We start from the raw sequence: 57,671 nt of genomic DNA on the forward strand, positions 1-57,671 counted from the left end.
CCATCGACATGGAGTCGGCCACCGTGGCTACCAACGGGTTCCGCTACCGGATTCCCAATGCCACGCTGCTGTGCGTAAGTGATAAACCCCTGCACGGCAAACCCAAACTGGGGGAGTCGGCACAATCTTTCTACCAGAACTCGAAGGAGCGTCACCTCAATATCGTCATCAAAGCCATTGAGCTCTCCAAGGACTTTTTCCCCGGCGGAATGCCCAATGCCAGTATCCGTGCCCTGGATGAACCGCTTATGGGTGGGGGGGGATGACCTTCTGCCATGTTTTCCGAGCAGAACCGCCTCTCACCTGGCTGATACCCGTAAACCGACCTGTCGATGCCTTCCCAACCCGTCTGCCGTATCGTCTCCGCTGAAGATATCCTCCCGCTTCGGGCACGGGAACTCAGATCGGGCAAGCCTGCCGACTCGGCCGCATTTCCCGAAGACACCTTTCCGGACACCCTTCATTTCGCCGCTTATATCGATGGTACGATCGCCGGCTGCCTCACCCTGATCCCTCGAAACACACCGCACCCCGCCTGGCAACTGCGGGGGATGGCTACCGATAGCCCATTCCAGCGCATGGGCATAGGCTCCTCGCTGCTCACCTTTGCCGAAACACACCTGCGCTCGAAACAGAACCCGCTGCATATCTGGTGCAATGCCCGGGTCGCCGCCGTACCCTTTTACAAAAAGTCGGGCTATCGTGTTATATCACAGGGGTTTATCATCCAGGACATCGGACTCCATTACAAAATGGAGAAAATAATCCTGTAAGGATTGCCCTGCGGCCAACTCTAATGTACGACAACTCCGGGGAATCAGCCGCCAGCTTCACGGTGTTCGAATCCCTTGCCGATTCCGGAGCATCAGATAGTGCGTTTTCGTTTTTTCTGGTGCTTCCCACCGTTGTCACTGCACGATCCGGTTTTGAGTTTCTTGTCCCGTTCATTATTGCAGCATATTACGGTGTATCTGCCCGCCGGGCATCAGGATGGTCTTACTATACATGACAGCCGTCTTTGAGTTATCACCAAATTACCTGAAATCTGCCGCTATATAACACCCCGAGAGCCTTTTCCCTTGCCAATAGCTTTATTCCCGCTATCATCGTTTACACCATATGTCGACCGATTTATACAAGCGCACCCGCATGGTCAGGGATCTTGCGGAAGACGAACAGCCCCGGGAGCGACTCATCCGCCTGGGGGCCGATAATCTGACGGATGCCGAACTGGTGGCCATTTTGCTGCGCTCCGGCAGCAGAAAACAGAATGTCGTGGACACCAGCCGGCAGATACTGAGCCGGTTCGGGGGCTTGCACAAGCTGGTGAGAAGAAGCTGGCGGGAGTTACGTGTGATCGACGGCATTGCGGATGTAAAGGCAATTACCCTCGAAGCCGCTTTCGAACTATCCCGGCGCCTGCAATCCGGCCAGAACGGGAAGCCCGTCTTTTTCCGGACGCCGGAGGATGTGGCTGCATTTTTTGGTCCACGGCTTCGGGATCTTCAGACCGAACAGTTTCTTGTGGTATTTCTGAACGCCGCCAAAGCGGTTACCGGGCATCAGGTAATCAGCAAAGGTGGGAAAACGGCTACCATTGTCGATCCGGCCGAGGTTATGAGGCAGGCCATCATGAATGAGGCAAACAGTATCATCATAGTCCACAATCATCCCTCGGCAAACCGGAAAGCTTCCCGGGCCGATATCGCCATAACGAAAAAGCTGATGCAGGCCGGGGAGATGCTGGACATAACCCTGGATGACCATGTGATTATCGCCGGCCGAGACTATCTGAGTCTTCGCACGGAAGGGTTGATGGGCTGAGGATCGATAGTTGAGGATCGATGGCTGAAGCATAATGGCTGCGGGCTGAGAGTCAATGGCTGAAGGTTGATGGTTACACGATGATGGGTTGATAATCGCTTATGCCGCCATTAGAAATACGGGCGTAGCTCTCTGAAAGCTCGTATATTGGGCTCCTCAATTATAACACAACAGGACTATGTACGAGTATCTCGAGGAACTGATAAGAAACGCGCTTAAAAAGATTGCGCCGGAACTGGATAACCCTGAAATCACCATTGAAAAACCGAGGGTTCCCGAACACGGGGATGCCTCCACGAATGTTGCTCTTGCGCTTGCAAAAACACTGAAAAACAACCCGCGTGAGATAGCCCGACAGCTGGCCGGCCATATCGATGCCGCATCAGGCTACATTGAGAGTGTGGAAATAGCCGGACCCGGTTTTATCAATTTCCGGTTTTCTTCCGACTGGCTCTCAGAGAGGCTGACCGATGCGCATCGTGCTGGCAAAACCTTCGGACAAAGTGACCATCAGGCAGGAAAAAAGATTCAGGTGGAATTTGTAAGCGCCAATCCTACCGGCCCCCTCACTGTCGGCCACGGCCGGAATGCCGTGCTTGGGGACACTATTGCGCGCGTACTGGAATGGACCGGAGCGGATGTCCAGCGCGAGTATTACTTCAACAACGCCGGCCGCCAAATGCGTGTGCTGGCCGAAAGTGTGCACGCCCGCTACCTGCAAGAGCTTGGAAAAGACGCTCCGTTTCCGGAAGGGGGTTATGAAGGGACCTACATCACGGAAATAGCCAAAAACGTGCGAAAAACACATGGCGACTCGCTCACCGATCCGAAGCACCTGTCTGTGTTTGGCAAGGCCGCCGAGGAAGAAATCTTCATGGATATCCAGAAGACCCTCGAGCGGATGAATATCACCATGGACTCCTTTTTCAACGAAAACACGCTGTATGAAGACGGATCGATCGAACGGGTAGTGTCACAGCTTCGGGAAAAAGGGCTTATATACGAACAGGACGGTGCCACCTGGTTTAAAACCACCTCCTTTGGAAAAGACAAGGATACGGTTCTCATCAAGAGCAGCGGCGAGCCGACCTACCGCCTGCCCGACATCGCCTACCACATCAACAAACTCGAACGTGGTTTCGACCTGGCCATCGACATATTCGGTGCCGATCATATAGCCACCTATCCCGACGTAATTTCGGCGGTTCAGGCATGCGGCCACGACAGCAGCCGGATCGATGTAGTAGTCTATCAATTCGTTACGATTGTCAAGGACGGCAAGCCTTTCAAGATGAGCACACGCAAAGCCAACTTTGTGACACTCGACGAACTGATGGATGAAGTGGGAGCGGATGTCACCCGGTTTTTTTTCCTGATGAGAGCGCCGGGAACCCATCTCGAGTTCGACATCGATGAGGCCCGGCAAGCCGGGGAGAAAAACCCGGTGTACTATCTGCAATACGCCCATGCCCGGATTCAAAGCATCATGAACAAGGTCAGGGACACCTATTCTTTCGACAGTAAAACACCGGATTTCAGCCTGCTGACTCACGAAGCGGAAGCCACTCTCACAAAACGTTTACTGGAGTTTCCGGAAGTGATTGTGGTTACGGCCTCACTGCGGGAGCCTCACAAACTGATCGGCTACCTCAACGACCTGGCAACGGCTTTCCATAAATTCTATCACGATTGCAGAATTCTCGGAGAGGACGAGGAGCTGGCTTTTGCGCGGACTGAGTTGCTCACCGTTACCGCCAACGTACTGGCAAACGGCCTCGGAATACTAGGCATCTCGGCCCCCGAAAAAATGTAACTCCGCAAGATCAAGACGGTCATTGCCATCCCGAACGGTGGGCGGCACCTATTTCTGGTAGCCCGATCGTGGCATATCCAGCCGGTTACGGGACCATTCATACGCCTCGTTGAGAGAGAACACCGTCTTGTGCTTCACCCCCGAACCGATACGTGACTTTTGCCACCACATTAGCATGGTGAGGTAAAGCCGCATGACAGGGGAGGAAACCACCATGGCGGTACCGGCAAGATCGTGGCTGCCAGAATTTCCCAGCCAACGGATCAGCATCTCCCGAACCTCTCCCGAAAGATGATTCATCTCCCTCAAATCAATCACGAAACAGTATTCGTCGTCCCGCGACTGAAACATTTCGAGCCGCTGAAGGAACCGTTCCATATCCTCCCGTGACTCCTTTCCGGAAAATGTAATGATGACAATCGGCCAGCGATTATCATCGATATCAATAACTGCCATAGTTGATTAACTGAGCATGATTCCCCGTACAATGAATAATAAAGCACCGACAGTCCGGCGGTACGATTATCGCTAATAGTTGTCAGGATCAGTAACCTGACCTGCACGGGCGGGCATCCCTGATAATGTGTTTTTTTGATTGCAGAATGTTATACCTCGTTCGATCTGTCAAGATACGCCTTTTTGAACTACCAAAGAAACCGGGGCGCCCTTTTCGATTCCCAGCATCTGCTCGGCATTTCCCTTGTTTATGGCGATTTCCAACATACCGGAGCTGCCGACCAGGGCCAGTGGTTCGCCGTCAGGCACTTCGGAAAACGTTTTTGAAACCCGCTTCAGGATGGTGTTTCCGACATATATTTTGAATGCGTGGCCGTGCTCATACTCCCGGAGCATCGGTTCGGGGATATTAGAAACCAGATTTCCGTAGCGGTCGATATGCATGATCCAGCCCTGAATCCCCTCATCATCCGAAATAGGTTTCGCCCAGCGGTACTGGGTCAGTTCGGTAAACTTGTTGCCAAAGGATCCCATCGGCACACCGTTGGCCTTGTGAGCTGCCACCGGAGCGAAAATATCCCGGCCATGAAATGTGGGCGAAACTTCAGAACGCCAATACTCCGGGTTGGTAAGCTCCACCACCTGATGCTCTTCGCCCTCAATAACCAGCGAAAAAAGGCCGTTTTCGGGACCGACGAAAAATTGATCACGGACCTTCAAAAGCACCGGGCGGCGTTCACCTCCCACGCCGGGGTCCACGACTGCCAGATGTACGGTTCCCGGAGGGAAGAGAAAGGCTGCGTTCTTCAGCACCCATGCGCCGGCCATGATGTCCTGTGGTGGCAAATCATGGGATATATCGACCAGAGTGGCCCCCGGACAGATTCCCATAATCACAGCCTTCATGGCGCCGACATAATAATCCTGACATCCGAAATCGGTCGTCAGTGTAATAATCCGGCAAGGGTCCGGCATATCCGGTATTAACTGTAACTGTTGAGCATTACGGGCATAACCAGCATCAGCATGTCCTCATCGTCGTCCTGAACAGATGGACGGACGATGCCGGCCCGGTTGGGGGTGGAAAACTCGAACACCACTTCAGGATCATCGATATTATTGAGCACGTCCATGAGATAGCGGGCGTTAAACCCGATCTCCATCGGCTCGTCGGTATACTCGGAGGCAATATTCTCTTTCGCCTCACTGCTCATATCCAGATCCTCCGCAGAAATCACGATTTCGTCCGGTTTCATCTGCAGCCGGATTTGCCTGGTCGTCGAACTGGAGAACACCGCTACCCGCTTGACTGTTGCCAGCATCTGCTCGCGGTTGATTTTGAGTGTTTTGTCGTTCTCGCGGGGGATGACGGACTCGTATTTCGGATACTGTTCGTTGATCAGCCGGGTAATGACCATGGTATTGCCGGACTGGAAGCTCACATGCTCTTCGGTGACAACCATTTCACATTTGGATCCGTCAAGCGCCTTGGCCACCAGAGTCAGGGCCTTTTCCGGAACGATAAACGAAAGGGCGCTCGAAGCCGATATGTCGGTACGCACCAGGCGCACCAGGCGGTGTCCGTCGGTTGCCACGATTCGGCTCTCGTCCTCTCCGATATCAAAAAACACTCCCATCATGGCCGGCCTAAGGTCATCGCTTGAAACGGCAAAGCTGGTTTTTTTGATGGCGTCCTTGAGCCCCTTGGTATCAATTTTCATTTCACGGCCATTCTCCAGAGCCGGCATGTCCGGAAAGTCCTCGGATTTCTCTCCCGCCAGTTTGTAGGTCCCCTTGTCGGTGCGGAACCGGACCTGGGCTTTATCATCAACCTCAAACGTAACCGGTATATCCGGCAGCTGCCTCAGTGTTTCCAAAAGGCGGCGGGCAGGAATGGCGACCGCGCCCTCCCGGGACACATCCGCCTCAACATGCTCAATAATACTGACCTCCAAATCCGAAGCACTCAGTTTGACACGATTCTCCTCCGTCTCAAAAAGTACCGTTTCCAAAATGGGAAGAGTGGCCTTGTTGGGTACCGCACCGATCACCGCCGAAAGACTGCTTACCAGGTCGCCGCTTGTGACATTGAATTTCATAGAATTACCTGATCGTTGAAAATGGTTGATAAATACTCTATTTGTGCAAATGGTAAAGTACAAAAATCCGGATTTTATTCTAAGAAATAGTGATGGTTCATTCAATCACCAACTTTTCATTCCTTCAAAATTTTTTTTGACAACAATTCGTTATTTTCTCATTTACCGTAATCGTTACCCTGCCTATTTCAACCCTTTTGTTTTTATGGTCTTTCGGCCCGCAAGTGCGGCAATTCTGCTGATACTGCTTTCCTCCCCATCGCTTTCGCAGGGTTTTGAAGAAGCAAAGTACGGCGGCGACTTCCTCTCTGTCGGAAGCGGCGCCAGGCCCCTCGGTATGGGCGGCGCCTTCACTTCGGTGACCAACGATGTGTTGTCCGGCTACTGGAACCCCGCAGGGCTCACCGGTGTCGACAACTGGCAGTTCGCCTACATGCACTCGGAGCGCTTCGCCGGTGTGGTCGGCTACGACTATGGTGCGGTAGCGGTACCGGTTCAGGGATCCGGCGGTGTTGTAGCGCTCAGCTTCTTTCGTCAGGGGGTGGATGGCATCAAAAACACACTCCATGCATGGGATCCGGAACAAAACCGGCCACGATCCGATCCCGAAAGCTACATGACAGAGTTCAGTGCCTCCGATATAAGCCTGTTCCTATCCTACGCCAATAGCTTTTCAGACCGGTGGCACTGGGGCGTTACCGCCAAGGCGCTTCATTCACGGCTCGGGCCCTTCGCCAATGCCTGGGGATACAGTCTGGATGCAGGTATTCAGTTGCGGGGCGACCGGTACCGTTTTGGCGTCAACCTCCAGAATATCACCACTCTCATGAAGTTCTGGAATGTCAACCAGAGCGAGCTCGAGGGGCTCGAATCCTTTATCAACCCGCAGACCGGTAAGCCCGAAACACTTCCCGAAGGCACCAACGAATATGTAAAACCGTCCGTGAAAATCGGCGGAAGCCGCCTATTTGATTTCGGAGACATCACACTGCTGACCGCCATCGATACCGATATCCTGTTTGAGGGGCGCCGGACCTACTATCTCAATGTCGGGGATGTCAGCTTCGAACCCCACGCCGGCGCGGAACTGGGCTACAAGGATCTGATTTTTCTTCGGGCAGGTGTTACCGATATCCATTTTGATGACCGCAACAACCTTTATATCGCACCCACACTGGGAGCCGGCTTTAGAGTAGGCGCGTTTATGTTTGACTACGGATTCAGCAGCTTTGCCGGCATGACTTCCGACCTGGGTTTTACACACCGAATTTCTCTGCAGGTAATGTTATAGCGATTGGCTTTTTGTCACTTTAATTAACCGGTTTTCCCAAATACAGATTCCCTGTGACGACTCCATTGACGGTAATACTGACCGGCCCTACCGCCACCGGGAAAACCGACCTTGCCCTCTCGATTGCCCGCTACCTGGACACTCCCGTCGTTTCCGCCGACTCACGCCAATGTTACAGATACCTCAACATCGGCACAGCCAAGCCGCCTCCTGCTGTGCTTGAAGAGATCCCCCATTACTATATTTCCGTTCTGGATCCGGAAGAAACCGGCACAGCGGCGGATTTCGCGGAAAAAGCCATTAGCTGGAAATCTGATCTGGACAATCAGAAACGGTCCATGCTGGTCGCCGGCGGAAGCACTCTCTACATTGAGAGCCTGATACGTCCGCTCGACCCGCTCCCGCCAAAAAGTGACGCCAATATCCGGGAATTGGAGTATCTGGCCGAGAAAAATGGCCTGAAAGAGATCCACAGAAAACTGCAGGAAGTGGACCCCGATTACGCACAACGTCTCGACGGACTCAATCCCCACCGAATGTTCCGGGCACTGGATGTCTGGATGCAGACTGGTATTCCTTTCAGCCGGCTTCATCAGAATCGGGACCTGGCCGTCCCGGACAACATGCTGGTTTTCTGCCTTGACCGGGACAGGGCGGAGCTGCACGAACGCATCAACACCCGCGTCGATCAAATGTTTGAGGCTGGTTTGATGGATGAGGTCAGATCACTGCTTGAAATGGGCTACGACCCATCCCTCCCGTCACTACGTACCGTCGGGTACAGAGAGTGCATCGAGTGTCTGGTGCATCAGCGAATTACACCGGTGGAAGCCAGAGAGCAGATCAAGGCCCATACGCGGCAGTATGCCCGGCGTCAACTTACCTGGTTTCGGCGATGGAAAGGCGTGCAGTGGCTTAACCAGTCCGATAGAACCGGAAAAAGCATCCGGGAAGAGGTGATCCAGGCCATGAAACAATTGGCAGATCACACATAAAGGCTTTACCTTTAAGATTTCGACTCACCACCCCTAAACAATGGCACCATGCAGGTAGAGATTGTCATCACTCTCCGGGAATCGATCCTGGACCCCAAGGGAAAAGCCTCCCACCACGCTCTGGAAAACCTTGGATTCAAAGATATCGCCGGCGTGCGGATCGGAAAATTCGTGCAGCTTGATGTAGACACGGACGATCCCGAGAAAGCTCGTGAAATCGCCGGTCAGGCATGTGAGAAATTGCTTGCCAATACCGTGATGGAGAATTATGAAATTCGGCTGCCCGATAATGCCTGAAGCCGTTTCCTTCCGCCACCCTCAGTAAATCCATGCCCTAATGAAATTTGGAGTTCTTGTATTTCCCGGATCCAACTGTGATCATGACGCCTATCACGCCCTGAAACATGTTCATGGTATTGAAACAAAATTTATCTGGCACAAGGAAACCTCGCTGGGTGATGTCGATGCCGTGATCGTCCCGGGAGGTTTTTCCTACGGCGACTACCTTCGAAGCGGAGCCATCGCCAGGTTTTCACCCGTGATGGAGGCGGTTTCCGGTTTTGCGAATAAAGGCGGACCCGTACTCGGGATCTGTAATGGTTTTCAGATACTGCTTGAAGCCCGGCTGCTGCCCGGCACCCTGATGGCAAACGAACACCTTCGCTTTTCCTGCAAATATGTGTACCTGAGCTGTGAAAACCGGGACACCCCCTTCACCGGAAACATCCCGGAAAACAGGTTGCTGCACATCCCCATCGCCCATGGCGACGGAAACTATTTCGCTGAGGATGAGGTCCTCAAACGGCTTGAGGATCAAAACCAGATCGTTTTCCGTTACTGCGATGCATCCGGCGAAAGGACCCGAATAGCAAACCCCAACGGATCGATAGCACATATTGCCGGAATATGCAACGAAAAGAGAAATGTGGTCGGTATGATGCCGCACCCCGAACGCGCCGTGGAATCACATATCGGGTCGGATGACGGGCGCTATATCTTCGATTCCGCGATTTCATACCTGTCCGCCCTGGTGTAACCCATGAATGTTGCGCTGTTCAAAACTATTGTCAATACACCGGGAGTTTCGGGATTTGAGGATCCTATCCGCTCGGTCATTGCCGGGCATCTTCAGGATGCGGCCGACCGGATCTCCACCGATTCCATGGGCAACCTTATCGCCACCAGGGGCAGCGGTGACAAACAACTCATGTTCGCTGCACACATGGATGAAATAGGTCTGATCAGCACCTATGTGGACGAGCAGGGATTCATCAGGTTTCACACCCTCGGCGGCTTTGATGTCAAGACACTCTTCGCACAGCGCGTAACCGTTCTGGGAAAGAAACATCTGCCCGGTGTGATCGGCGGGAAACCTTCTCATGTTTTGACTCCGGAGGAAAAAAAGAAAGCACCCGTATTGGATGATCTCTTTATTGATGTGGGTTTGCCATTGGATAAGGTCAGGGAGCTTGTCCCGATAGGAACGCCGATTGTCCGCGACCGATCCTGTATTGAAATGGGCGAACTTGTCACCGGAAAGTCACTCGATAACCGCATCTCCGTCTATGCGCTGATGGAAGCGTTAAAAGCGTGCACCATACCCGCTGAGTATACACTGCATGCCGTGTTCACGGTACAGGAAGAGGTGGGCCTGCGTGGAGTTCGGGTGGCGGCAGAATCCCTGAAACCCGATATCGGTATCGCCATGGACATCACCATCGCGAATGACATTCCCGGTGTGGCGGCACAGAAAAAGATCACCGAATCGGGGAAGGGGCCGGCGGTCAAAATCATGGACGGCAGCGTAATTTCCACCCCGGAGCTTGTCCGCTTTATTGAAAGGACGGCACAGGACCATGACATCCCACTGCAACGGGAAATTCTTACTTCCGGCGGAACAGACACCCCGGCCATGCAATATCTTACCGGAGGCGGGGCCAGGGTTAGCTGTATCTCCGTGCCTGCCCGCTATATCCACAGTACGGTAGAGGCGGCGTCAAAACAGGATATCGATCATGCTGTAGCGCTTGCTGTTGCCCTTATTTCAACGATCGACAGATTTCAACCAACCCCCTGATATCCCCGCAGGCTGACTGCCCCCGGCGTTACCGCGGCATCAGACCGAATAATTCCGCTTATCATCCATAGCAATCCATCGGGAATGGAACAGAAGACACTCCAAAAGCTGCACTGCAGTAACCTGGTAAAACGCTACAAAAAGCGAACGGTGGTAGATCATGTCTCCATTTCGGTGAATCAGTCAGAGATCGTTGGCTTGCTTGGTCCCAACGGAGCCGGTAAAACCACCTCTTTTTACATGGTGGTAGGCCTCGTAAAACCTGAAAAAGGGAATATTTTTCTGAACGACACACGCATCACCTCCCTGCCCATGTACAAACGAGCAAGGCTGGGCATCGGCTACCTTTCGCAGGAAGCCAGTGTTTTCCGGAATCTGACCGTCCGTGAGAACCTGGAGTCCATTCTTGAGTTTTACCATCTCAGCAAAGCCGAACGGCGGGAACGTGCCGATGAATTGATTGAGGAATTCAATCTTCAGGCGGTCGTCAACAACAAGGGGTTCAATCTCTCCGGCGGTGAACGGCGGCGCACCGAAATTGCCCGCGCAATGGTAACCAATCCCGATTTTATCCTACTGGATGAACCGTTTGCCGGGGTGGATCCCATCGCTGTGGAAGACATACAGCAAATTATTTCACGTCTCAAGACCAAGAATATCGGAATTCTGATCACCGATCATAATGTTCATGAAACGTTGGCTATCACCGACCGTGCGTATCTGATGTTTGAAGGGCGAATACTGAAAGAGGGCTCGTCCGACTTTCTGGCCGAGGATAAAGAGGCACGAAAACTGTATCTTGGAGAGCAATTCCGGCTTGACCGGTACAACTACGAATAACCTGTTTCCAACTTATGACTGTAGAAGAAGTTACTGTTCAGGAGCTAAAAAAAATCCAGGACGAAAACCAACCAGTCCATCTGGTGGATGTACGACAAAAGTACGAAAAAGACCTGGTGGATATTGGCGGGGACCTGATCCCGCTCGGGCAGCTTTCCAGCCGAATGGAAGAGCTCGAACCATACAAGGAGAAACCGATAATCGTCTATTGCCGCAGTGGAGCCCGCAGCGCGGAGGCGTGCCGGACACTCATGGCCTCCGGATTCACCAATGTTAAGAATTTGAAGGGCGGCATTCTGAAATGGGCCGAAGAGATTGATCCCTCACTGCCCACTTACTGATCATTTTTCCTGGTGAACCCCGATTCCGGCCTCACAACCGGCACCGGTTCTTTTTCTTGTGTCACGGGAAACAGGGTGTGCTCTCGATACCCCGGCATGCCATATTACCCTGCCCGACCATTAAAAAGCCCGAAGGTGAGGCGGTTTCTACATCCACAGAGTGGAGCAAGTTTAGAAAAAGGTTTAAACGTAAGCCGCAATCTGGTTCAAAAGCTCCTCGTTGCTTTCGGTTCGCTTTAAAACCTGAAGCAGGCTGGCCATCGACTCTTTCGGAGACTTTTTCAGCAGGTAGCGCCTCACCATATTTCGCTCTTCCAGCGAATCCTCGATAAATTTGTCTTCGTTTCTGGTGCCTGACGCTGCAATATTGATGGCGGGATAAATCCGGTCGTTGGCGATTTCCCGATCCAGCACCAGTTCCATATTTCCGGTTCCCTTGAACTCTTCAAAGATGAGGTCATCCATACGGGAATTGGTCTCGATCAGGCAGGTCGCCACAATCGTCAGCGAGCCGCCATTTTCAATTTTCCGGGCGGAGCCAAAGATTTTTTTGGGAATATCAAGAGCCCGAATATCCAGGCCGCCCGACATGGTTCGCCCGCCGCCGCTTTGTGCCGCATTGTATGCCCTGCTAAGCCTCGTAATGGAGTCAATTAGCAGCACGGCATCTTTTCCCATTTCAGCGCGTCTTTTCACGTAACCGAGAGCCATTTCCGATATCCGGGTGTGACTTTTGGTGGATTTGTCGTTGGAAGATGCAAACACACGACCCCTGGTGGTACGAATAAAATCGGTTACCTCCTCCGGTCGCTCGTCCACCAACAGGATGGCCAGTTCAATATCAGGATGATAATCGTCGATGGAGCGGGCGATATTTTTGAGCAGCACGGTTTTTCCGGTTCTTGGAGGAGCGACAATCAGCGCACGCTGTCCTTTACCGATAGGCGCAATCAAATCGATAACGCGTTGCTCGGTTTCTTCCGGGTGCCGTGCCAGCTTGATTTGCTCGATCGGCATAATCGGAGTCTGCAGATCAAAACGTACCGCCCGGGCCCAGCTTTCATACGGCTCGTCGTTCACTTTATCGACGGTAATGAGCCGTTTGTTGCCACGCTGGTCCTGTTCAATTTCCCCCTCTACCAGCAATCCGGGTTTGAGGTTGAAAAACCGAACCATCTCCGGTATTACAAAAGGATCCTGGGGCGTCGCAGAAAACTCATGGTCCAGTTTTCTAAGATAGCCCAGCCCCTTTTCCGTCAGTTCAATGACACCCGAATAGGTGCCTGCCGGCTTCACATGCTGGTTATCCAAAAAGGCGGGTTTTCCGCCCTGTTGCTTATGCTGGTTGTTCGGCCGTTTCCCTTTGGGACGGTTCTTGTTTTTCCTTTTTTTATTCCAGTTTCTGGATTTTTTATCCTGAGGATTACTCATAATTGTATTGAATGTATAAGGGGCGAAATGTCCGGTACCCTCCCGTGCGAGGTGTATAGTCGCAGCGAATACCAATAACAAGCTACAGGCAGGGCGTTCCCCTTAACAGGGCCCAACCTGTGCACTAACGATGGGAAAAAGTATGATCCGGAAAATCCGAGCCGGTCAGTTTACCGGATGGTTGTCTCTTCGGATATCCAGGAATAACATTCTCGTAATGACCCGTCTACTTTAAGAGTTTCACCGGTATTCCAACTCTGATAGAACTTCTCTTCTGCAGTTGGTGTCACCGGCTCATAGGTGCGATAAAGGCGATTAACCGTATTTTGTACGCCTCTATTACGCTCCAGAGCCCGATCCAGATAGTCCAGTACAAGCCAGTATACGGCCTTGTCCCGGCGGGTCATCTCGGAACCGGCACACATGGAAACCGCCTGGCCATAAATTTGGGCAATCACGATATAGGGCTGACCGAACTGGGTATCTTCTTGAGCGGCACGCCGTGCAAAACGCCTGGCTTCCTCCAAATTTCGTAAACTGAGGTGATTCTCCGCAAGCCGCAAAGAGGTGCGTGCGCGTTCGGAACCGGACTGCTTCCCATGAGCTTCACTCAAAAAGCGGTTGGCCCGCTCAAGGCTTCCTTCATTTTCCGCCTTATCGGCCAAACGGAGAATATTGGTTACCGACGGGTTAATCTCGTACATCCTCTCTGCTTTTTGCCTGGCCTGATCCCGGTTACCTACAGCGAGATACAGTTCATAGAGCTCTTCCAGAAGATCCAGATTTTCAGGGTCATCGGCGAGATCTTCGTTTAACAGATCGATCCTCTCTTCAGGATCTGTTATCAACTCATTTCTGGTTTCTGCAAAGAAATCGCGGAGTGATTGACCCGCATATGGTTCCGCATCATTTATGATTGAAAACGCTCTTTCTCTGTTACCCTGCCTCGCGTAGTTGTTAACCAGAAGCTGCACGTAATACCCGTTGCCGGATTCGGTTGCCCTCCTGGGGTTGATATTGAACATGGCCTCGTAGTCTTCAAGCGCCATCTGAAAGCCACCGCTAATAAAATCCGACTGTGCCTGCAAGAAACGTCCGCGATTGAAATGCCAGCGATACATATCTATTTCATCTTCGGTAAACAACCCGAAAACTCGATCGTACATCTGCAACGCTGAGTCCAGATACGCTTCACGCAGTGCAGGATCCGACTGTTTGTCGGCGATATTTTCATAAATATCGATCATGCGGCTGAAGTTCCGGTCGCCCCGAAAGTTTCCGGGGTACTCTTCCATCTCCTTGGGATGGGCTTCAATCAGCCACCGGCCATATAAAAGGGCCTGCTGATACTGCTCATTACGGTACTCTTCCGAAAAGAGCGATTGTACCTGTAGCGGGGTATACCCGAATGGCTGGGCGTTGATGGAGGCGGTTGCGACCAGCACCAGTACGGATACAAATAAGAATCTTGCCATGGTATTAAAATTATTCTGAAATAGCCTGCTATTGCAGACGTCGTTGAATGAACATCAGTTCGGATAAGTTGAAGGATACGCGTACTGCAAAAACCCTTTCCGACAGTAATCCACTGCCGTCGGATCCGCGAAAACCATACTCCGCATTGATATTAATGGAGGAAGAGGTTCGAAAAGAGGGCAGACCGAGACCGGCGTGCAGTGTTAGTGTTTCGATATCCTGACCATCGTTCAGCGAGAGGCTTCCCGTATCATATGAGACTCCCATTCTGTAAATAAACCGGGAAAGAAACGTATCAACATCTCTTCTGGATGCAATATACTGAGTTCCCATACCCATTTTCATCCTGTCATTGAAAAAAGGTTCTCGGTTTCCCTGGAAATTCGTGTACTCATCCCAGTTCTGATACAGTACATCAGCGCTGATCATCCAGTAAGGGTTTATATTGTAGGTAAAGCCCGCACTTGCCTCCAGCGGATACGTCACCTGCCCGTCTCCATAAAAGGATTCTGGGTGAATGGTAATATCCGAAGAACCAATGCGGGATTCCAGTCTGCGTTCCGAATTCAGATCTACCGGCAGGGAGACGGTGGCGCCAAAGGCCATCCGATCATTCTCCCGGAATGCGTCTCTGTACTCCAGAAACACACCGAACCGGTGTCCGAATCCGTAGTGAGAGGTGCGCTCCTTTAATACAATTGCCCGATGATCAGGATCATCAATGGTGACCCGTTGATTCCTGTGAATCACACCCAGCATCAGGGATGGAGCATATCCCACAGAGATGTTATCGGTCAAACGGACGCCAACTCCAGCTTCAATTCTATTTATTCCGCCAGACCCTGTACTTCTAACGGAATAATGCAGGTTTTCGCCTGTAATATTTTGTGCAGCGCCCATGCGGTCCGTTACCTCGGTGGCATACCGTGCCGATGTAAGGGGGGTTATTGAAAATGAAACCCCTACTCGATTGCGTTTTACCGGCATGACCAGCTGTAATGGTCCGGTGCGAAATCCAGTGGTGTTTGCCCGATAGTCATCGAACTCGGCCTCGTAGCTGCTGATTTCAAAACTGCCGGCGATGTTTGTCATTACAGCCCGCGCCCATGTTGCCGGGTTCGCACTCCCCGGTTGCCGGTTGTCATACAGCGCCGTTCCATAAACACCCATTCCATCAGCATAAGAGGAACGAACATCATGCGGCATACCAAGTCCGAATTGCGAGTAAATGGAACCGCCCTTCCAGATATCGTCTGCTTTCGCGTCATCAGCACCTGTGGAAACCAGTGCAACGGCAAAAAGGGTAATGGCCAATAGTGGTTGCTTCATAAACAATTGAGATTACTGCTCCTGTGATACTCTTGTAATGATAATTCTCGGTCTGATATCAGGATTATCTGTATTGCCAAAAAGCATGGGCAATACGCGGCCGTCATTAAATCCATAGGAAAGATATAAACGCCGTTCTGCCGGACTTCCGTACAATCTGTCTGTTGCAAAGTTTGTCAAATTGAACCGGTAGGACTGGTCTTCCGAACGCCTGTTAACCTGGGTAACGGGATCCCGGGTGATGGCGAAGTCCAGGTCATCCGATTCCAGGAAAAAAAGCCTGCTGGTTTCCGAACGCGGCCTGGTCAAATTGGGATGAGTGCCCGCCTGCATGGCAAGTGTGTCTTCATACACAACGAGTTCCAGACGAGAAAACATATCCGTGCCCAGATAATCTTCTGTAAACGGGATATCCAACATCAGCATGGCCCGTTGCGTGTTAAGCAGAGCCACCCCATTATCGGTCACCTGCCCGGGGCCGATGTCGGTATCCAGGCTGACCGCCCATCCTGAAGCAATCTTTTCCAGATTCAGAGTATCGTTTTCCGGGTGTTCAAAAACAAACCGGAAGTTCTGCATTTCGGTTGATATCAATTTATCAGCACCTCCGGAAGCGACTAGTGCCAGACCCGGCATATTGGCCCGATAGAGCGAATCGCGTACTGTTGCCGAGGTTTGCAGAAAAATACTCCGATAGGCATTAATCCACTCCTGATTTTCAATCGGCACATCCACCGAATCCGATCCGCTCACCGTAAAGCGGGCGATAACCCGATCAGACAAGTTCGGGATGGAATCGTACCTCCAGGATGAGCTTCGCCAGGGCCGGTCGACTTCCACCAGGGCAAATTCGGCACTCTCTCCCTCTACTCCATAATGGTGGTCTATATTGAAGCGGACCCTTGCCCGGGCATTAGCGACAATCGTATCTCCGGTTTGCCTCGAAATCGATGGCCTCATCAATGCCGTTGCATGAATATTGCCGAAGACGGGATCGTCATAGTGCCCGGCTGTTACATAGGGCCTGTTTCCGCTGAAAGAGGGTGTGCTCACAACAGCAGTACTCTCAATAAAAATTGTGTCTGCAACAATGCGCACATCATCCGGAGAATGTCTGTCGCCAACAACGGGCGTATCGTCACATCCAGGGAGAAGCCAGACCATGAGTATCAGGAAAAGCGGGGGGGCAAGACGGGACGCATGGCCGCCAAACGTATACATAAAAATCGTTACCTCTGGTTATTCCGTAATCTGGTTATAGTAATCGGCGAATTTGCTGGAAACATCCTGGGGAGACCCCTGAATTTTGTCCGGGGTCACTCCCAGCTCTTCAAATACGGGATCAAGCTCGACTCCCAGCTCATTGCCGGTTACTACGTGATCTGCATATTTGAGACCGGCTTTCAGGAAATCGACTTTCCCGTCGTCAAAAATGACGGAATCCCGGTCGAACTCATCAGGCAGGCCCATGATATCCAGAATGGACGGGTCAAAAATTCCGTGATTGGTTGCACTGTGAACATTGAAAACCACCCGCGCCCGCGAAAAATTGTCATCGTCTTTGTAAATGGATTTCAGAAAAACGGGAATCAATCCGGACGCCCAGTCGTGGCAGTGAATTACATCAGGTTTCCAACCCAGCTTCCTAACGGTTTCCAAAACCCCCTTATTATAAAAAACAAGACGCTGGTCATTGTCCGGGAAAAACTCTTCGGTCTTTGGGTCGGTGAACAGGCCCTTTCTCTTGTAAAATGTGTCATTATCCAAAAAATAGACCTGAAGCTTCGCATTTGGGATGCTGGCCACCTTGATACGCATGCTTTCCTCTTTACCGGCAACATTCACCTTGATACCAGCAAGGCGGATCACTTCATGGAGCCGGTTTCGCCGGTCATTGATGGATCCGTACTTGGGGAGCAGCAGGCGTATTTCAAAACCTTTGTCCTGCAGAGAGGCCGGCAGAAACCGAAGCAGGTCGGCAGTATGCGTCATTCTTGCGAAGGGCGAAATTTCAGCGGCAGCATATAGGATTTTCATAATGTATCAATTCACTATTCCGGGCGGTAGTTGTCATTTCCGGCACATATTAACAGCGAAACCCGGCCGGATTTCCGGTTTCAGTCTAACGGACCATGGCTCACATGTCGAAATAAATGGTTTCAAACAGTGATCTGGGCTGGATTGGCCTAATTATACAATCTTCTAATATACGAATTATCGGGCGGATACTAAAACAATCAGGCCTCTTCGGCCTCAATATCTGAAATATTGGAGTCGCTACGCACATCCTTGAAATTTCGATTGCTGATCGCAATGATATGGCGGATTTTGTCCTGGTCGACATTTTGGAACATTTCGTCCGTATAGCGCCACATCCAGTTGTTTTCGGTGGTACCGGGGAAATTCATGCGGTGTTCACCGTCTAGCGCCATAAAATCCTGAAGAGGAAAAATGGCCTGGTTTGCGACCGAAAGCATCCCCAGCCGAATCAGCTCCCAGCTCACTTCCGAGCCGTCCGAGCGGGTGTATTCACGTAAATAATTTCTTTCCTTTTCCGGCGCCTGGCGATACCAGCCGAGGGAGGTGTCGTTGTCATGAGTGCCGGAATAGACAATGCAGTTGGATGTTGTGTAATTGTGGGGCAGAAATCCGTTTCCGGGGTCATCAAAGGCAAACTGAAGCACTTTCATCCCGGGAAAATTAAATCGGTCGCGCAGAGCGACAACCGAGGGCGTGATGACACCGAGATCTTCCGCTATAATGGGCAATTTCCCAAGCTCCTTCTCTATGGCCACGAACAGTTTTTCGCCCGGACCTTTCACCCACCGGCCGTTTTGGGCAGTTTCCGCATCTGCAGCAACCTCCCAGTAGGCATCAAATCCCCGGAAGTGGTCGACCCGTATCGCATCGAACATGTGGAACATCTGCCGAAACCGGTCAATCCACCATTTGTATCCCTTATTCTCCAGTTTCTTCCAACGATACAACGGGTTGCCCCACAGCTGCCCGGTATCGCTAAAATAATCCGGCGGCACTCCGGCCACCAGCAGTCTGTTTCCGGTCTCATCCACCTCAAAATACTCTTTGTTGGCCCATACATCGGCGCTGTTGTGGTCTACAAAGATCGGAATGTCCCCAATGATCTTGATACTTCGCTCGTTCGCGTACTTGCGAAGGCTCATCCACTGGTTGAAAAACTCGAACTGCACCCAATACTGGGCATCAACAGTTTCATTAAGTTGTTTCTTGGCATTATCGAGCGCCTTTTTTTCCCGCTTGGCCAGCGCTTTGTCCCACTGGTTCCAGGGTTTTCGACCATTGTCTATGAGGCAGGCCATAAACAGCACATAATCATCCAGCCACTCGCTGTTCTCCTGTTTAAACGCCTTGAATTGCCGCTGTTCGTCTGCATCATCCCGTTCATAAAACCGTTTGCAGGCGATGGAAAGCAACCTGTCCTTGATCTCATACGCTTTTTCGTAGTCGGTTTTATCGCTTTGGGATACTCTTGCGGGGGCCAGCTCTTCTTCGGTCAGCAGCCCCTTTTCCTTGAGCATTTCCGGACTGACCAGATAGGGATTTCCCGCGAAAGCGGAATAGCTGGCATAGGGTGAATTACCGAAACCGGTCGGACCAAGCGGTAGAATCTGCCAAATCGCCTGGTTGGTTTGTTCAAGAAAATCGATAAAGCCGTACGCACCCTTTCCAAGGTCACCAATGGCAAAATCGGATGGAAAGGAAGTGGGGTGAACCAGGGTTCCACAAGATCTTACGAAATCCATAATGTCCTGCTGAAGTTTACAATGATTTTATGATTACCCCTGCCAGGGGAGGGATGTTGATTTTCAAGCGGGCTGGCTGATTGTGACACTCTTCGGCCTCGGCAGCCAACTCGGTGTTTCCGAAGTTACTTCCCCCATAGAACTCGGAATCACTGTTAAATAGTATCCGGTAGTTCCCCTCTCTTGGCACCCCGATGGAATAATCGTAGTGAACCTGTGGTGTAAAGTTGAATATGCAAACAACGGAATCGTAATCATTTACCCCTCTCCTGATATAAGCGATGATACCACTGTCGGCATCGGTGAAATCGACCCACTGGAACCCGCTCCAGTCAAAGTCGATCTGATGCAGGGGTTTTTGCTCCCGGTACAGCTTGTTAAGGTCGCGGACAAGCGTTTGAATTCCCTTGTGGCGCTCGTAGTTCAGCAGCCCCCAATCAAGCGACTTCTCACTGTTCCACTCTGCCCACTGGGCGATTTCGGAGCCCATAAACAGCAGCTTCTTCCCGGGATGGCAGTACATGTAGGTATAAAGCAGCCGGAGGTTGGCAAACTTTTGCCAATCGTCGCCGGGCATCTTCGAGACCAGTGAACGCTTCATGTGCACCACCTCGTCGTGCGAGAGAGGCAACAGGAAATTCTCGGTGAAAGCGTAGATCATCGAAAACGTAAGCTGATTGTGGTGATACTTGCGGAAAATCGGGTCGATAGCCATGTATTTCAGCGTATCGTTCATCCACCCCATATTCCACTTGTAATCAAACCCGAGTCCGCCGGCATATGTCGGCCGGGAAACCATCGGCCAGGAAGTAGACTCCTCGGCCATGGTCACTACTCCCTCAAACTCCTCATTCAGAATTTCATTAAATCGTTTCAGAAAATCGATCGCCTCGATATTCTCACGTCCACCAAACTTGTTCGGCACCCATTCTTCATTTTCACGGGAATAGTCGAGGTAAAGCATGGAAGCGACGGCATCGACACGCATACCGTCAATATGATATTTGTCGCACCAGTAAACTGCGTTGGATATCAGGAAGTTGATCACTTCCGTACGGCCGAAATTGAATATCAGTGTCCCCCAGTCGCGGTGTTCCCCCTGGCGGGGATCGGCGTGCTCGTAGAGGGCGGTCCCGTCAAACAGACGGAGGCCATGGTCGTCCTTGGCAAAATGGGCCGGTACCCAGTCAATAATCACGCCAATACCGGCCTGATGGCAGGTGTCTACAAAATGCATGAAGCCTTCCGGCTCACCAAAGCGGGAGGTCGGAGCAAAGTATCCGGTTGTCTGATATCCCCATGAAGGGTCGTACGGATGCTCCGATACCGGAAGCAACTCAATGTGCGTATAGCCGAGATCCTTCACATAGGGCACCAGCTCTTCTGCCAGTTCCCTGTACGTTGGAAATCCGTTCGGCGAGATTTCGTTTCTTTTCCAGGAGCCTAAATGGACCTCATATATGGACATCGGCTCGCCAAATCCCTTGCTCCGGCCCGCCATCCACTCCTGATCGTTCCATTCGTAGGTGTCGATGTTTTTTACGATGGATGCGTTTCTCGGCCGTAATTCGGAATAAAAGGCATAGGGATCGGCCTTCAGCAGGGGTACATCCTGATCGGGAACCGCTATCTCGTACTTGTAGATATCCCCCTCACTGATGCCCGGTATGAAAATTTCCCAAAGCCCCTGCTCATGATACTTGCGCATGGGGTGGCGTCGGCCATCCCAGTCGTTAAACGTGCCGACAACACTGACCCTTTTGGCGCCGGGGGCCGCAACAACAAAACGGGTGCCGGACACCCCGTCGATGGTCATCAGATGCGCACCCATCCACTCATAGGTTTTGCGGTGGGTCCCTTCTCCCCAGTAATGGAGGTCATGGTCGCTAAGTGTCGGGCCAAATGAGTAGGGATCCACGATTTTGTAAGAGGCACCCTCGAAGGGGAAAATCTCATACGAATACGAGGGCGGCTCTTTGGCCCCTTCTAAAAAAATCTCAAATACCCCGCCGTCGCTTATCCGCTGCATCTCCTGATTGGATGTGCTCTCCTCAAGCCATATATTCACTTTTTCTGCGTTAGGCTGGAGAGTGCGAACTATAAAGCCCTTCTTTTTTCCCTTGCTCGCAGCATGGGGACCAAGGACAGAAAACGGATCGGAATGATCGGCCCCTTCAAGGGCATTGATTTGATCGTGATCTAAAAACTTGTGTTTCACAGATCCTCTTATTCAGAGACGTTAGTATTGTCGCGTAAAATACAAAGTTTTATACTAAAATTAACCCGATTCACACGCTTCCGTAATATTTAGCACGAAAATAACTTAAGATCAAAAATAATTCCGCACAACATCGTTGAAAGCAAACCGCCTCATAGCAAGAAGATACCTTTTCTCACGAAAAAGAGTCTCCCTGATCACCACCCTGACCATGATCAGCATTGCCGGGGTTACCGTCGGCACCGCCCTCCTCATCGTCGTGCTTTCCGTATTCAACGGCTTTTTCGATGTGATAAAGACCATGCTTCTGGCCAACGATCCGGACGTGCGTATCGAGGCGGCCGAGGGTCGTTCCTTTGAAACAAGTCCCGAACTGACCCGATTGCTTGACGATATTCCGGAAATCGCCATCCAGTCTCCCTTTATTCAGGGCAAGGTCCTGGTAGCTCATCGGGGAAACCGGGATCAGGTGGTGGTGGTCAAGGGGGTTGATCCGGATCTTTTTGCCAGGTTTGCCGACCTGGAGACCTTGATGAGTGTCGGCGGACTGGATTTGGCTGTACGTGACAATCGGCCCGGAATCCTTTTATCCGAGCCACTCAGCCGCTCTGTACGACTTGATATTGGTGACGAGGTGTCTCTGTTGAGCGCTGCGGGCATGCAACGGGCACTCACACAGTTCACCGGCCCGCGCGTCAGCCGCTTTGAAGTACGTGGCATCTACAGCCTTCAGCAGGTGGTGGATGATCCGGTGATCTATATTGATATCCACGCTGCCGAACGGCTCTTCGACCACAGAAACCGATTGTCCGGTATTGATATCAGCCTTCATGAACACGAGAAGGCTGATGAGGTCAAGCACCGTCTCCAGGAGGCTCTTGGCGACGATTTTTTGGTGCAAACCTGGTACGACCTGCAGCGGCCGCTTTACGATGTCATGAACCTGGAAAAATGGGGAGCCTATTTCATCCTGATGATCATTGTACTGGTTGCAGTACTCAATATCGTGGGCTCACTCACCATGATCGTCATACAGAAACAGAGGGATATCGGCCTGTTGCGATCGATCGGGTTTCGCAAGAAAGATATCATGGCTGTTTTCTTCCGCCAGGGATGGTATATCGGACTGACCGGCTGCGCCATCGGTGGAAGCCTGGGGCTGTTCCTGGCCTATATTCAGGACCGGTTTGAACTTGTGAAACTGGCCGGAGCCGAGTCGTTCATCATATCCGCCTACCCCGTTGAGGTACTGTGGCAGGATGCCGCCTTTGTCCTTGGCGGAAGCCTGTTTCTTTGCCTGGCAGCAAGCTGGTATCCGGCGTTCCGGGCTGCTTCAATCGACCCGGCCGATGCCGTAAGAAACGAGTAGTCCGCATCTGCCTTACTCGGCGTAGCTGTCGGGGAGGTCGTTCTCGTACAGAACCACATCTTTTTCCCGGAGCTCCCGCTTCAACAGGTCGTTTGCTTCAAAAAGACTGTTCACCACCGATATTTTAGCTTCATCAAAACCCTCTTCCCGCAAACCCTCATAGACAGGCCGGGTCTGCTCGGGACCAACCAGATACACATGATCCAGATTGTGTGCGGCCATCCACCGCCCAAACCGGCAGTTTTCATGATCCTGTTTCTCTCCAAGCTCAATCATTCCCGGAGTCACAACAAACTTTCGACCAGTGCGAAATGCCGCCAGAACAGAGATGGCATTTTTTGCCCCGACCGGATTGGAGTTGAAGGCATCATCAATAATTACAATTCCATTCCTTTTTTTCAGCTCGAGCCGGTGCTCGACCGGGCGTACTTTTCGCAAAGCGATTGAGATGGTGGGAGAACGCAAGCCCATCGCCGCGCCCACACCGGAAGCCAGCAGTGCATTCAGCACGTTGTGCTCTCCAAGCAGGGGCATGGTAATGTGCTCCACGCGAACCGGTTTGCCGGTCAGCGGCTCATGCTGCGGTCCTGGCAGGTCGAACGAACCGGCCGCACCGGAGTCACTATCAGCTGACAAACGGCTTTCCGAACTCCCCCGGAGAATTCCGTCGATATCTGAAAGATGGAGTTCAAAGGAACAGCCCTGCTCGTCATATCCGATATTTTTGGCGATTATGTGATTCACATCACCGGACAAACCGGCAAATATCGTGGCAATATCATCGCGGCCTGCCATTTTTCTTACCTCGGCATCGTCTCCGTTCAGAACAGCCACGCCGCCAGGTTTCAGGTGGCGAACAAGGGCCGCTTTCGTACGGGCAATGGCCTCCTGCGAACCGAACGTCTCCATGTGAGCCACCCCGACATTGGTTACAACGGCGATATCCGGACGTGCAATGCGGCACAATTCATCAATATTGCCCACATAACGTGCCCCCATTTCCAGAATCAGCACCTGATCCGACGGCTTCAGATCCCGGTTGATCACCTTGCATATCCCCATGGGCGTGTTATAGCTGCCGGGGGTAGTGCAAACCCGGAACCGCTCTTTCAGCACCGTATCGATCAAAAACTTGGTGCTTGTTTTTCCATAGCTCCCTGTTATGCCGATGACCGTCAGATTCGGCATGCTTTCAATTTTAGCCCGGGCCATGGATTTAAAACGGTAATGAAACCATTTTTCCAGGGGGTAAACAAGCATGGCGGCCAGCAGCAGCAAGGCGGGCAGAAGAAAATCTGCCAGCACCCATACCGTGACCAGAATGTAAATATTCGGAAACAGCGTGCCCTGGTAAAAGGCAAACCAGGTACCCAGGATCGGAAACCACAGAGAAATACCACCATAAAGAATCGCCAGACGTTGCATGCGTGAGGTAAAGACAAGCGGCTTTTTGATCCGGGCGGAGTCGTATTGCGCAACATTGCCAAACCAGAACAGTGCGAAAATGATCACGGCCACAGTGATGGCCGTCGGTGTAAGGGATCCCTCAAGAAACGACTCGGCGGCAAGAGTGACTAATAGCATGGCCAGGTGGGGTACGGGAACCAGCACCCTGTTCCAGTGTCTTAGCAACCACCTTGAAAACTCATTAATTTTGTAGCCGTTTTGCTGAAAAATGTGGAGCAGGTACTTCCCCCGGTATAAGCCGTGGCGCAGCATAACGAAGGTGAATACCCAGCAAAAAATTTCAATGGCAAGATAATACCAACTCAAATTAAACCTGCTTTGGATGACCGTTCAGCCTCGGTGAATTTCTTGCGCGTAATATACCAAGATCTGTTATCTTGTCAGCCGAATCTTTTCTGATGAATTTTTCATTACCTGTCGTTTTTTCCTTAGAGAGAGCCTATTCAGACAATTCATCTGAATGCAACAACGCGGCAGAGTCCATGTGAACCTCAAATCGCTCAAGAAATACTTCGCCCGATGAAACTGATCATTCCTATGGCAGGCAAGGGAACCCGCCTCCGTCCCCACACCCTCACCACTCCCAAACCGCTTTTACCCGTGGCCGGAACCATGCTAATTGAGCGTATCATCGGCTCATTTGCAGCTTCCCTCGATCGCGAAATTTCGGAAATCGCATTTGTTCTGGGAGATTTCGGCAAGGACGTCGAGCAGCAGCTTTCACAAATGACGCAGCGCTTTGGAGCGAAAGCATCATTCTATTATCAGCTGGAGGCTCTCGGCACCGCTCATGCTGTTAATTGTGCCGCTGAGTCTCTGACTGGGGAAGTGATTGTAGCCTTTGCGGACACCCTGTTCGAGGTTGATGGCGCCATTGACCTGGAAGGTGCCGACAGTGTCATCTGGCTGAAGAAAGTGGAGGACCCGTCCCGGTACGGCGTTGCCCTGCTGGAAGAGGGGCAAATCACCGGATTTGTGGAAAAGCCATCGGAGCCTGTTTCGGACATGGCAATTATCGGCGTGTACTACTTCCGCGACGGTGAACGACTGCAGAAGGAGCTACAATATCTGATGGACAATGACATCCGTGGACACAAAAGTGAGTTCGACCTCACGGACGCAATAGACCGCCTTTTGAAACAAAACGCGGTTTTTCGTCCAGCTGATGTCTCTCAATGGCTTGATTTCGGGACGATCCCGGCCTGGATCTCATCTACTGCCGAAGTGCTGGAACGCATGGAATCCCGGCCGGATCTCGCCTCCAGGTACCCCGGCTCCACAATCATCCAACCCTGCCACATCGGAGACGGAGTAACGATCAAAAATTCTGTCATTGGTCCCTGTGCCAGTATCGGCGACGGTTGTAGCATTGAAGATTCAGAGGTAAGCCACAGCATTATTCTGGATCGGGCAGTGATCCGGAACTCGCAGCTGGAGCGCTCCACAGTTGGTTCCGCGGCCGAGATAGAAGGCTGCCGGCAGGAGATTCACCTGGGTGACTACTCCACCATTCGGGGGTAGGATAGCAGAATCGGGATGCAAATATCGTGGGTCAAACCGTCCGGCTACTTGACGATGGTAACCATGCCGCTCAGGTTGTGCAGCATGTAGTTTGTGATTCCACCGGATGTGATATCCACCGCCGAGGAGCTGAAGTCGGCCCCGCCCATGAACAGGTGATCCACATCCAGACGCTTCAACAATTCCACGAGCTTTTTTCGGGGGTCTCCCACTTCCACGACAATCCTGATGTTTTTATCGTCCGTCCCCTTCTCTGAAAACCTGAGCGCCTCTTTCCTGAGCAGTTTTTCCGACTGTTCAACTTCTTTGGGCAATCCCTCCCGGCCAACTCCCATGGGGTCCGATACAACATTGACGATATACACGACCGGCTTTTCCGGCAGGGAGTTGTATAGCCCGGCCGCATACTGCAAAGATTGATTTGCAAATGGCGAACCGTCCGTAGCTATCATCCATGTTTTGGGAAGTTCCACAGCAATAATAATATGTGTTTGTCTGAACCGGCTAATTCATCAGCAATCGACGGGAGTTGTTCAGAAATACAAAAAGCGCCTGACATCCTCGTAGGCAAGAAGCTACAAAATCTCACCTAATTATTCTATGGCTTTCAATATTATTTGTCACGCAGCGTTTCGTGATGCCGCGCATGTTCCCCTTCCGGCTCAAGATGAGCGGTTACGATAACATGGCCGCCCAGCTGATCCATTATTTTTTTCTCGAGAATTGTGGCTTCCCTGTGGGCCTTTTCCAGATCCACTCCGGGCTTGAAAAGCAAATGAAATTCGATCCACAGTGTACTCCCGGTACTCCGGTGCCTCAAGTCGTGCCAGCCCGAAATGTAATCACCTGCTTGCCCGTCAAGAATGCCTCTTATCTTGGCATCCGTTTCCGGATCGGTTTGATCCATCAATCCGGTAGTCGCATAACGGACCAGGCGATACCCCTCCAGAGATATGTAAAGGGCGATTCCCATGGCTACAAGGGCATCCAGAAACAGAAGACCGGTTCTTGATATCAGAATCAGAGTTACCAGTACTCCCCCGCTGGTATAGACATCGGTAAGGGTATGCTTTCCGTTGCCTATCAGGATCATGCTGTTTTCCTGTTTGCCGGTACGAACCAGGTACAGGCCAAGTACCAGGTTGATGAACGCGGAAATAAAAATGATGGCGGCACCGGCTTCGAGATTGAATACCTGGATCCCCCTGAAGAGGCTCATCACCGATTGGTAGCATATTGTCAGGGCCGCGACAAGAATGAGCATGCCTTCGGCTCCGACTGCAAAAAAGCCAATGCGTTCGTGCCCATAGGGATGGTCCAGGTCTGGCGGTTTTTGACTCAGATAGATACCGAAAGTGGAAAACCCGACAGCGAATACATGTATAAAACTTTCCGCAGCATCGGAAAGCACACTGTTGGCACCGGTATAGAGATAGGCCGAAAGTTTGATCAAAAACACAATAATTGATACCACCAGACTGACGGTTATCGCTCTCTGGGTCCGGTTGTGGGCAGGCTCTGTACTGGTCGGTGCAGTCTTTTTTTTACTCATTTCAAAACATATGGCATCCCACTATTTCTATGTCGGCTCAAAATATCCCAAACAAAAGCAGAATCAAACCAATCAGAATTAAAATGATCATTATCTTTAACCTCCAGAATCTTTTTATTCTTTCTCAAAAAGTTTTGAGGTTTTGCAGGATCTTCCAGAATCTTACCGGCAGCTTTTTCGAATCATATCTGAGGCCGTCTCTGAATTAGGGCAGAAGACCTATGTCATTGGGGGTCTGGTCAGGGACTACTATCTGCGCCGCATCGATCCCGGACACACATACGATATCGATCTGGTAACGGTCGGATCCGGCATCCGAGCGGCAGAAGCGGTAGCGGAAAAGCTTGGAACGGACAAAATTGCTACGTATCGCCGTTTTGGAACAGCTCGTGTTACGTACCGGCATTTTGTACTCGAGTTTGTCGGAGCCCGCAGGGAAAGTTACCGCTCCGACTCCCGCAAGCCGATAGTGGAAGACGGGACGCTGACAGATGACCAGTACCGGCGGGATTTTACCATCAATGCGTTGTCATGGTCTTTGAACCCTGAAGATTACGGACAGCTGAATGATCCCTTCCATGGAATGCGAGATCTTGAAAATGAGACTATTCGCACACCCGTGGATCCGGTCCGCACTTTCAGTGACGACCCCCTGCGCATGATGCGGGCCATCCGGTTTGCCTCGCAGCTGCACTTCAGTATTGACCCCGACACGAAAAAGGGGATTACAGAGTCTGCCGAAAGGCTGGACATCGTCTCTCGGGAACGCATAGCAGACGAACTCAATAAAATTGTGATGAGCGACCTGCCTTCCATCGGGTTTCAACTGATGCTCGACACGGGGCTGCTGAAACGCGTTTTACCGGAGTTGTGTGATCTGCAGGGTGTGGAGGAAGTACATGGAATTCGTCACAAAGACAATTTTTGGCACACCCTGAAGGTACTTGACAATGTCGCCATGGTCTCCGACAATCTCTGGCTCCGTTGGGCGGCGATTTTGCACGATATTGCCAAACCTGCGACAAAACGGTTCCATCCGAAACAGGGCTGGACATTTCACGGGCATGATGCTGTCGGTGCCAGAATGGTGGGGGCCATTTTTCGTCGCATCGGTCTCCCCCTTGACGAGCGTATGCGCTATGTGAAAAAACTGGTTCGTCTCCATTTGAGGCCTATCGCGCTTGTTGATGAAATCGTAACAGACAGCGCTGTTCGTCGACTTCTTTTCGACGCCGGCGATGATATAGAAGATCTGATGACTCTGTGCCGGGCCGATATTACCAGCAAAAATGACCGCAAGGTCAAGCAGTACCTTCAAAACTTCGATCTGGTTGAGAAAAAAATTGCTGAGGTTGAAGAAAAAGACCGGATACGTAACTGGAAACCGCCGATTGGCGGTGAGGAGATCATGGAGATTTGCGGTATCGGTCCCGGCAGAGAAGTTGGCACGATTAAATCCATGATTCAGGAAGCCATTTTGAGTGGAACGATTGCCAACTCACGCGAAGAAGCCATCGCGTACCTTCATTCCATAAAAGACTCCGTTTTGAATAACCGACAATCCCGGAACCATAACCAGTAGCTGTTTTGAACGATACCGATGACACTCTTTGGGTGGCGCGCTCCCCTGCAAAAATCAACCTTGGTTTGCAGGTACTGGGAAAACTCCCAAATGGATATCATGAAATATCCACCGGCTTCTGTTTCATAAACTGGAATGACCGGTTTGAGGTACGACGCGCTTCCTCATTCTCTCTCTCGATGTCAGATGACCGGCTGCCTGTCGATCATACCAATCTCATTGTCAAAGCGGTACATTTGCTCAAGCGGTATGTTGCACTGGATGATGCCTACTCCGTGTATGTCGACAAGATGATCCCGTTTGGAGCCGGCCTTGGCGGCGGAAGCAGCAATGCTGCCACCGTATTGAGAATCCTGAACAAAATCTCAGGTCTGGACATGCAGATTACTGAGCTACAATCACTTGTAGGATACCTCGGCGCCGATATCCCCATCTTTTTGCATGGAAAACCCGGCATCGGATCCGGCATCGGCACCGAAATATCGTTCCACGACATACAACCGGATGCCTGGATTGTTACGGTATTTCCCGATATCCATGTTTCAACCGCGGAGGCTTACCGGCACTGCCGGTCCAACGAAACCCCCGATTTTACGGTGGAACACATCCTGATGAACGAACCGCTGGAAGAGTGGCGTTATCTCCTTGAGAACGATCTGGAGCCATGGGTCATCCATCAACACCCGATGATCGGCGATATCAAGGATCAGCTCTATGAACTTGGAGCCGATTATGCGGCAATGAGTGGAAGCGGATCGGCTGTGTACGGTCTTTTTCCACAAGAGTTTGTGGCTGTTGACGCTCTGAATCAGCTGGCGGAATGGAAATTGCAGGTCAATATCACCCCTCCCGCACATGTTCCCGATATCGGCGTTTATCGCAGTTCCTGAGTTTTTCCGGTTTACTTTCGGTTCGACTTTCCGTAATTGTGAAAATTATTGCAATTGTTGCCCGCGACTTGATTTTGGCGATGTAACCGCTTACATTTTATTTCTTCTCTTCACCTTTTAACTCACCTCTTGCCATGATCAAAACGAATGACGACATCACCAAGGCCATGGATTCCGAATCCCTGAAGCTTGACATTCAAAGGCACCTCCGGTTTACGCTGGCCAAGTCCAGGTACTCGACCACGCAATGGGACAAGTTTCGCAGTGTTGCGTTAACTGCACTGGACCGTCTCCATGACCGCTGGATCGACACCCAGGAGCATTATTACGATGTGGATGCCAAGCGGGTCTATTATATCTCCATGGAGTTTCTGATAGGCCGTTTGCTCGACAACATGCTGGTGAACCTGGATATTCTGGATGAAGTCAAGGAAGCGCTGGATGCTCTTGGAATGGACTACGACCATGTTAAGGAGAACGAGTTTGACGCCGGCCTTGGCAATGGCGGCCTGGGCCGTCTGGCCGCCTGTTTCCTCGACTCCATGGCTACATTGGGCATACCAGGTTACGGGTATGGTATCCGATACGATTTTGGCATTTTCCACCAGCAGATCAAGAACGGGTTTCAGGTTGAGCAGCCGGACATGTGGCTTCAATTCGGCAATCCCTGGGATGTGGTGAGGCCAAAAATTCTCTACCCGGTCAATTTCTACGGTGAATCGGTCCCCTATACCGACTCCCAGGGGCAGACCCGGTTCAAGTGGGTAAATACACAGAAGGTTAACGCGCTTGCGTTTGACACACCGGTTCCCGGCTACAAAAACGATGTAGTGAACAATCTCCGGTTGTGGAAAGCCAGCTCGTCGAAAGCCATTGACCTGCACTCTTTCAGTCAGGGAGAATACATAGACGCCGTTCGCGATTCCCAGCTGCAGGAGAATATTTCGCGGGTACTCTACCCCAACGACAAGGTATTTGTCGGACAGGAGCTTCGACTCAAGCAGGAGTATTTCCTGGTTTGCGCGACTCTTCAGGACATTGTACGACGGTTCAAGAAGGTCCACAACGACTGGCGCAAGTTTCCCGACAAAGTGGCCATCCAGTGTAATGACACCCACCCGAACCTTGCCATCCCCGAACTGATGCGCGTACTGATCGATGAAGAGGGGCTCGACTGGGAAACCTCCTGGGATATTACGCGGCGTTCCATCAACTATACCAACCATACCGTACTGCCGGAAGCGCTGGAAACATGGCCGGTTCCGCTTATGCGCAACTTGCTGCCCCGCCACCTGCAGATCATCTATGAAATCAACAAACGGTTCCTCAATCATGTGAGGGACACCTTCGGCAACGATGTCAATCGCGTCCGCAGAATGTCCATTATCAGTGAAGGCGAAAAGCCGTCGGTTCAGATGGCAACTCTGGGCATCGTCGGCTCCAAAAAAGTCAATGGAGTGGCAAGGCTGCACACGGAACTCATTAAAAAGACCATCTTCAAGGACTTTTTCGAGCTCTATCCTGATAAGTTTGTAAACATGACCAACGGCATCACCCCGCGCCGCTGGCTGAAGCAGTGTAACCCAAGGCTGTCGGATCTGATTACCGAGCACATTGGAGACGGCTGGATTACCGACCTCAAACAACTGAAAAAGTTTGATGATATCGCTTCGGAAGATGAGGGAATCCGTGAGAAATTTACAAATATCAAACGGGAAAACAAGATGGACCTCATCGACTTCATCAAGTCGAAGTACGGCGTGGCCCTGAATCCCGATTCGATTTTTGATATTCAGATCAAACGGATTCATGAGTACAAGCGCCAGCTTCTGGTAGCAATGCACACCGCCACACTTTATAACCGGATCAAGGCGAATCCTGATGCCGATTTCCAGCCACGCACCGTACTGTTCTCAGGAAAAGCGGCACCCGGCTACACCATGGCAAAACTCCAGATCAAGCTGATCAACTCCATTGCGGAGAAGATCAACAACGATCCGGACACCAAAGACAAACTTTCGTGCCTCTTCCTTGAGAACTATACCGTTTCGCTGGCGGAGCGCCTGATACCCGCCGCGGACCTGTCCGAGCAAACCTCTACGGCCGGAATGGAAGCTTCCGGAACCGGAAACATGAAGTTTGCCCTGAACGGAGCGCTCACCATCGGCACCCTTGACGGCGCCAATATCGAGATCCGGGAGGAAGTCGGTGAGGAGAATATCTTTATTTTCGGAATGACCGATGAGGAGGTCGAGCAAAAGCGGCGGGAAGGGTATCAGCCCAGGGAGTATTACGAATCGGTACCCGAGCTTCAGGAAGTGCTGAATCAGATCCGGGACGGCTTTTTCGAGCCGGATGATCCCGAACTGTTCCACCCCATCATCAAATCCCTTCTGGATGAGGGAGATTACTTCATGGTGCTGGCCGATTTTGAGTCATACCTGCAGCAGCAGAAGGAGGTGGAGAAGCTCTACCGCAATCAAAAGGAGTGGATCAAAAAAGCGATCCATAACGTTTGCCGCGTTGGCAAGTTCTCCTCCGACCGTACCATCAGTGAGTATTCCGAGCAGATCTGGGAATGCAAGCCGGTCGATTTTCCAAAAAAGGACAAGTAGAATAGCGGCTAACCCTGCGGATTAACCCGGACGTTTTTTCCTGAATGGCATGATGGAAAAACGTCCGTGGTCTTGTGACTCTCACTGATCGGCGTCCTGGCTGCTCACGCTTTGCGGCGTATGATCAAAACCTTGGCTTTGGCTCATTAACCACCTTGTTACCCCCACAGGCTTGCGATTAATGACGAGGAGATTCCGGCTGGTACCTTGTCGATTGCCGGATAACTCCTCCAATCGAACGGGGAACCGATCGGCCAGTGAGGCGGCATGTGCTATTCCAGGATGAACCGGAACGTCACCGTGCCAAACTGGGACTCCTGCGGCACATTGGATGGAAGCCTTGAAAACCGCCATGTCCGCAGGGTACGAAGCACCTCTCTTTCGAGCTCCGGCTGGGCCTTGATGATGGGTTGCAGCCGGCCGACAGTGCCGTCGGGCCGAACTTCAAAACGGACGGAGATCACCGCCTCTGCCTCCGTCACATAGTTCGGAAGCGGCTGTACTACGGCTGCACGGCTGAAATCACCTTCCCACTCAAGCTGGAATGGTGCCGATCGGATGGGATCGGATCCCGTGCCCTGATCGACATCCACCCGCCCCCGGATTCCGCGAATATCCCCGGTTTCCTCCTCGCCGGCCTGTACTTCCTCATCCTGCTGAGCGGGTTGAGGGTCAGCGGCTTCTTCCTCCTCTTCGACTTCTTCAACCTCTTCAACAACAGCGGTCGGGTCTATCCTGTCGGTGTCGGGCGTCGTAACCACTTCTTCCGAAATCACCTCTTCGACCTGATCGGGGAGATCGACATCGCGCGCCGGCTCTTCGGGCTGAGGTTCGGGGCGGGGCTCTTCTGCAGGTTCGGGCTGAGGCTCTTCCGCAATGGTTTCCACGGGATCCGGACGGGTTTCCGGCTGTTGCTGCTCTTCGCGGGAAAACTCGGCAACCGTACCGTCCTGGAACTCCCCGAGGGTAACCTCGATAAATGCCATACGATCCGTCTGCCGGGGCTGTGTCACCATCAACCACGCGATGAGGAGCATGACAACGTGCATCACCAGTGTGATGCCGAGCCCAAATTTTTCTTCCCGGGTTAGTTTACGCATGGTTTCAGCGGCTGGCCCGTTCAGTGGCCATCATCATATTCAGGTTCAACGCTTTCCCAATGTTCATAACGTGAACCGCGTCGTCGATTATTGCGTTTTTATCGGCCCGTACCACCAGTGTCGCGTTGGGATGCATCCGGTTCTGTTCGCGAATGGAGGCGGCAACGTTGGCCCGCGGCACCGGGTCGCCCATCACATAAAAACTACCGTCATTGGTGATGGTCACATTAATGAAGTGCTGATCGGTCACGGCCGCGGTTTCCGCCCTGGGAATATCGACTCGTATTCCGAAATTGGTCACGAACGACGATGTCAGCAAAAAGAAAATCAGCAGAAGCAGAACGATGTCGGTCAGTCCGGCTGCCGCAAATATCGTCATCGGTTTCTTTACTTCGCTAGCGGACCGGAAGTTCATTGTGATACCGTTTGTTGTTGTTTTTTGGCGGCCGGTTTCTGAAGCAGATCGATAAAGCGTGTCGAGGAGTCCTCCAGGTCAAATATCATACGGTTCATGCGGCCCAGAAGGTAGTTGTAGAAGCCATAGGCGATGATGCCGACCGCGAGTCCGGAGGCGGTAGTAATCAGGGCCTCCCAGATACCTCCGGCCAGAACGCTCGGGTTGACGTTCCCTTCCAGGGTCTGAATCTGCTGAAACGCCTGGATCATACCGGTAACGGTTCCGAGAAAGCCAAGCAACGGCGCCACTCCGGCGATGGTTGCCAGCCAGTCCATTTTCTTCTCGAGAAAATGAACTTCCCGTTTTCCGGCATTTTTAATGGCATCGTCGATATCCTGAATCGGCCTTCCAAGACGTTTAATGCCCTGTTTCATAATCCGTGAAAAGGGCTTGTCCATTTCATCGCAGTATTGGAGGGCTCCCTGCATATCGCCTCTTTTTAAAATATCCTCGAGACTTCTCAGAAATCGCCGGTTGTCCATGGTTGAGTTGGATAAAACCCGCCATCGTTCGGCGATGACATAAATAGCCAACAGGGAGAGCAGCGTGATGGGGATCATCACAAAGCCACCCTCTACAAACATCTGGAGCCAGGAAATCTGGTCGGGGGCAGCGGCAACCGGCGGTTGCACTGCGTTATCAACGCCATTTTGAAACAGAAGCGTTGCAAGGGGCGAAAGTACCGATATCATGTAATGCCGAAAGGTTTAGGTTTTGGAGTATGGGGGTTATGGCCGCAACGAAGCATTAACGTATGCGAGCAATAAAGTTATTGTCCCGGTATGGGCGTGGAAGTTCGGAAATTGCATCTTCGGCATCGGAAACCGTTGCAAACTGGCCCACGCCAACACGCCAGGTGGTTCGTCCGTCTGTGGTCCCGGCCCGATACAATACGGCAAGATAGCCTTGTTCCGCAAAGCGCTCTTTTTCATAGTTTGCCCTTGTTTCACTGGAAAGTGAATGGAGCACAATCGTATAGGAGCCTGTTTGTATTTCGGTACCGGATCCCATTAATCCGTAAGGCGAAGGTTCCGGTGACGGTTCAATTACGTGTTCGGGCGGTGCCGTCGCCTCTCGCTCCGTGACCGTTGCGGAGGGATCCTCTGCCGGTGGCTGCTCGGCGTGATGCTGGCGATCCAGTCTCAGTCCATCAAAATGCAGTACAAACAAAATAGCAACAATGACAGCCGCAGCGATGGGAATTAACCACAGTTTTGATTCGGATTCTCTGCGCTTTCGCCGCTTGGGAGCATGTTTCTTTTTCATTCGCCCTGTACCCGCTGCTGCCTCTTTTTTATGAGCCGGTGGCGGATCCGATTCTTTTTGCTCCTGTTTTGCGGCATCATCCGTTTTAGAGACATCATCTTTAAGGCCGGCCGAAGGCTCTTCCTCCACCGACTCCGGCGGATCTGTTGTTTCAGGTTCTTCGGCCTTTTCCTCCTGTTTTGACGTCGCCTCTGCTTCGGTATCGCCGGACAGCAGCTTATCCTCTTTCGCAGGCTCATCCGCAGCGTGATCGTCCACAGGCTCCAAATCCTTATCGGCGTCAGCGGCTTCCGGCGCAACGGGTTGTTCTTCTGTATCGGGGGATTTTATACCGCTGCTTTTCCGGGCCGGGGCAGAGAGGATTTCTATCGGTTCCATACCGGCATACTTGTAGTTAATCTCTATAGCCAGTTCGGTCTCCGGTTCAAACACAAGCGCTCCATCCTGCCGTCGGAATGTTCCAAAACCGGCAGCGCGATAACTACCTTTTTCAGCAACGGCAGCATGAATTTTCTTCACCCAGGAATCCAGTATTTCTTCGGCATCCGGCGTCTTTACCTGAAGTGACTCTGCCAGCAATGCAATCAGATCGTCATGTGATAGTTTCATCCTCTCCTCACTTTTCAGGGGTAAAGGTTACAATATCTGCGGGCGGATCAAGCAGGATCGTGCCGTCTTTTTGCTGGCGATGATCCTGCTTTCTGTGCCGCACGGCAAACGTACCCAGACCTTTCACGGCAACATCGCGATGTTTCTTGAGCGCCCCGGTTATAATAGTTTGAATTGCTTTTTCCTGTTCCATAATAGATCACCAACGCAAGGTTATGCCTCCATAAATCTGCAACGGGCGTTCGTTATAATTTTGCCACACCTGGTATTCCTGATCCAGAAGGTTCAGCGCCTTGAAATAAACTCCGAAACTATCAAGGATCCGAAGGTCCGTTCGCAGGCCAAGCTGCAGATAACCGTCGACCGTTTCATTATTGCGAGCTGTTTTTCGTGTTCCCACGGCATTAAGCCACGTGGACATCTCAAGCCGGTCAACTGGCCTGGTCATGAAATGCGCCGACACCCTCCATCGGGGAACATACGGAATTTCCCCGGATGGAATCACGTCTTTATCCACGCTGGAATAATTCAGTCCAAACTCGACCGTAGTTGTGCTGCGCAGTGCGGATCCGTCGTGAGTCAATCCGCTATACCACTCCACATGGGTCGCGTCTTCTGTGTAATGTTTCTCGTAATAGACCCATGGCAGGTTCTCAAAGTTGTTGAAATACCCGAGGTTATAATACTGCCAGTAATCCATTCCGGTATATGCTTTCAGGTTGGACCGGATCATAATCCCGGAATGCAGACGGATATGCAGCCCCCTTTCATGCTCGACATCAAGTTCCCTTTGAAACGAGAACCTGTTTTCATCATAAATCTTTGACAGGGACGGGTCATTCACAAATCCACGCATCTGCAATGTAGCGGAAAAACGTCCTGCGCCCTGATATTTATATCTGACATCCGGATAAAGGTACAGGTCAAATTCATTAACCGGATCATAAAGCTGATAGAATCTGAGCCAGGCTTCTACAAGATGCGCATGGCCAAATACATGGCGATATCTGGCGCCCGCCGTATTAGTAAACCAGGAACCGGTATCATCTCCGCCGGTGTCGTAGAAGGCTCCGCTTGACCGAAGCTGGTATCCGAAGATCTGCTCCATCTGGCTTCCTTCCCGGAACCGGTTCAAATCGATGCTGTACCGTGTTTCGCTTGTACCAAGCTCATTGCCGGCCAACTGCTCCCCTCGATTATCAAAATGTCGGATTTCGGCTGAAGATTGCCATCCTCGCCAGGCGTTTTCAAGATATTCCCAGCGGCCTTCCATCCCGAAAGAATACTGCGAAAGCCGCAATGCGGAAAGAGAGTCCACGGTGATTCCGTGCGGTGTACCGGTGACAGGCGAGGTATATCCAAGCGGGGAGTAGTTGAAGTTGGATTCACCCGATACGCCAAGACCCCAGCGGTGACTTCCGGCCCTGCCGGTCCACTGTACCTCCCCGTTGAGGTCACGGAAGGAGCTGAAGTCACGATCCCCTTCTGAAGAATGGTGCCTGAAATCCAGGCCCAAACTTTGGTTTTCGCGCACGGGCATCTCGGAAATCACGGCCAGGTCGGGACTCATGAAAAAACCCGAACCGGCTTGTGCCAGTCCGCGGCGCCGGTCGGAGAACCTCACAAACTGTTTTTCGGGTTTCAAGGCAGGCTCCAGGTCTGACAAAGGGACTGCCGCGACTATTTCATCGTCCGACTCGATAAATGGCATCCTGTCGGGATCAACGCGAAACACCGGCCTGCGCGGACTGAACCCGAGTATCGGCTGCCTTGACAGCCCTTGAAACCGCACATCGAATTCCCCCCTGATTTCAATATCCTGAGGATCAATATCCGGAAGCAGCGTAGCCGGCGCGTCTTCCTGCTGCGCCATCACCGGTATCACCGCAACGGCAAGAAGAATTAAACCGGTAACAGTAATTTTTTGCGTCATTCTCATTCTTTATGATATCCTCATGTAATCAAACTTTTTGTAACAGCCGCAACGACTCTGATTGAAACGTTGACCGGCAGTAAATCGGTGTGGTTGACCAGGAAAAAAAATTAGCTTGAAATACCTTGCCGATTGTTCCTGGTTTTGTGGATTGCAAGCAATACAGGCGTAAAAACCAAAATAATAATCATCATTACCAAATGTGTAACAATTGCATATGCCACCCCTGTCGCTTCCGGCACGGCAAATAGCAGCAACAGAGAGCGGCTTACAAACCAGTGATAGGTACCGATTCCGCCGGGTGAGGGGATGGCGACTCCAAGCGCGGAAATCACGGTAATCACCATTGCCTCCTGCAGCCCGAGATTGAACTCGGTATGCATATTAAATGCTGTAAAAGGGATGTAGGTCATCAGCACATAGCAGAACCAGATTCCCGCCGTCAGCAGCAAAAAGAGCGGCCAGTTTTTGACATCCTTGATGCTGATCAGCCCCTTTAAAAATTTGATGGAGGTTTCGGTGAAAATCCGTTTCGCGTTTGCAACTGCGGGGATCCAGCTGCTGAGCAGCCGAAACAGCAAGTACCCCGCCAGCAGCAGTACAACGGCCGAGAGCAGAAGAATAATAGCATACTGAATCCCCTCCACGCTACCCGCCGCTTTGATCCAGAGAATGGTCTCTTCGCCAAATATCTGGGCAAAAAGAGTGTAATCCCGAAATAAATAGACGAATACAAACACGATCAGAACCAGCATAACAGCAAGGTCCAGAGCTCTTTCCAGTACTACGGTACCGATGAGCTTGGTTCTGCTGATCTGCTCACGGTTACCCACAAACACCGACCGGGAGAGTTCGCCCAGGCGGGGAACCGCATAATTCACCAGATAGCCAAGCATCACCCCGCTGAACAGCGTTAACCTGCTTGTTTTAACTCCTCCCTGCTCTATCAGCAGCCGCCATCGCTCCGCTCTTAAATAGTGGCTTGCCAGCGAAATAACCAGATAGGGCAAAAGCCAGTAGTACGTCAGTGTGTTAAGAGTCAGACGCACCTCATAAAACGAGACATCCTTGAGGGCAAGCCACAAAAACAGCAGCGCGACAGCCAGGCTTAGAATAAGGCGCAGATATTTGTGCATCATGAAATCATTTTCGAAGATCTATGATTTCAACGTCATCCGGATAGTCAAGTCGGAAGACATCTTCTTCCGGATCGATGTAGCGTGCCTCCGAAAACACGGTTCTGATGCGGTTATCCATTTGGTCCAGTGCCTCGATTTCAAGAGGCCTGAGCTCCTCATCCAGTCGAATCTTCACCTCTGTGAAAATTTCAAACGGATCGTCACTTCGCAACACAAATACCATGCTATCCCCGTCCTGGAAAGACTCCTCCACCAGGTAGATCTCTTCCGACTCAGAGAAAAAACGGGAGGGGGCAAAATCGTCTTCCCCGGGGTGATACTCGCTGATCACCAGTTTGTTCTGTACCGAATTGTACACTCTGGATATTTCACCATCCACCAGAACGGACTGGTGCTCAACGCTTACCCGGTAGCGGTCTTTCGCAATCCAGATTTTGCCTTCGGTCCAGTCGGTTTCGCCGGTGTAGGAGTCATAAAACTCGTGGGACATCCGGGCATGCAGAATACGCCCCTCTTCAAAGAGTGAACGCGCCTGTTCCAGCTCATTGGGTTCCCCGGCCGGTGTATTGGCCGGTGCCACGGTAACCATCCCCCCTGAAAAAAAACATGATATGGCAATCAGGCACAATGCAAAGCTGCGCATCGCCGAACGGTTCCATCCGGTACATTTCTCACTATTGTTCATCCAGTTCTCTTAACAGTTGCTCGAGTTCCTCTTCGTCCTCAACCAGCACTTCCCTGGCTGTGCTTCCCTGGTACGGACCGACAATGCCTGCTGCAAACAGCTGATCTATCAGCCGGCCGGCTCGGTTGTATCCCAGCTTCAGCTTTCTTTGGAGTAACGAAACCGAGCCCTGTTTATGCAACACAAGTACCCTTGCCGCCTCCTCAAACATCTCATCCCGTTCGCTTTTGTCGAGGGGACCGCCCTGGCTTTCCGGGTCTTCTATTTCCGGAAGATAATAGGGATGCTGATATCCTGCCTGATTACCGATAAATGCATTGATCCGCTCTACCTCCTCTGTTGAGACAAAGGCGTTCTGCAGGCGAATCATGCTGCCACCGCCCCCGTTGTAGAGCATATCGCCCCGTCCGACCAGCTGGTCGGCACCCATGGTATCGAGGATGGTTCTGGAGTCGATTTTTGATGCTACCCGGTATGCCACACGTGAGGGAAAGTTGGCTTTGATCGTTCCGGTAATTACGTTTACCGACGGGCGCTGCGTTGCAACCACCAGGTGAATGCCCACAGCACGTGCCAGTTGCGCCAGCCGTGCAATCGGTTCCTCGATCTGCTTGCCGGCGGTCATCATCAAGTCGGCCAGTTCGTCGATGATAACTACGATATAGGGCAGATAGCGGTGTCCGAGCTCCGCATCCAGCTCCTCTCCCTTCCATTTTTTGTTGTAGGTGGAAATGTCGCGCACCATAGCCATTTTGAGCAGCTCGTACCGATTGTCCATCTCCTTGCACACGCTGTTCAGAACCTGCAATACCTCCGATGTATCGGTAATAATCGGCTCGGATGCGTTCGGAAGTGTGGCCAGAAAGTGCTGCCGGATATTCCGGAACAGGGACAGCTCAATTTTCTTGGGGTCGATCATCACAAACTTCAGGTCGTCGGGATGGCACTTGTACAGCAAGCAGGTGATGATGGTATTGATTCCAACGGTTTTTCCCGATCCCGTTGCACCGGCCATCAGCAGGTGAGGAAGCCGAGCTAGGTCAACCATAAACACTTCGTTCTCGATGGTCCGGCCGAATGCCACCGGCAGCGTCATGGTCGTTTCTGCAAACTTGCGGGTATTTATCAGGGAGCGGATGTGCACAACCTCCGGTTTCCGGTTGGGCACTTCAATGCCGACGGCTGATTTCCCCGGAATGGGCGCGATAATCCTTAGGCCTTTTGTGGCCATTGCCATCTTCAAATCGTTGGCATAGCTTTCTATTTTGCTGATTTTTACATCCGGGGCGGGTTCAAGTTCGTAGAGCGTTACGGTGGGACCAACGATCGCCTCGATCGCGCGAATATCAATTCCGTGCCTGTTCAGTTTGTCCAGGATGATCATTTTGTTTCTGTTGATCTCCTCATAGTCCACTTCGTTACCTTCGTTCGGGGCTTTTTCGAGCAGATCAAGGGTCGGGAATTTGTATTTAATTTCCGGCTTTTCAACAGCTTTCTTGCGCTCCTTATCCAGTTTTCTCTTTCCGGCTTCTTCTTCGGGAGTGCCTCTATAGACGGTGATATCCAGATCCGATCCGTTTTCACCGGATGTGCTTTCGCCGGGATCACCTGCCGCGGGCTCCGTTTCTTCTGTTTCAGTCTGTGATGCCGGTTTTTCGAGCGCAGCTCTTGGCGGCATTCCTTCGGTGGTTCCGGCCTCTTCCTCTCTTCTTCTTGCCTCTTCCTTTTCCCTGGAAGACAGTACGATTTGTTCCCATCGCTTTTTCGGGTCCTCTTCTTCGGATGCTTTGTTTTTTGAGGCCGAAGACGGATCCGGTGATGCTTCCCGCGAGTGAGCCTGTCGGGTTGACGGCGCATCTTCCGTGTCATCACTCTGGTCGACTGTCCTGTTATCCCGACTCGTTTTTCTCGTTTCAAAAAAAGCTGCAACCCGGTTTGCGACAGCTTTCACCCCGTCAATTGCAGATTGTATATCGCGGCTGAACATCAGGGTTATCGCTATCAGGCTCAGACTTCCCAGGATAATAACGGGGCCATACTGCCCGGTCAAGGCTCTCAGTAAATGCGCCACCGCCAGTCCGGAGGTTCCGGCCCAGCTCGTTGAAACGGCATCAAATTCATTGTGGATCCACCCCATGATGGAGGCGGCGAGAATCATCACAAAAATCGCATAAAACGCTTTCATGTGTCCTTGCCGGAGGTCTTTGTGCCGAAAAATCCTCCACCCGTACACAAAGATCACAGTAACAAGGATCAGGGAGAGATAGCCAAAGAGGAAATTCACAAAAAAGTGGGAGAGGTATGCCCCAAGGGGACCCAGCCCGTTTTGAATACGAAGTGCGGGACCCTGACCGAAATCGAGCAGTGTCCTGAAATCGACGCTTTTAATAATCGCAAGATCTTCACTGCGGTAGGTGATGATGCTTACAGCAAAAGTAATCGCTATCGCCATGATCACGATTCCGAGCATCTCCATTTTTCTCTCATGTGAGAAAAATGGTTCTTTATTCTGCTTCTTTTTCGCCATTGCAACCTGTTCGAATTCTATTGATTAGTATCCCGCCCCAAACGGTACCGTTTTCCGGTAACGGTCTGCCTGCAAATCACTTTTTCTTAAAAAACGGCCTTTTTACAATTTCAGCTTCCGCTCCTTTATTTCTGATTTTGACGATCACGCTGTCGCCTGTTCGGCATTGACCGGCATCGAGGTATGCCATGGCTATCCCCCGGTTGTGCATCATCGACAAGCCTCCGCTGGTTACTTCGCCGAGATGTTCACCCGTTTCAGACACAACGGAACAACCGGCCCTTGGAATGCGGCCGGGCTCTTTCATCATCAGGGCGGACAGCCTGCGTTTCACTCCGTTTTGCTTCTGAATCAGTAATTCGTTTTTGCCCCTGAATTCTTTCTCCCACGATATCAGCCAGCCAAGACCGGCTTCGAGTGGTGTCGTTTCCTCCGAAAGGTCATTGCCATAAAGCGGCAGTCCGGCCTCCAGTCTCAGGGTATCCCGGGCGCCCAGGCCACAGGGTTGCAGGCCGCGGGACTCTCCGGCCTCCATAATATTTTCCCAGAGATCACATGCATTGACATGCCGGATATTGCAGTAGAGTTCAAATCCGGGCTCCCCGGTATAGCCGGTTGCAGAAACCAGAATATTGTCATAGTCCGAGATCTGCATCGAACGGAATTCAAAAGAGGGTATGGATTCCGGCTTATCCGGTGTGAGAGAAGTCAGAATTTCTGCCGCCTCCGGTCCCTGAAGTGCAATCAGGGCTATTTCATCGGAAATATTGCTGATCTCGGCCCGCCCCTGATTGACTTCAACGATCCAGTTCAGATCTTTTTCGATATTGGAGGCGTTCACTACCAGCATGAGCTCCTCTTTCGACAAACAATAAACCAGCAGATCGTCCACGATACCACCATGCTCTCTGCACATAACGGAGTATTGCGCTTTACCCGGTACCAGACGGGCGGCATCGTTCACAGAAAGATCCTGAACAACTTCCAGCGCTTTCTCTCCGTGTATCAAAATTTCACCCATGTGAGAGACATCGAATATGCCGGCTTTTCTTCGGACCGCAAAGTGCTCTTCTTTGATGCCACTGTACTGCAGCGGCATTTCAAATCCTGAAAAATCCAGCAGTCTGGCTTTTAACTGTCGATGAATCTCAAATAGCGGTGTTTTTTTCAGCATAATGGCGTGGTTTGATTTTCAATTGCCAAGATACAAAGATCAAAAAGCAATTGGGGTATTTTGATCCGGATATTTCACCGTTTATCGGGGTTGAATGTTATCATACTTCCATTTTTCGACCCTTGCACCCGCTCAATTTGTCGTTCACAACGGAGCGGTTATGCGCAAACTTTTTTTGATTCGGGCACGGTATCGGAAGTATATTCGTTACAACATAAATTTATTCAGTTTAAATCTAATGTAGTTTTTTTATGGCCATTACCAATGAAGATGTTCTGGACGCACTGCGAAATGTCATTGATCCTGATTTGGGAAAGGATCTGGTATCACTCAACATGATTGAAGACATTGTCGTCGATGGCAAGAAAGTCACTTTTACCGTCAATCTGACCACCCCGGCCTGTCCCATGAAAAGTGAGATAGAGCGGGCCTGTATCAATGCGGTCAAGCACCTGGTGGATGAAGAGGCGGAAGTCATCCCGAATATGAGTTCAAAGGTAACGGGAAGCCGGTCTGAGGGGCAGGGTGACCAGAATCTTCTCAAGGATGTGAAAAATGTGATTGCCGTTGCTTCCGGCAAGGGTGGCGTGGGTAAATCCACGGTTTCGGTGAACCTCGCAGTCTCTCTGGCCAAAACGGGTGCGAAAGTCGGGTTGGTTGATACGGATATTTACGGTCCGAGTATACCGACCATGTTTGACATTCACGAACGCCCGAATATCAATACCCGGCGCAAACTGGTTCCTCTGGAAAAGTTTGGCGTAAAGCTGCTTTCCATGGGCTTTCTGGTAAAGCAGGACGAGGCTGTGGTTTGGCGCGGGCCCATGGTTTCCAGTGCGGTGAAACAGTTCCTCAGCGAAACCGACTGGGGTGAACTGGATTACCTGATCCTGGATCTGCCTCCGGGAACCGGGGATATCCAGCTGACTATCGTTCAATCGGTACCGCTGACCGGCGCCATTATTGTTTCAACTCCGCAAAATGTAGCGCTGGATGACGCCAGAAAGGGCGTGGCCATGTTCAACAAGGTGAATGTCCCGGTACTGGGAATCGTCGAAAACATGGCGTTTTTCACTCCGCCGGATCTGCCCGACCGGAAGTATTATATCTTTGGCCGGGACGGTGCCCGAAACCTTGCGGAGAAAATGGGCGTGGCTTTTCTCGGAGAAATTCCGATTGAACAGCAGCTCAGAGAGAGCGGCGACAGCGGCAAGCCCATTGTCGAGAAGGATGCTTCCGCCGCCTCATCCATCGCATTCTCCAACATTGCACAGCGCACGGCCCAGCAAATTGCCATTCGCAATGCTACGGGAGCACCCACGGAAAAGGTGGAAATACTCTATCGGTAAAACCGGCGAAAGCTAGCGCGTCTCCTATTTTTCCCGGAGACGTGCGGCTTTTCCTCGCAGAGAGCGCAGATAGAAAAGTTTCGCGCGGCGTACTTTGCCTCTTTTCTTCACTTCAATTTTGGCAATGAAGGGAGAGTACAATGGAAAAACGCGTTCCACCCCAACGTTACTCGAAATTTTGCGGACGGTAAACGTTTGATTGGCGCCCCTGCCCTTGCGTGCAATGACAACGCCCAGGTACTGCTGAATACGCTCTTTGCCACCCTCGCGTACACGATAATGCACGTTCACCGAGTCACCCGCCTTGAAGTCAGGGAGGTCATCCTTGACTTGTGTTTGTTCAATTAAAGTAAGCTTTTCCATTGTTGTATTACCGATTGATTACGTTATAAGATAAAAATTTCAAAGGTCCGGGCGTATGTCCCGGGTTCGCTCCCGCGCCTTTTTTTCCCGCCATTTTCGGATGGCTTCATGGTTTCCCGAAGTCAGAACTTCCGGAATATCCAGTCCGCGAAATCTGGCGGGCCTGGTGTACACGGGGGCCGACAGGAATCCGTCCTGAAACGAGTCGTCCAGTGCGCTTTCGGCATCTCCAAGGACACCCGGAAGCAGCCTTACGATACCGTCAACGATCATCATGGCCGGCAACTCCCCGCCGGAAAGCACGTAGTCACCGACACTCACCTCCATGGTGACCAACTCGTCCCGCACCCGCTGATCAACGCCCTTATAGTGGCCGCATAACAGGATCAAATTTCGACACAATGACAGTGTGTTCACCGTGTGTTGTGTGAGTACCGGCGCATCCGGTGTTGGAAACAGCACCTGATCATACGTTCGTTGCTTCAGCAGCGGCTCAATACAGTCAAAAATGGGCTGCGGACTCATAACCAGGCCGGCGCCGCCTCCAAACGGATAATCATCCACTTTTCGGTGCTTGTCTGTGGAATACCGGCGGAGATCGTGAATCACGATATCAACCTTGTTCGCTTTTCGGGCTCTGCCCACAATACTGTGGTCCAGCGGACCCGTTAACAGCTCCGGAACCGCGGATATGATATCGATCCTCATTGTGTGTTCCATCTGACTTCCGCTAATCGAGATCCTCAAGCTCAGCCGTGTTTCTGGTGATGATCCGCATGGCGGCGTCATCTACTTCCACGACAAACACTTCCAATCGAGGAATCAGTATCGTTTTTTCTTCGGTTCTGACAGCCATCACGGGATAAGCCGGCGTTTCAATTACATCGGAAACCGTGCCCATGACCGTCTCATCATCACGAAAAACCCGGTAGCCGATGATATTCTGCTGCTGTTGTACCGACTCCGTGCTGTGCTCGGTCATCACATGAAAACCACGAAGAGATGATGCTTCCGTGCGTGTTTGGATTCCTTCAAGTTGTACAAAGAACAAATTCCGATTCCGGTCATTCTGAGCCCGGACTTCCTCAATCCGATAGGGCACCCATTGACTTTCCGGATAACGGATGAACACCAAATCATTAACTTCCAGCGGAAACTCACGGTCACCGACATCCAGCAGGAACCCTCCGCGGGTTCCGTGCGCTTTGACAATAACCCCCAGCTCATTCAGGCCGGGGCTTGATTTCGCTGACATAGGCAGTCGTACCTGAGCCCTGGGCTTCCGTACCTATTTCTTATCCTCTTTGGATTCTTTGTCGGAAGAGGCTTCTTTATCACCGGCAGCAGCGTCTTTTGATTCAGCCGCATCCTGCTTCGGAGCTTCCTCTTTTTCAGCGGAATCGGCTTCTTTCTTTTCTTCGGTCTTCTCTGCTTCCGGAGCTTTTTCTTCTTTTGACTCTGCCATGGGGGCATCCGCCTCTTTCGCGTCCGCTTTCTCCTCAGCCGCTTCAGGGCCTTTCTCTTCGCCAGCTTCAGGGCCGGACTCTTCAGCCGCCGCCTTTTCCTCTTCGGCTTTTCTTGCCGCTTCAGCCGCCACTTTCACTTTTTCGGCCTCTTCCCTGGCACGTTTTTCCTGCTCTTTCTTGAACGCCTCTTCCTCCGCCTTCAGCTGATCTTTCATGCGCTGAGCTTTGGTTTGCGCCGGCTTTTCGCCTTTTTTGCGGTCCTCTTTCCAGGCAGAAATCGTTTCATCAATCTCTTCAGCGGATTTTCCCCAACGCTCCAGATGGAGTCTGTAAAAAATCCCCTCTTTTTTGAGGATTGAATAAACCGTATCGGTCGGCTGGGCACCATTTTTAATCCAGTGAACAGCGCGGTCAACATCGAGTCGCAGCAGTGATGGATCCTTTGTCGGGCTGAAGCGCCCAAGGTCTTCTATGATGCGCCCGTCGCGCTTGGTACGAATGTCCGCTACTACAATGTGGTAGTAGGGGAATCTTTTTCTTCCGTGTCGTTGTAATCTGATTTTAACCAATGTTTGCTCCTAAACAGGTTTATGGTTGTTCCTATTGTAATTTTTGTTGCCCGGTCAAGTTCTTCAACCCCTCCATGGCCCGACCCATCTTGTTCATCTTGGTCATGGTTTTCATCATTTTTTTCATCTGGTTGAATTGCTTTAAAAGATCATTGACCTCCTTTACAGAGGTTCCCGAGCCATTTGCTATTCTTTTCCTGCGACTCCCATTAATGAGCTGCGGTTTTCGCCGTTCATCAATGGTCATGGAGTTGATGATGGCCTCTACCGGCTTGAGAGCATCATCATCGATTTCGGCATCACCCAGCTGCTTGCTCATTCCGGGAATCATGCCCACAAGATCCTTCATGGACCCCATTTTCTTGACCTGCTGCAATTGCCCGTAGAAATCCTCCAGGTTAAAGGTGTTGGAGGAAATTTTTGATTGCAGCTTTCTGGCCTGAACTTCATCGTACTGCTGCTGCGCTTTTTCCACCAGCGAAACAACATCTCCCATCCCCAATATGCGCTGGGCCATTCTGTCGGGATAAAACGGGGATATCGTATCCATCCCTTCGCCGGTACTCATGAACTTGATCGGCTTGTTGACCACGGTTTTGATGGATATGGCCGCACCACCACGGGTATCCCCGTCAAGCTTGGTGAGCACCACTCCGTCAAAATCAATCTGCTGATCAAACTCCTTTGCCGTATTCACAGCATCCTGGCCCGTCATGGCGTCCACAACAAACAGCACTTCATTGGCGCCAACCGTCGACTTGATTTTCGACACTTCAGCCATCATATGCTCATCCACATGCATACGTCCGGCCGTATCAATAATCAAAACATCGCGGGCCTGCTTTTTGGCTTCCGCCAGCGACTCTCTCGCTGTTCGAATGGCATCCTTCTCATCAATCGAAAAAACGGGGACCTCTATTTGTCCACCGAGTGTTTTCAGCTGATCTACAGCGGCAGGGCGGTATACATCGGCGGCGGCCAGCATCGGACTCTTTCCCTGCTCTTTGAGCCATTTCGCCAATTTGGCGGAAAATGTGGTTTTTCCCGAACCCTGTAAACCGGCGATCAAAATCACCGTCGGCGGAGCCTGGCTGAACGTGATCTCCTCACGGGTCTCGCCAAGCACCGACACCAGCTCATCATAGACAATTTTTGTAAACTGCTGGCCCGGCGTTACACTGGCAACCACTCCCAGGCCAAGCGCCTTCTCCTTGACAGATGCCGTAATGGAACGGGCCACCTCGTAGTTTACATCCGCGTCCAGAAGGGCACGGCGAATTTCGCGGACAGTCTCTGCGACATTTATGTCGCTCAAACGCGCCTGGCCTGTAACAGACTTAAAGGCGTTTTCTAATTTACTGGAAAGATCTTCAAACATTGGGTGCTGCCCTATCCGTATGCAAGGTTCCCGCGAACGGAAATATGTTCACATTGTAATGGACTCGAAAAGTCAGGAAAAATATGGAGAATATGCACCCAAATCAACTTTTACTTTTTAATAATATACACTTTATCCACATTGGTAAAGCATCGTTTGTTACCTCTTCGGTTTTTAGCTACTTTTAGGCATCTGAAAACCAGCACGGTAACTTTTTTTTTGAAGCATGGATAACATGAAGAAACACAATTTGCTAGACGGCAAGAACGGATTAATTTTCGGCGCTCTTGATGAGAATAGTATTGCATGGCATGTCGCACGGGCTTGCAAGCGCGAAGGCGCTTCATTCACCCTGACCAACGCCCCCATCGCCATGCGGTTCGGTCAGTTGGATAAACTCGCCAAAGAGACGGGCGCTGATGTTATCTCATGCGATGTAACCGATGAAAAAGATGTCATCAAACTCATACAGCAAACCGTAGAGAAGAGCGGAAAGCTGGATTTTGTTTTGCACGCTGTCGGAATGTCTCCGAATATCCGCAAGGGCATCGATTACCAGAAGCTGAACTACAAACTGATGCAGCAAACACTGGAAATATCCGCCATATCGCTGCACAAGATTTTGAAAACATGCATGGAACAGGATGCATTGAATGAACGGGCCAGCGTCATCGCCCTCACCTACATCGGAGCACAGCGTGTTTTTTCGAAATACTCAGATATGAATGATGCAAAAGCGCTCCTGGAAAGCATCGCCAGAAATTTTGGCAGCCGACTGGGCCATAAAGGAATACGCGTTAATACCGTCTCCCAGGGTCCTACCAAAACTTCTGCTGGAACCGGCATCAGGGGATTCGATGCCATGTATGATTTTGCCGAACTGCTTGCTCCTTTGGGGAACCCTTCCGCACAGGAGTGCGCCGATTATTGCGTTACCCTCTTTTCCGACCTCACCGCCAAAGTAACCATGCAGAATTTATTTCATGATGGTGGTTTTTCTACAAATGGCATCAGCGAACAGCTCATTTGGGATCTTGCGGAACTGAAGAAGCAGATGGAGTAACGGTAACATCACCGGCCCTACTGGAATTTCTGTTTTATTGTAACTACAGGAGTTACTGATATGAAAACACGGATCCTTGGAGTTGATCCAGGCTCAAGAGTGACCGGCTATGCCATCCTGGATTGTCAGACTAACACGTTTGTTTCTCCCTGCTGTGATACTTTGAGCCTGACGGATATTGCAGATCCTCACGAGCGGCTCTTGCGCCTTTACTCATTTTTCTCAGAGCTGATCAATTCTTACAAGCCTGACTACTGTTCCATTGAAACACCCGTGTATGGAAAAGATCCGGCGGCGATGCTCAAACTCGGACGAGCACAGGCGGCCATAATAATGGCTACACTTCATGCGGATGTTCCTTTGCACGAGTACTATCCAAAAGCGGTGAAAAAAGCCATCACCGGCAACGGGAATGCCAATAAGGACCAGGTCGCTTACATGCTTGGAAAAATGATATCCCTGCCCGAAAACCGCCTCACGAACGATGCAACCGACGCACTTGCTGTTGCCTGGTGCCACCATCAGAAGATTTCCGACCCGTCATTGACCAATACGCACGAGCAGCCACGCTCAAAGAGCAGAAATCGCAAGAACAGCTGGGCGTCTTTTGTGGATAATCATCCGGATCGGATTCGAACCTGATGCTCCTGGCCGGAATTTCTACTGCACCAAAACTTCCAACCCATGATTGCTTTTTTACACGGAACAATTCACGCAAAAGCCAGTGGTGAAGTGTTGCTGGATGTAAACGGAGTTGGATATCGGGTGCGAATTTCCAATCATACTCTTGACAAGATTCCTGCGACCGGCGAATTGTTCAGAATTCACATCCATCATCACATTTCCGAAAACGACCAGCAGCTTTTCGGATTTGCTTCCCGGGAGGAAAAGAATCTCTTTGAATTACTGATTACGGTCAAGAGTATCGGTCCGAGGCTCGCTCTGGCGCTTTTGTCGGCCATGCCTCCAAACGACATCATTGACGCGATTCTACACCAGGACCCCGGTTTGATTGCAAAAAGTCCCGGTATTGGCAAAAAGTCTGCAGAACGAATTGTTCTGGAGCTTCGCGATAAACTTGGAGAAATTGCCGCCAGTCATTCTTCGGGTATAGAAACCGGATCTGTTCTCCATGAAACGGTATCCGCGCTTGAAGCTCTGGGGTATCCCGGGTCACTTGCCCGCAAAGCCGTACAGCAGGTTCTTAAACAGGATCAGACGCCTGACAATGTTCCAGAATTACTCAAACGATCCTTGAAGTTTCTTCAAACCTGAATTCTATCAGAAATTTGGGCCGGCACGTTCCAAATCGGATATTATCTGACAATCTGTTCAAGATATCTTTTTCTTACCTGCCTCGGTCGTTATGATATAGAAACATACTCCTAACTACTTTTGATGAAACATTCCATTGCAGATGTAAACAACAACTTATTTGACTGACTTTATGGATTACGTATTAATTATGGCCGGTGGTATCGGATCCCGATTCTGGCCCAAAAGCCGCCTTAAGAGACCCAAACAATTCTTGTCATTTTTTGATGGTGAACCATCGCTTCTCAAATCGACTGTAGATCGCATTCTGTCTCTAATTCCGGCAGAACGCATCATCATCTCTACCAATTCCGATTATGTGGGGCTTGTAAAGGAAGAGCTCCCTGAAATTCCCGATGAAAATATTATCGGAGAGCCTGTAGCCAAAAACACCGCTCCCTGTATCGCGTTTGCAGCTGCTCTTATCCATCATCGGGACCCCGACTCAAACATGGTTGTATTGCCGTCGGATCACTACATTCGGCAGAATGATATTTTCCTGGATGACATCTCCGTTGCGTTAAACACACTGCAAAGTCAGGAAGATCAACTTATTACGCTTGGTGTCATTCCGAATCGGCCGGAAACCGGATATGGCTACATTCAATATGATGATCGAAACTCCGTCAAACTGGATGGCCACATTGCTTATCCAGTAAAAACTTTTGCTGAGAAACCGGATATGCAGACTGCCATTAAATTTCTGCAATCGGGCGATTTTCTCTGGAACAGCGGCATGTTTATCTGGAAAACACGAAGCATTCTCAAGGAAATAGAAACTCACCTGCCCGTACTGTATCATCAGGTTCATACCTTGATGCAGCACCTTGAGCAGAATGATGGCAGTATTGCCGATGATGTTTTAAAAACCGTATATGAATCGAGTTTTCCTGTTTCGGTTGATTACGGTATCATGGAAAAGTCGGAGAGTGTCATTGTTATTCCATCAAACTTTCACTGGAGCGACCTGGGCAGCTGGATGTCGGTATATGAAATACACAAAAATCGTGGTGATCAAGACGGGAATATCATCAACGCCGGCGAATCCCTCACGGTTAATTCCCAGAATTGCTTTGTCTCATCCGACACCAACAAGTTAATTGCTTTGGTTGGGCTGCAGGGTATTGGCGTCATTGAAACGGACGACTCCATGCTTATCTGCAAACTGGATCGTTCGCAGGAAGTGAAAGAGGTTTATGAAAAGTTGTCCGAATCCCGCAAAAAGTATTTATAGCAGACTGGCGGCAAGCTTTGATGAGTTATTCAACTGACGATTTTCAGGTCGTACCGAGTTTCCGTCACAGTTCGATTTGAAGCTGGTCATAAGCCAGACGAACATTTCCAGGCAGCTTTCGCGAGATCTCTTCATGAACGACGTACGGTGACATGTGTATCAGATAAGCTTTTTCCACGTTCAGTTTTTCTGCTGCTTCAATCGCTTCCGGGATTGTGAAATGTGTAGGATGGGGCGGGCTCCATCGCAGTCCGCTCATGACGACCACTTTTGAACCCATTATTTTTTCTGCCGTTGCTTCCGGTATGGCGCTGACATCTGTTATATAGGAAAAGTCATTTAACCGAAACCCGATTATTTCCATTTCACCGTGAAACACCGGAAGAGGTGTGATCCGGATATCTCCGACTTTTTCGGGTTGTTTCAGTATTCGAAAATCCAGATCCACCGATCCGGGAGTTTTATCCGGAGGAAACATGTAACTGAATCGCTGCATTATTACATCCCGTGTTCTGGCATTGGTATATGCAGGAATTGCCTGATTTTGGGCATAATTGTAGGCCCGTATGTCGTCGAGTCCGCCAATGTGATCGGTATGTTCATGTGTAAACAAAAAAGCGTCGATATGCTTTATCCCCGCGCGTAACGTTTGCAAACGGAATTCCGGGCCGGTGTCGATGACGAGCGACATTTCCTCTGTCCTTACCCAAACCGAGCAGCGATACCGCTGATCCCGGGGATCTGCACTTTGATTTTCCGAACCAAAACCCCCGGCAACCGGCACACCCATCGAGGTTCCGGTCCCCAGAAATGTCACCTTCATAAATTCAAACTGTTAGTTGGCAATTTTATCCTTCCACTTATCCATCTCCTTTCGAACAGCCGGCTTGACATACATGTCCTCGATTTTCTGGCCTGACAAGAATCGCATCATCTGGGCAATATGGAATTCCGGCGGATAATTCTTGTTGATCATGACCAGCCGGTCCCCTTCCAGCACGCAGAAATCGCCCCTGAAGTTTCCTTTCTCTTTTCTGATATGATAGCCAAGCTGTTCAATTATGGACTCTAATTCCGCTTGAAATTTTTCAGCTTTCATTGTTTCTAGTGGAAAAAATGTTGTGGGGGGATTATTGGGTCCAATATGTACCTTTCTTGAACGGTGGAGGAAGTTCTTGAAGCAATGTATCAAAAGCTGATTCCGAGGGTCACATTATTACTCTGGATGTCGTGATGATTTATATCACTACCTCCCGAGTATCGGCGGAAAGAATAATCAAAGCCGGCGACCAGACCGAATCTGCTTATCAGCTGATCCAGATGGAATCGCACGCTGCCATTTACGGCGCTGAATTGCCCCGAATCACTTCCCAAAGCAGAAAACGAAAAACCTATTTGAGGTATGGCTTCCGCAGACACTCTCATGGAACCGGAAATTTGGTAAAATAGTCCAATTCCCAGTCCGATTCCCACCGAACTTTGGCGAAAATGGTCGACATCTGGTTGGGATGAGTCCGTAGACCGGACCCTGATATAGTCTGTTGACAATTTTAGCGGCAGCGAAACTCCCATCCTGGCACTTCCCAAAAGAGGTGTTGCGGCACGAATATTGGCACCTGCATTGACGAAATTCAGCGTATCTGCACCTTCTGAACCCAGATTATTGCCATAAGCAACATAGGAGCGAAAACCGGGGACTTCAAACCTGAGGCGGTAAACCATGTCCGACCAGTCGTATCTGACCTGCCCGTTTTCATTGTTACCGAGTCGATAATCCATATTTATGAAATCCGGACCAGCAATCAGTACCGACTGAGCGGATCGTGTTCTTTGATCCGACTCCTCAACGGAAAACATTTGTGCAGGTGCTTCAGAAACAGCCGCCAACAAAACGCTGAACAATAACGTTACTGCCAGGCACAGATGAACCCTTCTCATCAACATAGCTTGGGATTTATATAAATTCATGGATTTGATTTGCAATGGCCTGCTTCACACACCTGCGCAACATCTCTTGCAATCAAACGGAACAGGAAATCAACACACGGCGGCATCGTTACATACCATCGGTCACATAACGAACATTACCGGGCGGCAAGTCTGTAAAAAATCATAATATAGATGATACATGTACTAATATCCAAAGAACCAGAGATGTACGACAACCTTGATAATCTGGTTACCAGATACAACACGCGCAGAAAATCGACAATTCACCTTGACTATTTCCCGAATTAGTGCGTATATTTGTAATCCTTGGTCCGGTAGTTCAGTTGGTTAGAACGCCTGCCTGTCACGCAGGAGGTCGTGGGTTCGAGTCCCATCCGGATCGCTAAAAGCGCAATCAATTGATTATCAATTGGTTGCGCTTTTTTTGTTTGTTCTGAATTTTGCATCATTTGCCCGATCACCATAGCGGTGTTTATAAACAATTGATATACAACAAGATAACCATTCAACGGCATGAAAGATTCATCCTGGTATCCGGAATATGACGTGATAGTGGTTGGAGGTGGACATGCGGGCTGTGAAGCCGCTGCTGCTTCTGCTCGCATGGGGTGCCGCACCCTTCTCATCTCGATGAATTTAAATTCAATTGCCCAGATGTCTTGCAATCCGGCGATTGGAGGGGTAGCAAAAGGGCAACTTGTGAGGGAGATAGACGCTCTTGGAGGGGTCATGGGAAAAGTGGCCGACTCATCAGGTGTTCAGTTTCGAATGTTAAACAAAAGCAAAGGGCCGGCCATGTGGAGTCCACGGGCCCAAAGCGACCGTTTACTCTACGCACAACATGTACGGGAAGAGTTGGAGACCATTCCAAAACTGCATTTTCGTCAGGATAGCGTCGTTGATCTTGCCACTGACAGCAACACTCAGGTTAACGGAGTAATAACTTTGAACGGCCTCAGGATTGCGGCCCGCTGCGTCATTTTGACCAATGGTACCTTTCTGAATGGAATCATTCACATCGGGGAAAAGCAATACGGCGGCGGGCGTTCGGGAGAACGAGCATCCACCGGTCTCACGGCATCACTGGAAAATCTTGGTTTTGAATCCGGCCGCTTAAAAACCGGTACTCCTCCTCGCCTCGATGGACGAACGATCAATTATCAAAGTCTCGAAATTCAATATGGCGATGATAAACCGGTTCCATTTTCTTTTTTAACAGATCGTTTGCCTGACCAACAGGAGCAGATGACTTGCTGGATTGCCTACACGTCTCCCATGGTTCACGACCTGCTTAGAACCGGATTTGACAGAAGCCCAATGTTCAACGGGCGAATTAAATCTACAGGTCCGCGCTATTGCCCTTCAATTGAAGACAAGATTCATCGTTTTGCTGATCGCGACCGACACCAGCTGTTCCTTGAACCTGAAGGGCGCACTACCTATGAAATGTATCTGAACGGTTTTTCTACGAGCCTTCCGGAGGATGTTCAGTACAAGGCCCTCAGGTCCATAAAAGGGTTTGAGGAAGTCATTATGATTCGCCCCGGGTATGCCATTGAGTATGATTTCTTCCCGCCTCATCAAATAAGTCGAAGCCTTGAAGCAAAAAATATTGACGGGCTCTTTCTTGCAGGACAGATTAATGGCACAACCGGTTATGAGGAAGCGGCCAGCCAGGGACTAATGGCCGGAATCAATGCCGCTCGAAAAGTTCAACAGGCTGATGAAGTTATTCTTGAGCGGTCACAAGCCTACATCGGGGTCCTTATTGATGATCTGGTTAACAAGGGCACTGATGAACCATATCGAATGTTTACCTCGCGTGCAGAACACAGGATCCTCTTGCGTCAGGATAATGCGGATCTCCGCCTGACCCCCCTGGCTATTAAACTGGGCCTTACTTCTGAGGAGCGAATTAGACGGCTCTCCGACAAAGAAACACAAACAGAACAGGTTCTAAATATTTTAAACGACCACAGCGCCAAGCCCGATATCTACAATCCTCTTCTTGACAAAACTGACCAGGCGCACCTCAAACAGTCGATAAAACTTCCCAAATTATTGGCCAGGCCACATATTTCTCTTACCCAATTGCTGGAGTATGACCTGGACCTAAAGTGTAAACTTGAGGCTTGTACAAATAACGAACTTGTATTGGAGCAAGCCGAAATTCAGATCAAGTACGAAGGTTACATTGAGAAAGAGCACAACATGGTTCGACAACTAGCCGAGAAGGAGAACCAGGCAATTCCAAAAAGTATCAAATACGAAAATATTCAAAGCCTGTCCAGCGAAGGGCGCCAGAAATTAATCAAGGTTCAACCCGAAACCATTGGACAAGCCAGCCGCATTAGCGGGGTTTCCGCAAGCGACATATCCGTTTTGATGGTGTATCTCAACATGTGAAATACAATGTTTCACGTGAAACATTGTATTTCAAAGTAAAGTGACTATCATGAATCCTGTTCCCGTATCTGATGTTTCACGTGAAACAATTGAAGCTGTCTACCGTGCTTTTAACAAAAATATACACGTTTTTGCCCGTCTGATAGACTATTGGTTGTCCTGGAATAAAAAAGTAAACTTGTTCAGCCGCGGGGTATCGGCTGCTGACCTTGAGAACCATATCACTCACAGCTTGTTCTTATGCTTTATTTATAGAAGTGAGCTTTCCTCACCAATAATTGATGCCGGGAGTGGGGGTGGTCTGCCAGGTATCCCGATGGCCGTGACAAATTCGGACATCCGGTTCTACCTGGTGGAGAAGGTGTTAAAAAAACACCTGGTGCAAAAAGATGTATTGCGAAAATTCCATTTAAATAATGTCGTTCCGATATGCAGTGATATCTCGTCCTTCCAGCTCAATGAACCTGTTCGTATCGTTTCCAAGCACGCTTTTCCGGTAGGCCGTCTGTTGGCAGCTGTATCTCATTTGCCCTGGTGTGAAATTACCATGCTGAAAGGGGACGATTACGAGAGTGAAATATCCGATCAGATGCATACGCTCTACTCATTTCATGCTAGTCGGCTGGATATCTCTCACACGTTTTTTCACAACAAATATCTGCTTTCTATTCAAAGGAACTCATAAAAAATGAACAGCAATGAGAGGCGTCTTAAAATACTT

The 57,671-nt window shown here is 50.7% G+C and carries 54 protein-coding genes, 1 tRNA gene and 1 pseudogene (2 of these 56 only partly in view); 25 read left to right on the forward strand and 31 right to left on the reverse strand.

Going from position 1 to position 57,671, the window contains the following annotated elements; all coding sequences use genetic code 11:
* From QA596_05585 to argS, 4 genes are all read left to right on the forward strand, one after another.
* Positions 1 to 266: the 3' portion of an AMP nucleosidase gene (locus tag QA596_05585; protein MDG5766930.1), read on the forward strand. It extends 916 nt beyond the left edge of the window; the window shows 266 of its 1,182 coding nt (coding positions 917–1,182); the start codon falls outside the window, past its left edge; it ends in the stop codon at positions 264 to 266.
* A gap of 66 nt (positions 267 to 332) precedes the next feature.
* The gene (locus QA596_05590) at positions 333 to 773 is read left to right on the forward strand and encodes a GNAT family N-acetyltransferase (GenBank protein ID MDG5766931.1); all 441 of its coding nucleotides are present in this window, start codon (positions 333 to 335) and stop codon (positions 771 to 773) included.
* A 346-nt stretch (positions 774 to 1,119) separates the two neighbouring features.
* The gene (gene radC / locus QA596_05595; GenBank protein ID MDG5766932.1) at positions 1,120 to 1,824 is read left to right on the forward strand and encodes a DNA repair protein RadC; all 705 of its coding nucleotides are present in this window, start codon (positions 1,120 to 1,122) and stop codon (positions 1,822 to 1,824) included.
* Between the two features lie 178 nt (positions 1,825 to 2,002).
* Positions 2,003 to 3,637 (forward strand): arginine--tRNA ligase, encoded by a 1,635-nt coding sequence (gene argS, locus QA596_05600; protein MDG5766933.1) that lies wholly within the window; start codon positions 2,003 to 2,005, stop codon positions 3,635 to 3,637.
* A 48-nt stretch (positions 3,638 to 3,685) separates the two neighbouring features.
* On the opposite strand, the gene QA596_05605 is transcribed toward argS, so the two are convergent.
* The 3 genes from QA596_05605 to dnaN all read right to left on the reverse strand — a co-directional run bounded on the left by QA596_05605 (position 3,686) and on the right by dnaN (position 6,192).
* On the reverse strand, positions 3,686 to 4,093 hold the full coding sequence (locus tag QA596_05605) for an STAS/SEC14 domain-containing protein (protein ID MDG5766934.1): 408 nt from the start codon (positions 4,091 to 4,093) through the stop codon (positions 3,686 to 3,688).
* Between the two features lie 168 nt (positions 4,094 to 4,261).
* Entirely contained in the window at positions 4,262 to 5,068 is an 807-nt protein-coding gene (locus QA596_05610) for an SAM-dependent chlorinase/fluorinase (protein ID MDG5766935.1), read from the reverse strand.
* Between the two features lie 8 nt (positions 5,069 to 5,076).
* Positions 5,077 to 6,192, reverse strand: a complete 1,116-nt coding sequence (gene dnaN / locus QA596_05615) for a DNA polymerase III subunit beta (protein MDG5766936.1) — start codon at positions 6,190 to 6,192, stop codon at positions 5,077 to 5,079.
* 205 nt (positions 6,193 to 6,397) lie between these two features.
* Between dnaN and QA596_05620 the strand changes: the two genes are divergently transcribed.
* The 7 genes from QA596_05620 to QA596_05650 all read left to right on the forward strand — a co-directional run bounded on the left by QA596_05620 (position 6,398) and on the right by QA596_05650 (position 11,736).
* Positions 6,398 to 7,483 carry a PorV/PorQ family protein gene (locus QA596_05620; GenBank protein ID MDG5766937.1) on the forward strand — a complete coding sequence of 362 codons (1,086 nt, stop codon included), beginning with the start codon at positions 6,398 to 6,400 and terminating at the stop codon, positions 7,481 to 7,483.
* 53 nt (positions 7,484 to 7,536) lie between these two features.
* A complete protein-coding gene (gene miaA, locus QA596_05625) occupies positions 7,537 to 8,478 on the forward strand; it encodes a tRNA (adenosine(37)-N6)-dimethylallyltransferase MiaA (GenBank protein MDG5766938.1) in 942 nt (313 codons plus the stop codon).
* Between the two features lie 48 nt (positions 8,479 to 8,526).
* Positions 8,527 to 8,775 carry a phosphoribosylformylglycinamidine synthase subunit PurS gene (gene purS / locus QA596_05630; GenBank protein MDG5766939.1) on the forward strand — a complete coding sequence of 83 codons (249 nt, stop codon included), beginning with the start codon at positions 8,527 to 8,529 and terminating at the stop codon, positions 8,773 to 8,775.
* A gap of 40 nt (positions 8,776 to 8,815) precedes the next feature.
* The gene (gene purQ, locus QA596_05635) at positions 8,816 to 9,514 is read left to right on the forward strand and encodes a phosphoribosylformylglycinamidine synthase subunit PurQ (protein MDG5766940.1); all 699 of its coding nucleotides are present in this window, start codon (positions 8,816 to 8,818) and stop codon (positions 9,512 to 9,514) included.
* A gap of 3 nt (positions 9,515 to 9,517) precedes the next feature.
* Positions 9,518 to 10,555, forward strand: coding sequence for a M42 family metallopeptidase (locus QA596_05640; GenBank protein MDG5766941.1), 1,038 nt, complete (start codon positions 9,518 to 9,520; stop codon positions 10,553 to 10,555).
* A gap of 84 nt (positions 10,556 to 10,639) precedes the next feature.
* Positions 10,640 to 11,395, forward strand: a complete 756-nt coding sequence (lptB, locus tag QA596_05645) for an LPS export ABC transporter ATP-binding protein (protein ID MDG5766942.1) — start codon at positions 10,640 to 10,642, stop codon at positions 11,393 to 11,395.
* A 14-nt stretch (positions 11,396 to 11,409) separates the two neighbouring features.
* A complete protein-coding gene (locus tag QA596_05650; GenBank protein ID MDG5766943.1) occupies positions 11,410 to 11,736 on the forward strand; it encodes a rhodanese-like domain-containing protein in 327 nt (108 codons plus the stop codon).
* Positions 11,737 to 11,919: 183 nt separating this feature from the next.
* Here QA596_05650 and rho read toward each other — a convergent pair whose 3' ends face one another.
* From rho to glgB, 7 genes are all read right to left on the reverse strand, one after another.
* Positions 11,920 to 13,167 (reverse strand): transcription termination factor Rho, encoded by a 1,248-nt coding sequence (rho, locus tag QA596_05655; protein ID MDG5766944.1) that lies wholly within the window; start codon positions 13,165 to 13,167, stop codon positions 11,920 to 11,922.
* A gap of 170 nt (positions 13,168 to 13,337) precedes the next feature.
* A complete protein-coding gene (locus QA596_05660; protein MDG5766945.1) occupies positions 13,338 to 14,642 on the reverse strand; it encodes a hypothetical protein in 1,305 nt (434 codons plus the stop codon).
* Positions 14,643 to 14,670: 28 nt separating this feature from the next.
* Positions 14,671 to 15,972, reverse strand: coding sequence for a hypothetical protein (locus QA596_05665; GenBank protein MDG5766946.1), 1,302 nt, complete (start codon positions 15,970 to 15,972; stop codon positions 14,671 to 14,673).
* A 12-nt stretch (positions 15,973 to 15,984) separates the two neighbouring features.
* The gene (locus QA596_05670; protein ID MDG5766947.1) at positions 15,985 to 17,193 is read right to left on the reverse strand and encodes a hypothetical protein; all 1,209 of its coding nucleotides are present in this window, start codon (positions 17,191 to 17,193) and stop codon (positions 15,985 to 15,987) included.
* Between the two features lie 18 nt (positions 17,194 to 17,211).
* Positions 17,212 to 18,009 carry a glycogen/starch synthase gene (locus QA596_05675; protein ID MDG5766948.1) on the reverse strand — a complete coding sequence of 266 codons (798 nt, stop codon included), beginning with the start codon at positions 18,007 to 18,009 and terminating at the stop codon, positions 17,212 to 17,214.
* A gap of 200 nt (positions 18,010 to 18,209) precedes the next feature.
* Positions 18,210 to 19,754 carry a 4-alpha-glucanotransferase gene (malQ, locus tag QA596_05680; protein ID MDG5766949.1) on the reverse strand — a complete coding sequence of 515 codons (1,545 nt, stop codon included), beginning with the start codon at positions 19,752 to 19,754 and terminating at the stop codon, positions 18,210 to 18,212.
* A gap of 16 nt (positions 19,755 to 19,770) precedes the next feature.
* On the reverse strand, positions 19,771 to 21,972 hold the full coding sequence (gene glgB / locus QA596_05685) for a 1,4-alpha-glucan branching protein GlgB (GenBank protein MDG5766950.1): 2,202 nt from the start codon (positions 21,970 to 21,972) through the stop codon (positions 19,771 to 19,773).
* A gap of 136 nt (positions 21,973 to 22,108) precedes the next feature.
* Between glgB and QA596_05690 the strand changes: the two genes are divergently transcribed.
* Positions 22,109 to 23,341: an ABC transporter permease gene (locus QA596_05690; GenBank protein ID MDG5766951.1), complete on the forward strand. Its 1,233-nt coding sequence runs from the start codon at positions 22,109 to 22,111 to the stop codon at positions 23,339 to 23,341.
* Positions 23,342 to 23,353: 12 nt separating this feature from the next.
* On the opposite strand, the gene murF is transcribed toward QA596_05690, so the two are convergent.
* Positions 23,354 to 25,114: a UDP-N-acetylmuramoyl-tripeptide--D-alanyl-D-alanine ligase gene (murF, locus tag QA596_05695; GenBank protein ID MDG5766952.1), complete on the reverse strand. Its 1,761-nt coding sequence runs from the start codon at positions 25,112 to 25,114 to the stop codon at positions 23,354 to 23,356.
* Positions 25,115 to 25,345: 231 nt separating this feature from the next.
* On the opposite strand from murF, the gene QA596_05700 reads away from it, so the two are divergent.
* Entirely contained in the window at positions 25,346 to 26,329 is a 984-nt protein-coding gene (locus QA596_05700; GenBank protein MDG5766953.1) for a sugar phosphate nucleotidyltransferase, read from the forward strand.
* A 44-nt stretch (positions 26,330 to 26,373) separates the two neighbouring features.
* Here the strand turns inward: QA596_05700 and QA596_05705 are convergent, their stop codons facing one another.
* Positions 26,374 to 26,781 (reverse strand): universal stress protein, encoded by a 408-nt coding sequence (locus tag QA596_05705; GenBank protein ID MDG5766954.1) that lies wholly within the window; start codon positions 26,779 to 26,781, stop codon positions 26,374 to 26,376.
* Positions 26,782 to 26,942: 161 nt separating this feature from the next.
* The gene (locus QA596_05710) at positions 26,943 to 27,881 is read right to left on the reverse strand and encodes a cation diffusion facilitator family transporter (GenBank protein MDG5766955.1); all 939 of its coding nucleotides are present in this window, start codon (positions 27,879 to 27,881) and stop codon (positions 26,943 to 26,945) included.
* 142 nt (positions 27,882 to 28,023) lie between these two features.
* Between QA596_05710 and QA596_05715 the strand changes: the two genes are divergently transcribed.
* From QA596_05715 to QA596_05725, 3 genes are all read left to right on the forward strand, one after another.
* On the forward strand, positions 28,024 to 29,463 hold the full coding sequence (locus tag QA596_05715) for an HD domain-containing protein (protein ID MDG5766956.1): 1,440 nt from the start codon (positions 28,024 to 28,026) through the stop codon (positions 29,461 to 29,463).
* A 5-nt stretch (positions 29,464 to 29,468) separates the two neighbouring features.
* A complete protein-coding gene (gene ispE / locus QA596_05720; GenBank protein ID MDG5766957.1) occupies positions 29,469 to 30,353 on the forward strand; it encodes a 4-(cytidine 5'-diphospho)-2-C-methyl-D-erythritol kinase in 885 nt (294 codons plus the stop codon).
* Between the two features lie 134 nt (positions 30,354 to 30,487).
* On the forward strand, positions 30,488 to 32,968 hold the full coding sequence (locus QA596_05725) for a glycogen/starch/alpha-glucan phosphorylase (protein ID MDG5766958.1): 2,481 nt from the start codon (positions 30,488 to 30,490) through the stop codon (positions 32,966 to 32,968).
* Between the two features lie 272 nt (positions 32,969 to 33,240).
* Here QA596_05725 and QA596_05730 read toward each other — a convergent pair whose 3' ends face one another.
* The 10 genes from QA596_05730 to gcvT all read right to left on the reverse strand — a co-directional run bounded on the left by QA596_05730 (position 33,241) and on the right by gcvT (position 43,858).
* Positions 33,241 to 34,068 (reverse strand): energy transducer TonB, encoded by an 828-nt coding sequence (locus QA596_05730; GenBank protein MDG5766959.1) that lies wholly within the window; start codon positions 34,066 to 34,068, stop codon positions 33,241 to 33,243.
* Positions 34,069 to 34,072: 4 nt separating this feature from the next.
* Positions 34,073 to 34,483, reverse strand: coding sequence for a biopolymer transporter ExbD (locus QA596_05735; GenBank protein ID MDG5766960.1), 411 nt, complete (start codon positions 34,481 to 34,483; stop codon positions 34,073 to 34,075).
* Positions 34,480 to 35,217 carry a MotA/TolQ/ExbB proton channel family protein gene (locus tag QA596_05740; protein MDG5766961.1) on the reverse strand — a complete coding sequence of 246 codons (738 nt, stop codon included), beginning with the start codon at positions 35,215 to 35,217 and terminating at the stop codon, positions 34,480 to 34,482. Before QA596_05740 ends, QA596_05735 begins: the two co-directional genes overlap by 4 nt.
* A gap of 55 nt (positions 35,218 to 35,272) precedes the next feature.
* Complete coding sequence (locus QA596_05745) at positions 35,273 to 36,400, reverse strand: SPOR domain-containing protein (protein ID MDG5766962.1); 1,128 nt, start codon at positions 36,398 to 36,400, stop codon at positions 35,273 to 35,275.
* Between the two features lie 7 nt (positions 36,401 to 36,407).
* Positions 36,408 to 36,593 (reverse strand): HU family DNA-binding protein, encoded by a 186-nt coding sequence (locus tag QA596_05750; GenBank protein MDG5766963.1) that lies wholly within the window; start codon positions 36,591 to 36,593, stop codon positions 36,408 to 36,410.
* Between the two features lie 6 nt (positions 36,594 to 36,599).
* Complete coding sequence (locus tag QA596_05755) at positions 36,600 to 38,333, reverse strand: hypothetical protein (protein ID MDG5766964.1); 1,734 nt, start codon at positions 38,331 to 38,333, stop codon at positions 36,600 to 36,602.
* A gap of 110 nt (positions 38,334 to 38,443) precedes the next feature.
* Positions 38,444 to 39,472, reverse strand: a complete 1,029-nt coding sequence (locus QA596_05760; GenBank protein ID MDG5766965.1) for a lysylphosphatidylglycerol synthase transmembrane domain-containing protein — start codon at positions 39,470 to 39,472, stop codon at positions 38,444 to 38,446.
* A gap of 4 nt (positions 39,473 to 39,476) precedes the next feature.
* Positions 39,477 to 40,115: an outer membrane lipoprotein carrier protein LolA gene (locus QA596_05765; GenBank protein MDG5766966.1), complete on the reverse strand. Its 639-nt coding sequence runs from the start codon at positions 40,113 to 40,115 to the stop codon at positions 39,477 to 39,479.
* Positions 40,116 to 40,146: 31 nt separating this feature from the next.
* On the reverse strand, positions 40,147 to 42,684 hold the full coding sequence (locus QA596_05770) for a DNA translocase FtsK (GenBank protein MDG5766967.1): 2,538 nt from the start codon (positions 42,682 to 42,684) through the stop codon (positions 40,147 to 40,149).
* Between the two features lie 76 nt (positions 42,685 to 42,760).
* The gene (gene gcvT / locus QA596_05775) at positions 42,761 to 43,858 is read right to left on the reverse strand and encodes a glycine cleavage system aminomethyltransferase GcvT (GenBank protein MDG5766968.1); all 1,098 of its coding nucleotides are present in this window, start codon (positions 43,856 to 43,858) and stop codon (positions 42,761 to 42,763) included.
* Between the two features lie 251 nt (positions 43,859 to 44,109).
* Between gcvT and QA596_05780 the strand changes: the two genes are divergently transcribed.
* Positions 44,110 to 45,207, forward strand: a complete 1,098-nt coding sequence (locus tag QA596_05780) for an Mrp/NBP35 family ATP-binding protein (GenBank protein ID MDG5766969.1) — start codon at positions 44,110 to 44,112, stop codon at positions 45,205 to 45,207.
* Positions 45,208 to 45,231: 24 nt separating this feature from the next.
* Here the strand turns inward: QA596_05780 and rplS are convergent, their stop codons facing one another.
* The 5 genes and pseudogenes from rplS to ffh all read right to left on the reverse strand — a co-directional run bounded on the left by rplS (position 45,232) and on the right by ffh (position 48,983).
* On the reverse strand, positions 45,232 to 45,570 hold the full coding sequence (gene rplS, locus QA596_05785; GenBank protein ID MDG5766970.1) for a 50S ribosomal protein L19: 339 nt from the start codon (positions 45,568 to 45,570) through the stop codon (positions 45,232 to 45,234).
* 39 nt (positions 45,571 to 45,609) lie between these two features.
* On the reverse strand, positions 45,610 to 46,290 hold the full coding sequence (trmD, locus tag QA596_05790; GenBank protein ID MDG5766971.1) for a tRNA (guanosine(37)-N1)-methyltransferase TrmD: 681 nt from the start codon (positions 46,288 to 46,290) through the stop codon (positions 45,610 to 45,612).
* 10 nt (positions 46,291 to 46,300) lie between these two features.
* The gene (gene rimM / locus QA596_05795; protein MDG5766972.1) at positions 46,301 to 46,825 is read right to left on the reverse strand and encodes a ribosome maturation factor RimM; all 525 of its coding nucleotides are present in this window, start codon (positions 46,823 to 46,825) and stop codon (positions 46,301 to 46,303) included.
* 546 nt (positions 46,826 to 47,371) lie between these two features.
* Positions 47,372 to 47,605, reverse strand: a pseudogene (gene rpsP, locus QA596_05800) (30S ribosomal protein S16).
* A 31-nt stretch (positions 47,606 to 47,636) separates the two neighbouring features.
* The gene (gene ffh, locus QA596_05805) at positions 47,637 to 48,983 is read right to left on the reverse strand and encodes a signal recognition particle protein (protein MDG5766973.1); all 1,347 of its coding nucleotides are present in this window, start codon (positions 48,981 to 48,983) and stop codon (positions 47,637 to 47,639) included.
* 235 nt (positions 48,984 to 49,218) lie between these two features.
* Here ffh and QA596_05810 point away from each other — a divergent pair, with 235 nt between their 5' ends.
* The 4 genes from QA596_05810 (at position 49,219) to QA596_05825 (ending at position 52,594) form a co-directional block, all read left to right on the forward strand.
* Positions 49,219 to 50,046, forward strand: a complete 828-nt coding sequence (locus tag QA596_05810; protein MDG5766974.1) for an SDR family oxidoreductase — start codon at positions 49,219 to 49,221, stop codon at positions 50,044 to 50,046.
* A gap of 60 nt (positions 50,047 to 50,106) precedes the next feature.
* Complete coding sequence (gene ruvC / locus QA596_05815; protein MDG5766975.1) at positions 50,107 to 50,688, forward strand: crossover junction endodeoxyribonuclease RuvC; 582 nt, start codon at positions 50,107 to 50,109, stop codon at positions 50,686 to 50,688.
* A gap of 42 nt (positions 50,689 to 50,730) precedes the next feature.
* Positions 50,731 to 51,321, forward strand: a complete 591-nt coding sequence (gene ruvA / locus QA596_05820) for a Holliday junction branch migration protein RuvA (GenBank protein MDG5766976.1) — start codon at positions 50,731 to 50,733, stop codon at positions 51,319 to 51,321.
* A gap of 160 nt (positions 51,322 to 51,481) precedes the next feature.
* Positions 51,482 to 52,594, forward strand: a complete 1,113-nt coding sequence (locus QA596_05825) for a mannose-1-phosphate guanylyltransferase (GenBank protein ID MDG5766977.1) — start codon at positions 51,482 to 51,484, stop codon at positions 52,592 to 52,594.
* Between the two features lie 64 nt (positions 52,595 to 52,658).
* Here QA596_05825 and QA596_05830 read toward each other — a convergent pair whose 3' ends face one another.
* The 3 genes from QA596_05830 to QA596_05840 form a co-directional block, all read right to left on the reverse strand.
* Positions 52,659 to 53,417, reverse strand: coding sequence for an MBL fold metallo-hydrolase (locus QA596_05830; protein ID MDG5766978.1), 759 nt, complete (start codon positions 53,415 to 53,417; stop codon positions 52,659 to 52,661).
* A 12-nt stretch (positions 53,418 to 53,429) separates the two neighbouring features.
* Entirely contained in the window at positions 53,430 to 53,693 is a 264-nt protein-coding gene (locus tag QA596_05835; protein ID MDG5766979.1) for a hypothetical protein, read from the reverse strand.
* An 89-nt stretch (positions 53,694 to 53,782) separates the two neighbouring features.
* Positions 53,783 to 54,373: a hypothetical protein gene (locus QA596_05840; protein MDG5766980.1), complete on the reverse strand. Its 591-nt coding sequence runs from the start codon at positions 54,371 to 54,373 to the stop codon at positions 53,783 to 53,785.
* A 479-nt stretch (positions 54,374 to 54,852) separates the two neighbouring features.
* On the opposite strand from QA596_05840, the gene QA596_05845 reads away from it, so the two are divergent.
* The 4 genes from QA596_05845 to QA596_05860 form a co-directional block, all read left to right on the forward strand.
* A tRNA-Asp gene (locus QA596_05845) sits at positions 54,853 to 54,926 on the forward strand.
* Between the two features lie 131 nt (positions 54,927 to 55,057).
* A complete protein-coding gene (gene mnmG, locus QA596_05850; protein MDG5766981.1) occupies positions 55,058 to 56,950 on the forward strand; it encodes a tRNA uridine-5-carboxymethylaminomethyl(34) synthesis enzyme MnmG in 1,893 nt (630 codons plus the stop codon).
* A 49-nt stretch (positions 56,951 to 56,999) separates the two neighbouring features.
* Positions 57,000 to 57,635: a class I SAM-dependent methyltransferase gene (locus QA596_05855; protein MDG5766982.1), complete on the forward strand. Its 636-nt coding sequence runs from the start codon at positions 57,000 to 57,002 to the stop codon at positions 57,633 to 57,635.
* A gap of 3 nt (positions 57,636 to 57,638) precedes the next feature.
* Positions 57,639 to 57,671 carry the 5' portion of a YafY family protein gene (locus tag QA596_05860; protein ID MDG5766983.1) on the forward strand. Its footprint extends 909 nt past the window's final position, so only the first 33 of its 942 coding nucleotides appear in the window; it begins with the start codon at positions 57,639 to 57,641; its stop codon lies beyond the right edge, outside the window.

This window comes from Balneolales bacterium ANBcel1 (assembly GCA_029688905.1).
Lineage (GTDB): Bacteria > Bacteroidota > Rhodothermia > Balneolales > Natronogracilivirgulaceae > SLLW01.

Excerpts from the sequence above, each read along its gene's own strand:
- malQ (MDG5766949.1), bottom strand. The coding sequence starts at position 19,754 with ATGGATTTCGTAAGATCTTGTGGAACCCTGGTTCACCCCACTTCCTTT.
- QA596_05640 (MDG5766941.1), top strand. The coding sequence starts at position 9,518 with ATGAATGTTGCGCTGTTCAAAACTATTGTCAATACACCGGGAGTTTCG.
- ffh (MDG5766973.1), bottom strand. The coding sequence starts at position 48,983 with ATGTTTGAAGATCTTTCCAGTAAATTAGAAAACGCCTTTAAGTCTGTT.
- QA596_05835 (MDG5766979.1), bottom strand. The coding sequence starts at position 53,693 with ATGAAAGCTGAAAAATTTCAAGCGGAATTAGAGTCCATAATTGAACAG.
- QA596_05605 (MDG5766934.1), bottom strand. The coding sequence starts at position 4,093 with ATGGCAGTTATTGATATCGATGATAATCGCTGGCCGATTGTCATCATT.
- argS (MDG5766933.1), top strand. The coding sequence starts at position 2,003 with ATGTACGAGTATCTCGAGGAACTGATAAGAAACGCGCTTAAAAAGATT.
- QA596_05830 (MDG5766978.1), bottom strand. The coding sequence starts at position 53,417 with ATGAAGGTGACATTTCTGGGGACCGGAACCTCGATGGGTGTGCCGGTT.
- lptB (MDG5766942.1), top strand. The coding sequence starts at position 10,640 with ATGGAACAGAAGACACTCCAAAAGCTGCACTGCAGTAACCTGGTAAAA.
- ruvC (MDG5766975.1), top strand. The coding sequence starts at position 50,107 with ATGAAAACACGGATCCTTGGAGTTGATCCAGGCTCAAGAGTGACCGGC.
- QA596_05855 (MDG5766982.1), top strand. The coding sequence starts at position 57,000 with ATGAATCCTGTTCCCGTATCTGATGTTTCACGTGAAACAATTGAAGCT.
- gcvT (MDG5766968.1), bottom strand. The coding sequence starts at position 43,858 with ATGCTGAAAAAAACACCGCTATTTGAGATTCATCGACAGTTAAAAGCC.
- radC (MDG5766932.1), top strand. The coding sequence starts at position 1,120 with ATGTCGACCGATTTATACAAGCGCACCCGCATGGTCAGGGATCTTGCG.
- dnaN (MDG5766936.1), bottom strand. The coding sequence starts at position 6,192 with ATGAAATTCAATGTCACAAGCGGCGACCTGGTAAGCAGTCTTTCGGCG.
- QA596_05745 (MDG5766962.1), bottom strand. The coding sequence starts at position 36,400 with ATGAAACTATCACATGACGATCTGATTGCATTGCTGGCAGAGTCACTT.
- QA596_05725 (MDG5766958.1), top strand. The coding sequence starts at position 30,488 with ATGATCAAAACGAATGACGACATCACCAAGGCCATGGATTCCGAATCC.
- QA596_05840 (MDG5766980.1), bottom strand. The coding sequence starts at position 54,373 with ATGGATTATCGACTCGGTAACAATGAAAACGGGCAGGTCAGATACGAC.
- QA596_05760 (MDG5766965.1), bottom strand. The coding sequence starts at position 39,472 with ATGATGCACAAATATCTGCGCCTTATTCTAAGCCTGGCTGTCGCGCTG.
- QA596_05710 (MDG5766955.1), bottom strand. The coding sequence starts at position 27,881 with ATGAGTAAAAAAAAGACTGCACCGACCAGTACAGAGCCTGCCCACAAC.
- QA596_05665 (MDG5766946.1), bottom strand. The coding sequence starts at position 15,972 with ATGAAGCAACCACTATTGGCCATTACCCTTTTTGCCGTTGCACTGGTT.
- QA596_05650 (MDG5766943.1), top strand. The coding sequence starts at position 11,410 with ATGACTGTAGAAGAAGTTACTGTTCAGGAGCTAAAAAAAATCCAGGAC.
- QA596_05675 (MDG5766948.1), bottom strand. The coding sequence starts at position 18,009 with ATGAAAATCCTATATGCTGCCGCTGAAATTTCGCCCTTCGCAAGAATG.
- rimM (MDG5766972.1), bottom strand. The coding sequence starts at position 46,825 with ATGTCAGCGAAATCAAGCCCCGGCCTGAATGAGCTGGGGGTTATTGTC.
- QA596_05660 (MDG5766945.1), bottom strand. The coding sequence starts at position 14,642 with ATGGCAAGATTCTTATTTGTATCCGTACTGGTGCTGGTCGCAACCGCC.
- ruvA (MDG5766976.1), top strand. The coding sequence starts at position 50,731 with ATGATTGCTTTTTTACACGGAACAATTCACGCAAAAGCCAGTGGTGAA.
- QA596_05765 (MDG5766966.1), bottom strand. The coding sequence starts at position 40,115 with ATGCGCAGCTTTGCATTGTGCCTGATTGCCATATCATGTTTTTTTTCA.
- rho (MDG5766944.1), bottom strand. The coding sequence starts at position 13,167 with ATGAGTAATCCTCAGGATAAAAAATCCAGAAACTGGAATAAAAAAAGG.
- QA596_05670 (MDG5766947.1), bottom strand. The coding sequence starts at position 17,193 with ATGTATACGTTTGGCGGCCATGCGTCCCGTCTTGCCCCCCCGCTTTTC.
- QA596_05610 (MDG5766935.1), bottom strand. The coding sequence starts at position 5,068 with ATGCCGGACCCTTGCCGGATTATTACACTGACGACCGATTTCGGATGT.
- QA596_05620 (MDG5766937.1), top strand. The coding sequence starts at position 6,398 with ATGGTCTTTCGGCCCGCAAGTGCGGCAATTCTGCTGATACTGCTTTCC.
- rplS (MDG5766970.1), bottom strand. The coding sequence starts at position 45,570 with ATGGAAAAGCTTACTTTAATTGAACAAACACAAGTCAAGGATGACCTC.
- QA596_05770 (MDG5766967.1), bottom strand. The coding sequence starts at position 42,684 with ATGGCGAAAAAGAAGCAGAATAAAGAACCATTTTTCTCACATGAGAGA.
- QA596_05780 (MDG5766969.1), top strand. The coding sequence starts at position 44,110 with ATGGCCATTACCAATGAAGATGTTCTGGACGCACTGCGAAATGTCATT.
- purQ (MDG5766940.1), top strand. The coding sequence starts at position 8,816 with ATGAAATTTGGAGTTCTTGTATTTCCCGGATCCAACTGTGATCATGAC.
- trmD (MDG5766971.1), bottom strand. The coding sequence starts at position 46,290 with ATGGAACACACAATGAGGATCGATATCATATCCGCGGTTCCGGAGCTG.
- QA596_05810 (MDG5766974.1), top strand. The coding sequence starts at position 49,219 with ATGAAGAAACACAATTTGCTAGACGGCAAGAACGGATTAATTTTCGGC.
- mnmG (MDG5766981.1), top strand. The coding sequence starts at position 55,058 with ATGAAAGATTCATCCTGGTATCCGGAATATGACGTGATAGTGGTTGGA.
- QA596_05735 (MDG5766960.1), bottom strand. The coding sequence starts at position 34,483 with ATGAACTTCCGGTCCGCTAGCGAAGTAAAGAAACCGATGACGATATTT.
- QA596_05730 (MDG5766959.1), bottom strand. The coding sequence starts at position 34,068 with ATGCGTAAACTAACCCGGGAAGAAAAATTTGGGCTCGGCATCACACTG.
- QA596_05740 (MDG5766961.1), bottom strand. The coding sequence starts at position 35,217 with ATGATATCGGTACTTTCGCCCCTTGCAACGCTTCTGTTTCAAAATGGC.
- QA596_05750 (MDG5766963.1), bottom strand. The coding sequence starts at position 36,593 with ATGGAACAGGAAAAAGCAATTCAAACTATTATAACCGGGGCGCTCAAG.
- QA596_05590 (MDG5766931.1), top strand. The coding sequence starts at position 333 with ATGCCTTCCCAACCCGTCTGCCGTATCGTCTCCGCTGAAGATATCCTC.
- QA596_05705 (MDG5766954.1), bottom strand. The coding sequence starts at position 26,781 with ATGATAGCTACGGACGGTTCGCCATTTGCAAATCAATCTTTGCAGTAT.
- QA596_05755 (MDG5766964.1), bottom strand. The coding sequence starts at position 38,333 with ATGACGCAAAAAATTACTGTTACCGGTTTAATTCTTCTTGCCGTTGCG.
- QA596_05700 (MDG5766953.1), top strand. The coding sequence starts at position 25,346 with ATGGCAGGCAAGGGAACCCGCCTCCGTCCCCACACCCTCACCACTCCC.
- purS (MDG5766939.1), top strand. The coding sequence starts at position 8,527 with ATGCAGGTAGAGATTGTCATCACTCTCCGGGAATCGATCCTGGACCCC.